Below are 56446 nucleotides of genomic sequence, written 5' to 3'. Positions count from 1 at the left end.
GCCGGGAACGTGGCGCGCAGCACGTCGATGGCGGTCATGCCGTCTTCGAGCGTGCCCTCGACGTTGCTCACGATGTGCATGACGTGGCTGTAGCGCTCCACGGCGAAGGCCTCGGTCACCTTGACCGTGCCGGTCTTGGCGATGCGGCCGATGTCGTTGCGCGCCAGGTCAATCAGCATGACGTGCTCGGCGCGCTCCTTCGGGTCGTTGACCAGTTCCTGCTCGGCCGCCTTGTCCAGCTCGGGCGAAGCGCCGCGCGGCCGGGTGCCGGCCAGCGGGCGGATAGTGATCTTCTGCTCGCCTTCGGGCGTGTTCTCCTGGCGCACCAGGATCTCCGGCGACGCGCCCACGACGTGAAAATCGCCCAGGTTGTAGAAATACATGTAGGGCGACGGATTGAGCGAACGCAGCGCGCGATACAGCGACAGCGGCGACTCGGTATAGCGCTTGCTGATGCGCTGGCCCACCTGCACCTGCATGAAGTCGCCCGCGGCAATCAGCTCCTTGGCGCGTTCCACCGCGGCGAGGTAGTCGGCCTTGGCAAAGCTGCGCTGCGGTGGATGCGCCTCGGACGGCCGCACCACCGGCGCGCTGACCGAATACTTGAGCAGGTCGCGCAACTCCCGCAGGCGCCGCTTGGCCTTGCCATAGGCCTCAGGCTGCGAGGGGTCGGCGTAGACGATCAGGTACAGCTTGCCCGACAGGTTGTCGATGACCGCGAGTTCCTCGCACTGCAGCAGCAGGATGTCCGGGCAGCCCAGGTTGTCGGGCGGACAGGTCTTTTCCAGCTTGCGCTCGATGTGGCGAACCGTGTCGTAGCCGAAGTAGCCAGCCAGCCCGCCGCAGAAACGCGGCAGTCCCGGGCGCAGCGCGACCTTGAAGCGCCGCTGGTAGGCGGCAACGAAATCCAGCGGATTGCCCTTGGCGCTTTCGACCACGCGGCCGTCGGTCACGACCTCCGTCACGGCCTCTTCGCCGAAGCCGCTGGCGCGCAGCAGGGTGCGGGCCGGCAGGCCGATGAAGCTGTAGCGGCCGAAACGCTCGCCGCCGACGACCGACTCCAGCAGGAAACTGAAGCGTCCGCCGTCCTTGGCATTGGCCAGCTTCAGGTACAGCGACAACGGGGTTTCGAGGTCGGCGAACGCCTCGACCATGAGCGGAATGCGGTTGAAGCCCTGGCTGCTCAGGCTCTTGAATTCGAGTTCGGTGATCACGGGTGCTCTCCATGGGCCGGGCGGCGCACGTTGGCCGGCGGCAGATCATTCACAGGTTTGGCCGGGTTCCGGAAGCGGAACGTCGGGCCACGGGGGCGCGGCAGCAGGCCGCGCGGGTCAGGCAGACAGCGACTTTGGCGTACGCCAGGGCCAGGCTCCCCGGCCTCGACCTGTCTGGATGACGTGATGAATGAACATGGAAGCGTGAGTTTATACGAGTGGCAACGTGAATACATATTGATACATTCACCCCGTCCGCACCATTTCGCGGTTTTGTTCCGGAGACACCCATGAATCGCCTTTTCCGCTGGTTCGCCTGCGGCGCCCTGTTCGCCGCGCTCGGCCAGGCCGGCGCCGCCACCCTCGACCTGGCCGGCGTCCAGATCGACGACAGCCTCAGCCTGGGCGGAACCACCCTGCAACTCAACGGCGCGGGCTATCGCTACAAGGCCGTGTTCCGCGTCTACACCGCCAGCCTCTACCTCAACCGCAAGGCCCGCAGCACCGACGAAGTCCTGGCGGCGCCGGGGCCCAAGCGCATGTCCATCACCATGCTGCGGGACATCGACGCCAACGAGCTGGGCAAGCTCTTCACCCGCGGGGTGGAGGACAACTCGCCCAAGAGCGAAATGTCGCGCCTGATCCCCGGGTTGCTGCGCATGGGCAACCTGTTCGCCGAGAAGAAGTACCTCAAGGCGGGCGACTCCTTCACTGTCGACTGGATCCCCGGCCAGGGCACGCTGATCGCCATCAACGGGCAGCAGCAGGGAGAGCCCGTGCGCGAGCAGGCCTTCTTCAATGCACTGATGCGCATCTGGCTCGGCCCGGCGCCAGCCGACTTCCAGCTCAAGGACGCCCTGCTCGGACTGGCCGGCTCCTGAGCCGGGGCGCGCTCGCGCCGGCGCAGGCGCAGGCGCTCAGGTGCCCGCAAGCAGCGCCGGCGGCAAGTCGGCGAGCGAGTCGAGCCAACCGTCTGCGTCCACCTCGTCGATCGACTCGCCGTGGTTGTAGCCGTAGCTCATCAGCACCACCGGGCAGCCGGCGGCGCGCGCGGCCTGGGCGTCGTTGCTCGAGTCGCCCACCATCAGCGTGCGCCCGCGCATGAAGCCCAGCGCCTCGCAAGTCTTGACCAGGGGGAGCGGATCGGGCTTCTTGCGTTCGAAGGCGTCGCCGCCGAAGACCAGGTCGAAGTGGCGCGCCAGCCCCTTGGACGCCAGCAGCGGCCCGGCGAACGCGCCCGGCTTGTTGGTCAGGCAGGCCAGCCGCAGGCCTGCCGCCCGCAGCGCTGCCAGGCCCTGCGCCACACCGGGATAGACGGTCGAGTGCTGTCCGTTGACGGCCAGATAGTGGCGCGAATACCGCTCCCACGCCTCCCGTGCCAGCGCTTCGTCCGGCGCCCGCCCGCCGCGCACGCGCTGCAGCACCGAGCGGATGAGGTGTTCCGAGCCCTTGCCCACCATGTTTCTGATCTGCGCCCGCGTGATCGCGGGCAGCGCCATCTCCCGAAGCATGCCGTTGAGGGCCACTTCGAAGTCGCCCAGCGTATCGACCATGGTGCCGTCGAGATCGACGATCACGGCATCCAGGTCGGACAGGGCCAGCGATGGCAGGAGGCGGGACATGGGCGGACTTCCTTTCCGGCAGGCGCGATGAAACGCCGGATTGTCCACGCCCCGGCCCCGGACACGAAGTTCAGAACAGGACACGATCATCAAGTACGATGAACCGTGTTTCCATGAATCACGGGGTGGGTGACGTTGGAGCTCTCGAGAAGTCGCGAACGTGCCTGGACACAGTCGGGCCGCATCCTGGGTCGCCTGCTGCTGGCGGCCTCTGCCATCCTATGCGCCGGCGCGCCGCACGGCGTCCTCGCCGCAGCGGCGCCGTCGACCACTGCGGCGCAGGCCGAGAGCCCCTGGCCCTACACGGTGCGCCTGGATGCGCGCAACACTCTGGAGGTCTATCCGCCGCAGATCGACAACTGGGACGGCTTCCATCTGCAGGCGCGCGCCGCCGTGGTCATGCGCGAAGGCGGCAACACCAAGGGCGGCGATGCCGGCTCGCGCGCCACCTACGGCACCATCGAGCTGAGCGCACGAACGCTGGTCGACAAGAGCACGCGCACCGTCACGCTGGACCAGTACACCGTGACCCGCGCCGATTTCCCCAGCGCCGGCGCCCAGTCCGATGCATGGGTCGCGGCGCTGCGCAAGGACGCGGCGGGCAAGCGGCGCGTGATCAGCCTGGACCGGCTGGAGGCGCAGGTACAAGGCGTGCAGGTGGCCGCGCGCAACGCGCAGCAGCCGCTGCGCAACGACCCGCCGGACTTCATCTTCTCGCAGCAGCCGGCGATGCTCATCACGATCGACGGCGCGCCGCACTACGCCCATGCCGAAGGCACCGGCCTGCAGCGGGTGCTCAACACCCGCGTGCTTCTCGTTCGCGACGCCGACGGGCGCCACTACCTGCACGTGTTCGATGGCTGGATGAGCGCGCCCACGCTGGACCGTGATGCAAGTTGGAGCGTGACGCCGGAGACGGCCGATCTGCGTCGGCTGCGCACCGAGGCCGAGAAGAACCGCGCCGCCGACCTGCTGACCGGCGTGACCGCGGCGACCAGCAAGGACGCCGGCCAGGCGCGGCAGGCACCGCCTTCGCTGCGCAGCGGCGCGCCACGCATATTCGTGGCCACGCGCCCGACCGAACTGATCGTCAGCGATGGTCCATGGCAATGGACGCCGCTGGCCGGCACGCCGCTGCTCTACGTGAAGAACACCACCGGCAACGTGCTGCGCGACAACGACGACCAGCAGGTCTACCTGCTGGTGTCCGGCCGCTGGTTCCGCGCGCCGACCGAGGCTGGCCCATGGACCTTCGTGGCGGCCAATTCGCTGCCACCGGCATTCGCCGGCATCCCGGACGACAGCGAGAAGGAAAACGTCAAGGCCTCGGTGGCCGGCACGAGCCAGGCGCGCGAGGCGGCGATCGCCACCTCGGTGCCGCAGACCGCGGCCGTCAAACGCGCCGACGCACGGCTGACCCCCTTGCGTTTCGACGGCGGCGCCCCGCAGTGGCGCGCCATCGGCGGCACGTCGCTGAGCTACGCGCCCAACACGCCGACGCCGCTACTGCGGGTCGACGAGCACAGCTACTACGCGCTGGAAAACGGCGTGTGGTTCACCGCCCCGGGCGCCGACGGACCGTGGGTGGTCGCCACCGCGGTGCCGCCGGCCATCTATGCCATTCCGCCCAGTTCGCCACTGCACTACGTGACCTACGTGCGCGTGTTCGGCGCCAACGACGAGTATGTGTACGTGGGCTATTCCGGCGGCTACCAGGGCGAGTACGTGGACCCGGCAAGCGGCGTGGTGGTGTACGGCACCGGCTACGTGTACGACCCGTGGGTCGGCACGGTCTGGGTCGGGGCCCCGCTGACGTACGGCTACGGCGCCGCCGTGGCCTACACCCCGTGGATGGGCTGGGGCTTCGGCTTCTGCTTCGGCTGGGCCTGGGGTGCGGCCACCTCCGCCTGGGGCTGGGGCTGGGGGCCCTATCCGTACTGGGGCCCGTGGGGCTACGGCTGGGGCGGCTGGTGGGGCGGCGTGGCCTACGGCCCGGCCGGCGGCGCGCTGGCCTGGGGCCCGGGCGGCTGGGCCGGTTTCTCCGGGCCGATCTATCACCGCTGGGGCGACGTTGCCGGCGTGTCGCGCGCCTCGGGCGGCTTCAATGCCTGGAGCGGCAACCGCTGGGCCGGGCGCACCGGCATCGCCTACAACTCGCGCACCGGCGCCATGGCGGCCGGCCAGCGCGGCGTGGTGAACAACATCTACACCGGCAACTTCGCCGCCGGCTCCCGTGGCGTGGTGCGCGGCCCTGGCGGCGTGGTGGCGGGCGGCGCCCACGGCACCGCCGGCAACATCTACAGCGGCGACCGGGTCAGCGGCGGTCGCGGCTTCGTCTACAACCCGGCGACCGGCGAGCGCACCGCGGTGTCCGGCGTCCACGGCCAGCAAGGCGGCGCCGCGCGCATCGGGGACGACGTCTACGCCGGGCATGACGGCAACATCTACCGCAATACCGGCGACGGCTGGCAGAAGCACACGGACGGCGGCTGGGAGCCGGCGAACGGCGGGACGGCCGCTGCCCGTCCCGAGGTGCAACAGCAGCTCGACCAGGCGCGACAGGCGCGGTCCGAAGGCCAGTTGCGCAGCGGCCAGCACCAGCAATCGACCGCCAACCTCAACCGCAGCTTCGGCGGCGGCCACTACCAGGGCGGCGGCTTTTCCGGCGGCGGTGGCCGGTTCGGCGGCGGCTTCCACGGCGGCGGTTTCGGCGGCGGCATGCGCGGCGGAGGTTTCCGGCGTTGAGGGGTCATTACCCGGCGGACACGGGCCGGCCGCCGTCAACACCGGCCCCGTTCAGGAGAATCTTCATGCGAAAGCTTTCCACTCGTCACGGCGCGCTGGTTGCCGCGGCAAGCGCCCTCACGCTCAGCCTGGGCGCCATCGCCACGCAGGCCCAGGCGGCCTCGCCGCCCGCGCACAAGACGGTCGAACTCGCCGACGCCAAGGGCGGCGTGCAGACGGTGACGGTCGTGGGCGAGATCACCCAGGTCGACGTGGCGCAGCGCGTCGTCTCGATCAAGGGACCGAGAGGCAACATCGCCGACCTTCGCGTCGATCCTGCCGTCAAGAACCTGGCGCAGGTCAAGGTGGGCGACCGCGTCCAGCTGACCTACCGGGTCGGCGTCGCGCTCGCCCTGCTCAAGGGCGGCGACGAGATCCGCCAGCGCGTCGAAACCGAAGGCGGTGCCGTCGCTGCGCCCGGCGAGAAGCCCGGCGCCGCAGCGGTGGCCGTGACCACCGTCGTGGCGAATGTCGAGGCGGTCGACAAGAAGAAGAACATCGTCACGCTCAAGGGGCCGCAGGGCAACCTGGTCGACGTGGTCGTGCGCGACGCACAGGCCATCAAGGACGTCAAGGTGGGCGACCAGGTCGCCGCGCGCGTGACCGAATCGCTGGCCGTGCAGGTCAAGCCGGCCGCGAAGGCCAAGAAGGCTCAGTAACCGGCAGGCCCGGGGCCGGATGCGTCCGGCCCCGCCCACGGGGCCGGTTCGCCGCGCCCGCGATCAGCTGGACGACGTGGAGGCTTCGTTGAGGCTCTGCGCCGCGACCACCGCCTCGGTGCGGTTGCGCACGTTCAGCGCCCGGAAGATCGCCGCCAGGTGGATCTTGACCGTCCCCTCGCTGATGCCCAGGCTGCGGCCGATCAGCTTGTTGGGCTTGCCCTGGGACAACAGCTGCAGCACCTCGACCTGGCGCTCGGTGAGCACCTTGCGCAGGCTGTCGAGCGTGGCGGCGCCGCTGCCCGCCGGCCGTGGCGCCAGGCCGCCGGCCATGCCGGGCGCCGCTTCCGCGCCGCTGGCGGCGATCACGCCGCTCGGCACTGCCGACAGCATCATCGGCGGCACGTAGACGCCGCCGGCAAGCACCAGCCGCACCGCCGAGAGCATCACCTCGGGCGAGTAGGCCTTGGGAATGAAGCCCAGCGCGCCGCGCTCGAGCGCCGCTCGCATAAGTTGCGGGTCCTCGTGGCCCGAGAGCACGATCACCGGCACGCTGGGGTGTCGCCGGCGCAATTCGTCGATGTGGGAATAACCGTCCGCCCCCGGCATGTTGAGGTCGACCACGGCGAGGTCGACGTCGTCGGAGGCCATGCCCAGCAGTTCGTCCACGCTCAGCGCGATCAGGAACTCGATGCCGTCCTCGATCTCGGACAGCTTGGACTTGACCGCCTCGGTGACGAGCCGATGGTCGTCGGCGATCAGGATCTTCATGACATTTCCCAGGGAATGTGGCCGTTATGTTTCTAAGACGCCGACGATAGCGTCGAAAGCATTACTCAGCAAGGCGTCGCGCCTTTCTAACGGCATAGCTCACATGCCGTATGGTGCGGCGCGGGAGCGCTGGGAAGAATTCGCTTCACTTCACAAAACGCGGTGGGACGATGAGCGTCTGCCAGAGTTGCCGGCGCACGGCCACAGCCACCGCGGCCCGAAAAGGCGGCGAGACGCCATGACTCGCCTGCTCGACTTCTTTTCTCCATTGATCGAGCATGGCCTCATGCTCGCGGGCCAGCCGGCGCGCGCCGACCCGCCAGCGAATGCGGCGCAGCGCGAGCGCGCCTTCGTCCTGCTCGATCAGGCGCGGGCGGCAGCGGCCGCCGCCGGCTATCCCGGCCCGGCGATCGAGTCGGCCAGCTTCGCGATGGCGGCCTGGGTCGACGAGATCCTGTCGCGCGCGGCCGGGCACGACGTTCCGGGCGCCGACACGCCCGTGCAGCAGCGCCTGTTCAACTCCGGCAACGCGCGCACCGAGTTCTTCCATCACCTGTCGGGCCTGCAGCCGCAGGACGACGAGCTGCGCGAGGTCTACTGGACCGCCCTGGCGCTGGGCTTTGCCGGCCAGTACTACTTCGAGGACGGCGACCGGGGGGAGCTGGGCAAGCTCAAGGCGCTGCACGGGCGCCAGTTGCGCACGCCCCCGCTGGCGCCGCACGACGACGCGCGCCTGACGCCGCAACCTTACGAGGTGCCCGATCCGGCGCGCCCGGGCCAGGCGCTGCTGCGTGAACGCCGCGTGCTCACCAGCGGCGCACTGCTCGCGTTGCTCATGCCCGTGCTGGCGCTGGGCTGGCTGCTGCTGGCCGGCCACGGCGAGGCGCGCCCCTCGCTGGCCCAGCGCGTCGACGCGCAACTGCAGCACCTGCCGTGCGCCGACCTGAACGTGCAGGCCGAAGGCGGCCTCGTGCGGGTCGGCGGCTTCGTCTCCCGCCCGCAGGACATGCAGGCCGTGCGGCGCGAAGTACAGGACGTGCCCGGCGTCAGCGCGGCGCGCTTCGACCTGGGCCTGCGTCCGTGGCCGCATTGCGAAGTGCACGCCATCCTCAAGCCCTACCAGGCCCGCAACCAGGCCAAGGGCTACGGCTTGCGCATCAGCGCCCCTTCCGCCCGCGATGGCCGGCTGCGCGAGGGCGATCCGGTCGTCCTGCGCGTGCGCCAGGCTGCGTTCGACGGCAACTTCTGGGTGGACTACTACACCGCCGACGGTTCGGTGCTCCACCTGCTGGCCGGCCGGCCGCGCCAGGCCCTCGCCGCCGGGCAGCAGCTCGACCTGGGGCAGGACATCCCGGCCAGCTGGCTCGTCAGTCCGCCGTTCGGCACGGTGATGGTCACGGTACTGGCTTCGCCCTCGCCCATCGCGGGGACGGAGGACCGGCCGCCGTTCGAGCTGGCCTCGGCCTACCTCCAGCGCCTGCGCGAGATGCTGGCCGCCCAGCGCGGTGACGACCGGCTGGCAGCCGACATCATCGAGCTCGACACCGTGGAGCGCCAGTGACTGCCGCCGGGGCCCCGCCATGAACCCGGCGCTGCAGGCCGCCCTCGAGACCGCCTGGCTGTGGAAGCTGGCGCTGGCCTGCTGCGCCGGCCTGGCGCTGCTGTGGTGGTCCGTGCGCGGCGCCCGGCGGTGGCGCCGGCTGCGCTCGCTGCGCGGGGCACTGGCGCGGGTGCAGGATGCCGCCGCAGACGCGCCTGCGACGCAGGCGCTGCGCGACACGTTCGACCAGGCATGCGCCGCGCTGCAGGCGGCGCAGCCGGGTGCGGGCCGCATGGCGCTCTATCACCGGCCGTGGGTGCTGTTCCTCGGAGAGTCCGACAGCCGCGTCGGCGACCTGATGCATGCCGCCGCGCCGGCCGCCCCCTCGCACGGCAGGCTGCCACGCACCTTCTGGCGCTGGCACCTGCTGCCGCAGCTCGTGGCCATCGAGCTCGATCCCCTGCTCGTCGAACTGCCAAGCGCGCAGGAAGACTCGGCGCAGGCGCGGTCGGCGCTGGCGCGCTGGTACGCGGCCTTGCTGCTGCTGGCGCAGCGGCGCAGCGCGCTGCCGCTGGACGGCATCGTGCTGTGCGTCGATGCGCAGCAGATACTGCGCACGCCGGATGCCGCGGCCGACCTGGCGGCGCGCCTGCGCCGGCGCGCCGACGAGGCCTCGCAGCATCTGCGCCTGCGCCTGCCCACACAGGTGCTGGTCACCGGGCTGGACCGCCTGCCCGGCTACGCGCCGGTACGCGAACTGCTTCCCGAGCCGATGCCGGCGCAAGCCGTGGGAATCCGCGTGCCGCCGGGCGCGCTGCTGGTGATCGACGACGCGCTGGACGATCTGGGCAATCGGCTGCGCGCGCTGCGCATGGGGCTCGTGCGCGACCACGCCGATGCCGGCCATCAACTGGCCGTGCACCGCTTCTTCGACCAGTGGCTGGCGCTGCAGGCCGGCCTGAGCCTGCTGCTCAAGCGCCTGTTCGCCCCGGGCGGCGCGCCCTATCGGCTGCGCGGACGCGGGCTCTACTTCGTGGCGGCGCCGGGCAACGACGCGCAGGCACCGCGCGCCGCCTTCGTCGACGACCTGTTCGGGCGATTCCTGCCGGCCGAACGCGCCTTCGCGCGCCTTCGCCGCTGAGCGCGCGCCGCGCCAGCCCGGCGGCTATCTGGACAGGCTTGCCTGCCGCGCGCCGAGGTTCAACTTGAAGCTGTTCCCCTGGCCGACCTGCAACGGCTGCAGGTCGCGCCAGCGGGCGCGCTCCAGGTCGCGGTAGGCCGCCATCACGCCCAGGCTCCTGGCATCGGGCTCCAGCGTCATTTGCAGCGTCTTCTTCTCGCCCGGCGCGAGCTGGAATTCCTCGCGCTTGACCAGTTCGGCGCCGAGCGTGGCGCTGTCCTTGTCGTAGAGCGAGAAGAAGTCGGCCGACTGGAACACGCCCGGCGTCTTGAGCGCGTACACGCGCACCGTCAGCGGAGAGGCACGGCCGCGCGCGTCGGGGTTGAGGTCGGCCGCGGCCGTGATGTCGAGCGTGACCGCGGTCACCACCGGCTTGGGCGCAGAAGCGCAGCCCGCCAGCACCGCCAGCACCGCCAGTGCGCCGGCCACGAGAAGCGGCCGGCGCGACAGCGTCGCGATGCGGCCCCCGGGCGCCTGCGCAGCGAGTCGCGCGCGATGCGCATAGGGCAAAAGGCCGGTTCGGTTGGCGTGCATGCTATTGCCTTCGTTGCATTGACCGTGCTGGGTGCATCTTTGATTATCCCCAGTCAACGCCAGGCGACAACCATGCTGACACCCGAACGTGTAGCTGAACTGCAGGCGCCCATCAGCGAGGACTCGCCGACGGGCGACAACCTCGAATACGACAGCGCCTACATCGCGCTGGATTCGGCGTCCCAGGGCAAGCCGGAGCAGCAGTTCGGCGACACCGTCATTGCCGCGGTCGAGCCCGACTGGCGACTCGTGCAGGAGCAGGCGCAGTCACTGCTGGCACGCAGCAAGGATGCGCGCGTGGCCATGCTGCTGCTGCGCGCCAGCACGCGCCTGCAAGGCATCGAAGGCTTCTCGCAGTGCCTGTCACTGCTCGGCGGGCTGCTCGAACGCTACTGGGACACGCTGCATCCGCAACTCGATGCGGACGACGGCAACGACCCCACCATGCGGCTGAACGCGCTGGCACCGCTCGCCGACGAACGCACGGTGCTGCGCGACCTGTACGACGCGCAGATCGGCGTGGCGCGTGGCACCGGTGCGCTGCGCGTGCGCGATGTGGCCATTGCGCACGGCCAGCTCGCCGCGCCGGCTGGCGAGGCCGCGCCATCGCCGGCGCAGATCGACGGCGCGCTCGCCAGCATCCATGCGCAGGCGCCCGAGCGCATCCGCACGCTGGCCGCACTCGCGGCGCAGGTCGACGGACTGCAGGCGCTGCTGTCGCGGCACACCGGTCGAGGCGACGCGATCGACCTGGCGCCGCTGCGCGGCATCTGCAACATGCTCGCCAAGGCCTGCGCCCCGCTCGAGGCGGGTGCAGGCACCTCGCCGGCAGGTGGCCACGCCTCGGCGAGTGGCGCCATCGACGACGGCGGCGACCGCGTCGACGGCGCTTCCGGCGAACGCACCGAGATCCGCAGCCGCCAGGAGGCGCTGCAGGTGCTCGACCGCGTCATCCACTACCTGCAGCAGACCGAGCCGGGAAATCCGGCGCCGCTGCTGATCATGCGCGCCAAGAAGCTCATCGGCGTGAGCTTCATGGAGATCATGGCCGACCTGGCACCGGGCGCGATCGACACCATCGAGACCGTCACGGGCAGGCAGTCGGCCCAGGCGCAGTAGCACGCCGTAGCGCATACCGCCCGTCACGACCCAGTTCCCCCGCAAGGAGAAGACCATGGCCCAGAGCAGTCAGAAGTTCATCGCCCGCAACCGGGCGCCGCGCGTGCAGATCGAGTACGACGTCGAGCTGTACGGCGCCGAGAAGAAGATCCAGCTGCCTTTCGTCATGGGCGTGCTGGCCGACCTGTCGGGCAAGCCGGCCGAGCCGGACAAGGTCACGCCCCCGGGGGAGCGCAAGTTCCTCGAGATCGACGTGGACAACTTCGATTCGCGCATGAAGGCCATGAAGCCGCGCGCCGCGTTCGAGGTGCCCAACACGCTCACCGGCGAGGGCAATCTCAAGGTCGAATTGAACTTCGAGAGCATGGACGACTTCTCGCCGGCCGCCGTGGCACGCAAGGTGGACGCGCTCGACAAGCTGCTGCAGGCACGTGCCCAGCTGGCCAACCTGGTCACCTACATGGACGGCAAGGGCGGCGCCGAGAACCTGCTGGCCAAGGTGCTGGACGACCCGGAACTGCTCAAGTCCCTGGCCGCCACCGCCAAGCCCGCCGCCGAGCCGCCGGCCGCTGCCTGAGCACGCGGCCCCACCGATCCACCAGGAGAACACCATGGCCGACGCCGCCGAACAGCAGCAAAGCGCACTCAAGGAAGTGGAATACGCCGGCAGCGACTTCTCGTCGCTGCTGAGCAAGGAGTTCAAGCCGCGCAGCGACGAGGCCCGCAGCGCCGTCGAGGCCGCCGTGCAGACGCTGGCGCAGCAGGCGCTGGCCAACACCACGATCATCGGCAAGGATGTGACGCAGTCGATCCAGGCCATGATCGCGGCCATCGACGCCAAGCTCACCGAGCAGGTCAACCGGATCATCCACCACGAGGACTACCAGAAGCTCGAGAGCGCGTGGCGCGGGCTGCACTACATGGTCAACAACACCGAGACGGACGAGAACCTGAAGATCCGGGTGATGGACATCTCGAAGAAGGAACTGCACAAGCAGCTCAGGAAATTCAAGGGAACGGCCTGGGACCAGAGCCCGTTGTTCAAGAAGATCTACGAGCAGGAGTACGGGCAGTTCGGCGGCGAGCCGTTCGGCGCCATCCTGGGCGACTATCACTTCGACCAGAGCCCGCCGGACGTGGAACTGCTCGGCGAGATGGCCAAGATCGCGGCGTCGGCGCACGCGCCGTTCATCACCGGCGCAAGCCCCAACCTGATGCAGATGGAATCGTGGCAGGAGCTGGCCAACCCGCGCGACCTGACCAAGATCTTCTCCACGCCCGAATACGCCGCCTGGCGCTCGCTGCGCGAATCGGACGACTCCAAGTACATCGGCCTGTGCATGCCGCGTTTCCTGGCGCGCACGCCCTACGGCGCCAAGACCAACCCGGTGGAAGAGTTCGACTTCGAGGAGGACACCGACGGCGCCGACCACGGCAAGTACGCCTGGGCCAACGCCGCCTATGCGATGGCCACCAACATCAACCGTTCGTACAAGCTGTACGGCTGGGGCTCGCGCATTCGCGGCATCGAGTCCGGCGGCGCGGTGGAGAACCTGCCGCTGCACACCTTCCCGAGTGACGACGGCGGTGTCGACCAGAAGTGCCCGACCGAGATCGCCATCAGCGACCGGCGCGAGGCGGAGCTGTCCAAGGCCGGCCTGCTGTCGCTCATCCATCGCAAGAACTCCGACTTCGCCGCCTTCATCGGTGCCCAGTCGCTGCACAAGCCGGCCGAGTACGACGATCCGGACGCTACCGCCAACGCCAACCTGGCCGCGCGCCTGCCGTACCTGTTCGCCTGCAACCGCTTCGCGCACTACCTCAAGTGCATCGTGCGCGACAAGGTGGGCAGCTTCAAGGAGCGCGCGGACATGGAGCGCTGGCTCAACAAGTGGATCATGAACTACGTGGACGGCGACCCGGCCAACTCGTCGGAAGAGACCAAGGCGCGACGCCCGCTCGCCGCCGCCGAGGTGGTCGTGGAGGAGGTGGAAGGCAACCCCGGCTACTACGCCTCCAAGTTCTTCCTGCGCCCGCACTACCAGCTCGAAGGCCTGACCGTGTCGCTGCGGCTCGTCTCCAAGCTTCCCTCGGCCAAGGGCGCCGGCTGACGCGAAGGAGGTTTTCGCCGGCCGGCCGGACGCGTCTTTCAACCGGGCCGGCTGGTTCGTCTTCCAGATAGCTCCCGGATCAGCCCACCGCCTCGGCAGCGATCCGGACAGCACCGTCGTTCCACCCACACATCCGAAAGGTGAGCATCATGGCCGTAGACATGTTTATCAAGATCAAGGACATCGAGGGCGAGTCGGCCGACGACAAGCACAAGAAGGAGATCGACGTCCTGGCCTGGAACTGGGGCGTGTCGCAGTCGGGCACCGCGCACATGGGCGGCGGCGCCGGCTCCGGCAAGGTGAACGTGCAGGACCTGTCGCTCACCAAGTACATCGATTCGGCCTCCCATGCGCTGCTGCTGGCCTGCTGCAACGGCAAGCACATCGAGGAGGCGACGCTGGTGGTGCGCAAGGCGGGCGAGACTCCGCTGGAATACATCAAGATCACGCTCAACGACCTGATCGTCTCGTCGGTGAGCACCGGCGGCAGCGGCGGCGAGGACCGCCTGACCGAGAACGTCACGCTGAACTTCGGCAAGTTCAAGTACGAATACGTGCCTCAGGATGCCAAGGGCGCCGGCGGCGCGGCCAAGACCATCGGCTGGGATATTGCCGCGAACAAGAAGGTGTGAGCCGGGCAGGAGGCCCGGAAGCGCTCAAGCCTCGGGACAGTCCGTATCCACCGCGCCGAGGTCGATCTCGCCGCGCGCCTGCTTGGCCAGTGCCTGGTAGCGCCGGCGAAACGCTTCGAGCTTGTCCTCCTCGAGTTCCTCCAGGTCCAGCAGGGCGTTGTGGGCGCCCTTCGTCGCGCGGATCAGTTCATCGAGCTTGACCTGCATCGCCTCGGTGTCGCGGTTCTGCGTGTTCTGGATCAGGAACACCATCAGGAAGGTGACGATGGTGGTGCCGGTGTTGATCACCAGCTGCCAGGTGTCGCTGAAGCCGAACAGCGGCCCGCTGACGATCCACACGACGATCAACGCGGCCGCGATGGTGAACACATGCGGCCGGCCACAGAAGCGCGCCGCCACCTTGGCAAAGCGCGAATACCACGAGCTCTTGCTGTCGTCCATGGCGCGGGACTTTGCGCGCCCTCCCAGCGCCGGGCAAGGGAAAGCGGCGCCAGTCGGTGTCGGACGATGCCCCGGGCATTCCGGATTCGCATGTCCGCGCACGCGAGGATGCATGCCGGCGCCGGCGCGCCGGCATCACCATCGGCGCCATGACTCCAACCTCCCGTTCCACCGCCCCGCTGGGCGCCGCCCTCTGGGTCACGCTGGTCGCGGCCTGCGCCGTGGCCTGCCTTTCATTCGGCGTGCGCGCCGCCTTCGGCCTGTTCACCGATCCGCTCACGCGCGAGCTGGGTGTCTCGCGCGAGGCGTACGCCGTTGCCATCGCCATCCAGAACCTGGCCTGGGGCCTGACGCAGCCGGTGGCCGGCTACCTGGCCGATCGCTTCGGGGCCCGCTGGGTCATGCTGGCCGGCGCCGTGCTCTACGCCCTGGGCGTCGCGGGACTGGCCATTTCCACCTCGGCGTTGCAGATCGTGCTGTGCGGCGGCGTGCTGGTCGGCCTCGGCATGGGCGGCGCTTCGTTCACGACCGCACTCGCCGCGCTCGGCCGCGTCATGCCGCAGACGCACCGCGGCTGGGCACTGGGACTGGGCACGGCCGCCAGTTCGCTGGGGCAGTTCGTCGTGGTCCCGCTGACGCAGGCGGCGATCGGGGTGGACGGATGGCGAGCGGGCGCGTGGCTCATGGCGGCGGCCATGGCGCTCGCCATTCCCGCGGCGCTGCTGGTGCGCGACAGGCCGGCCGGCGGCTTGGCCGTCGGCGGCGCCGGCCCCTCGCCGTTGCGCCTGCTGCGCACCGCATTGCGTGACCGGGACTACGCACTGCTGGTGCTCGGCTTCTTCGTCTGCGGCTTCCAGCTGGCCTTCATTGCCACGCACTTCCCGGCGTACCTGGCCGACCGCGGCATCCATCCGGCGCTGGCGTCGTGGGCGATCGCGCTGATCGGCTTGTTCAACGTCGCCGGCGCCTACCTGGCCGGCGCCTGGAGCGCGCGCCTTGGCAAGGGCAGGCTCCTGGCCGGCCTCTACGTCGGCCGCGCCGTCGCGATCGGGCTGTTCATCCTGGCGCCGCTCAGCCCTGCCACGGTGCTGGTGTTCAGCGCGGCAATGGGGCTGATGTGGCTGTCCACCGTGCCGCCCACGTCCGGCCTGGTGGCGTCGTTCTTCGGCACGCGCTACATGGCCATGCTGTTCGGGTTCGTCTTCCTGAGCCACCAGGTCGGCTCGTTCCTCGGCGTCTACCTGGGCGGGCATCTCTACGCACGCACCGGCAGCTACGACACCGTTTGGTGGCTGTGCATCGTCCTCTCGATGGCCGCCGCGGCCGTCAACCTGCCGATCCGCGAGCGGCCGTCGCAGCGCTTCATGGCGCTCCAGGGCTGAAGGCACGCGATGGAGCGCCATGCCCTGCGCCAGCATCTGGCGGCATGCCTCATCCTCGGCGCGCTGGCGCTGGCCGGCCTGGCCGCGCAGCAGGCCCTGGCCGCGCGCTCGTCGGCGGCGGTGCACATGTGGGTGTTCACGCGCGGCGCGCCCGGGCCGGCCATGGCGCGCGTGCTCCATGCCACCGACGTCCGCCTGATCGACGCCTGGGCGCGCGGCCAGGTGCTGCTCCTCGAAGCGCCGTCGCCCGCCGCCGTCCGGGTGCCGCGCGCCGACGCCTGGCTGGTGCTGCGCCTGCCGCCCGGCGCCGCCGCGCTGGCTGGCTGCGGCTGACGCGCTGCGCCATGCGCCGGCATGTGATGCAATGACGATCCGTTCGCGTCGCCGCTGCATGTCCGTACCCCTGGCCCGTCTCTTCTCGCTCGACCTGCTCAAGGCCTTCGTCGCCACCGGGCGGCGGCTGAGCATCACGCAGGCCGCCGACGACCTGTGCCTGACCCAGTCCGCCGTGAGCCGGCAGGTTCATGCGCTGGAAGCCCAGGTCGGCACGCGCCTGTTCGTCCGCCTGCAGCGCGGCGTGGCGTTCACGCCGGCGGGCGAGCGCCTGTTCCGCAGCGCCGACCCGGCCGTGCAGCAGTTGCAGGAAGCCGCCGCCGAACTCGCCGGCGGCGGCAGTGCGGCACACGCGGTCACGCTCACGGCCAGCGTCGGCGTCATGGCCGTGTGGCTGCTGCCGCGCCTGTCGCGCCTGCAGGGCCGGCACCCGGGCCTGGACGTTCGCCTGTCCACCAACAATCGCGTGAGCGACCTGCGCGCCGACGGCATCGACATCGCCCTGCGCTATGCGCGCGAAGGTGCCGTCCCGTCGGCGGCGCTGCGCCTGTTCGACGAGACGCTGGCGCCGGTGGCGCATCCGCGCGTGGCGCAGGCGCTGGCACGCGGCGAGCCTTGCCCGCTGCTCGAATACGACGACACGCGCACCTGGCTGCACTGGCGCACCTGGCTGGCCGATGCGTCCAGCCCGCCCCCGCGGCGACAGATGATGCGCTTCAACCAGTACGACCAGGTGGTCCAGGCGGCCCTCGCCGGCCAGGGCCTGGCGATCGGGCGCATCGAACTGCTGCAGCCGCTGATCGACAGCGGCCAGTTGTCGATCGTCGAGATGGCCTGCAAGCCGATGAAGAGCCCGTACGCGATCTGGCTGCTGCTGGCCGACGAGCAGCCGCGCGAGCAGGTGCGCCAGGTGGCGGACTGGATCCGCGCCGAGGCCGCGCAGGTGCGGCAATGGCGCGCGCCGGCGGCCGTGCGGGAGCAGCCGGCAGCGGCCACCGGCTAGAGTCGGCATCCACCCGCCCCGATCACGGACCACGCCCTGACCACGCCCGCATCGACCCTGCCCGCCGCCGGCCGTTCCCTCGGCTTTCCCCTGCTCGTCTGCCTGGGCCTGTCGCAGGTCGTCGGCTGGGGCACGCTGCACTACCTGATCGGGCTGTTCGCCGCCCCGATCGGCGCCACCATGCAATGGAGCCCGACCTTCGTGCAGGGCGGCTTCTCGCTGGCACTGGTGACCATGGGCCTGGCCTCGTACCGCGTCGGCGCCTGGATCGACCGGCACGGCGGCCGCGCCGCCATGATGGCCGGCTGCTGGCTCGGCGCCGCCGGCTGCCTGTTGCTGGCGACGACGCACGCCAAGGCGCAGTTCGTCGTCGCCTGGGTCTTCATCGGGCTGGCGATGCGCCTGTCGCTCTACGACGCCGCCTTCGCCTCGATGGCGCACGTGGCCGGTGCCGGTGCCCGGCGCCACATCGCTTTCATCACGCTGTTCGGCGGCTTTGCCTCCACCGTCTTCTGGCCGCTGGGCCAGGCCCTCATCGACGGCTTGGGCTGGCGCACGGCGCTGGTGGTCTACGCCGGGCTGCTTGCGGCCGCGTCGCTGCTGCATCTGGCGCTGCCCGCCAGCGCCGGCCGGCGCGCGGCGGCACACGCGTCCGGCACGGCGGCCGGGCCGGCCACCGTGGTGCCGGTGCGCGGTGCGTATCGGCTGTTCGCGGTCATCGCCATCAGCGTGCTGTTCCTTCAGACGGCCATGGCGGCCCAGTTCCTGGAGCTGCTGCGCGGCCGCGGCTGGGATGCGGCGACGGCGGTGCTGCTGTCCACCCTGCTGGGCTTCGGCCAGTTCGCCGGCCGCTTCAGCGTGGCGACCTGGGCGCGCCGCGTCGATGCCGTGCGCCTGAACCTGCTGCCTTGCGCCTGGCTGTGCCTGTCCTTCCTGCTCTACCTCGTGGCGGGTCGCACGCTGTGGGGCGCGGGCGCCTTCGCTTTTCTCTACGGCGCCGGCAACGGCCTGGCCACCATCACGCGCGGCGCCATCCCGCTTGTGATCTTCGACGCCGGCACCTATGGCCGCACGGTCGGCAAGGTGCTCAGGCCCGCCCTGTGGCTGGCGGCCGCCTCGCCGATGATCTTCGCCTTCATCATCGCGCGCGCCGGGCATGACGCGGCCGCGCTGGCGGCGCTGGTCATCGGTGCGGCGGGCCTGGCGGCCTCGGTGCTGCTGAACCGGCGCGTGCATCCGCGCCGGTCCGAAGCGCCAGGCTAGGGCAGCAGGCGCGTGGTCTCGTCGTCCTCGCGCGCCCACAGCACCAGCGCCGTGTAGTTGTCGTGGCCCGGCTTCGCCCGCGCGCGCACCTGCGCATCGAGCTGCGCCACCCAGCCGCCAGCGTCGCGCGAGGCGGCCAGCAGCTCCGTCAGGCAGTCGTCGTCCAGCGGCTCCCACAGTCCGTCGGTGCACAGCAGCAGCACGTCGCCCACCTGCAAGGGAAGCGGCGGCGACACGGTGATGTCCGGCGCCACCTCGACCGACCCGAGCGCCGACAGCAGCATGTTGCGCTGCGGATGGCTGCGGGCGCCCTCCTCGTCGAGCATGCCGCCAGTCACCATCTGCTGCACCAGGCTGTGGTCCACGGTCCGCAGCAGCAGCCGGCCGCCGCGGAACAGGTACGCCCGGCTGTCGCCGCAGTGGGCAAAGGCGACACGCTGCGTGGGCAGGTCGATCGCCGCCAGCACCACGGTCGAGCGCATGCCGGCCAGCCTGCCGCCCTCCGACTGGCGCGCCACGACGTCGAGGTTGGCCCGTTCGACCAACTCGCGCAGCAGCTGCGCATCCACCCCGGGTCGCTCGGCGAACCCGCCCAGCACGCTGGCCCGCACCACCTGCGAGGCCACGTCGCCGCCGCCATGGCCGCCGGCGCCATCGGCCACCACGCAGACCACGTGCTGCCCGTCGTTCCAGTGGCCGAACGCGTCCTCGTTGTAGCTGCGTCCCCCCGTCCTGGAGAGCGTCACGATCTCGATGTCGAAGTCCACTGCGCTCTCCTCTGGCCTTGCGCGGGCGGATCAGCCGCCGCCCGACTTCAGTCGCTTCATCTGTTCCTCGTAGGCCTGTACGAAGGCCTTGCCGAACAGGCTGTGGAAGTCGTCCTCCGCCTCCGACGCGATGGCGCCGTAGAGCGCGACGAACTGGTCCCACAGCCTGGCCTTGCGATTGGCGGTGAAAAGCGAATCCAGCGCGCTCCTGGCGGCGATCTTCTTCTCCAGCTCCTCCGGGGTGAAGCGCGCCAGCACGTGCGCGAGGGCGGCGCGCATGCCCACCATCACGCCGAACTCGTGCGCGCGCAGATCGTCATAGGCATCGCGCATGGCCTCTTCCGCGCCCATGAAGCCGCGCATGCCGGGCCCCAGCAGATGGCCCAGCGCCACCTCGGCGGTCGGCGAGAACTTGAGCGGGTTGTTGGCCTGCGCGGCGATCATGGTCACTTCGGCATGCACGCCCTTCTTCACTTCCTGGCGGGCCAGCAGCATCTGCAGCGTGCCCTCGGTGGCGGTGCGCAGCAGCACGCCGATGCGCTCCATCAGTTCGGGCGTGAGCCGTTGCGGCATCTGGTGCGTGCTGGCCAGCCCGCGCACGAGGGCGGCGAGCAGCGCGGCGTCGTCCACCGCGCCGCCGGCGGCCGGCGCAGGCACCGCCTCGCGTGCCGCGACCGGCGCCGCCGGCGCGGCGACAGGAGCGACGGCTGGCGCGGACACCGGCGCCGCCGGCAGCAGATCGGCGAACGGCGCATCGGCCGACGGCGCCGCGGGCACGACCGCCCTGGGCACGTCGAACCCGAAGCGCTCGACCGGCAGGTGGTCCGCCTTCGGCGCCGGCGCGGCGCGGGCCGGGCCGCCGGCCAAGGCCGCCAGCGGATCCTTGTTGCCGGCGGTGTTGGGCCGCCGCAGCGGATCGGCCAGCGGCGAGAGCGCGAGCGGGTCTTCCCCCGGCCTGGGCGCGCCGCCGAACAGGTGGTCGATGCCGGCGGCCGCGTCCGGCGCCCGCAGGCCGAGGTCGGAGAAGTCTTCGATGGCGCCCGGCTGCGGCGCCGCGGTGTCGCTGCCCAGCAGGTCGGCGAACGGATCATCGGCACTGGACGGGGCTGCCGCGGCGCGCTGGGCACGGCCGCCTCCGGATGGCGTGGCCATCGGGTCGGGGAACAGGCCATCGTCGGCCGGCTTCGCTGTCGCCGGCGTGGGCGTGGGCGTCGGCGCCGCGCTGCCGCCATCCAGCCCCGCCAGCAGGTCGGCGAAGGGATCGTCGTCGCGCGGCCGGGCCGGGGCTGCGGCCGGGTCGTCCACGCCGGTGACCGTGGCCAGCGACTCCACGCCAAGCTCGAAGCCGCCGATCAGCAGCTGCATGCCCGGCTGCAGCTCGGCCTCGTTGCCGGCACCCAGCGGCCGGCCGTCGCACGACAGCGCATTGCTGCCGCGATCGACGATGAAGTGCCGGCCATCGCGGTACTGCACCTGCGCATGCACGCGCGAGACGGTGCGGTCCGGATCGTCGAGCACCAGCGTGTTGTGCGCAGCCCGGCCGATGGTGCCGCCCTGCGGCCCGAACTGCGCGGCGGGGGGCCGCGCCACCGGCGCGCCCTGGTGGGATCGCACTGAGATGCGGATCATTGCAAGGTTCCTCCGTGGGTCCGCCACAGCCATGCCGAGATGCCGCCGAAGACCAGCGCCACCAGCAGCCAGGTTCGGCTGGCCGGGCCGAGGCGCCCGCCGTCGCGCACCAGCCGCACCAGCGCCGCGGCAAGGAATGCGGCAGCGACGATGGTCAGGATGTGGCGGGCCTGCATGCGTCGCGCTCAGGCGGGGCCGTCCATCGCGTCCAGCCAGCGCTGCTGGCGCCACGCGGGAGCTGCCGTGTTGAACAAGGGCGTGCCGGGCCGCAGCAGGCACAGCCATTCGGCAGCGGCGATGCGCTGGCGCTGGGCGGCCTCGCGCAGCACCCGCGCGGCATGCCCGGCCGACGGCTGCGCGCCCATGAAATAGCGCCCGCCCGGCACGAAGCCCGCCGCATGCGCCTGCCACCAGGCATGCACGCGAGCGGGCGCGGGCCAGGGCAGGCCGTCGTCTGCATCGGAATCGATCGCGTCGTCTTCGGGGTCGTCGTCCGGCCCGCCCTCGAAGCCCTGCGGCTGCGGGCCTTCCAGGTCCAGCGCCGCCAGATCCGCGCCGGTGAGCAGCGAGAAGCCCTCGCCCGCCGCACGGGCCAGCGCGGGGTCGTCCATCCGCTCGATCAGCCAGGGCGCGAAGTGCGGATCGCCCAGGTGTCCCACGGCGCGCACCGCCTCGGCCAGCCCGCCCGGGCTGTCGCGCACGGCCTGCAGCACCGGCGCGGCCTGTCGCGCCGGCAGGACGCGCAAGGCCAGTTGCAGGGCGGCCGAGCGCTCCGGCTGGCCGAGCAGCGCCGGCCCGGCGACCAGCTCGCCGAGCACCTGCGCGGCCGGCCCGTGCTCGCCGAGCAGCAGCGCGGCGCGGGCTGCCGCATACCGCGTGGGCACACCGCCCTGGCGCATCCGCGCCAGGCAGGCCGGCAGCAGGTCGGTGCGCCCGCCCTCGCCGGCGCTGCGCAGCGCCTGCATGCACAGCGCCTCGTCGTCGTCCTCCAGCGCCGGCGGCAGGAAGGCGCCCGGGTCCACCCGGTGCATGGCGCAAGCCGCCAGGCCGAGGCGGCGATGGAACGCCGACGCGGATGCGAGCAGGTCGCGCGTGACGCCGCGCAGCGAGGCGGCAGACGCCCAGCCCAGCGCCCACACCACCGCCTCCTGCGTCTGCGGCAGCGCCTCGGCGACGGCCAGCAGGCCGTCCAGCGCCCGGCCGTCGCGGCGCTCGAGCGACAGCGCGACCGCCGCGAACATCTCGCCGCGCCCGGCGTCCGCGAGTGCGCGCTGCGCCAGCGCGGCACCGGCCGGCCCGGCCACCGACAGGCCGTCGAGGTGCGCTGCCAGCCGGTCGTCCAGGCGCCGCAGCTGGTGCAGCCGCACGTGTGCGGCGCGCACCAGGAACAGCCGCTGCACGCACAGCAACGCCGCTTCCTCCACGTGGCGCCCCACCACCAGCGGCAAGGCATGCGGCGGGTCGGCGGTGATCGGGTCCGGCGTGTTCATTGCGCGCCGTCTCAGTCGAAGCGCTGCCAGGTCGCGCCGTCGAAGGCCACCACGTTGGCCTTGCCCACCGACCACAGCACGCCCTGCGCGGTCGACAGGCTGAAGCAGCTCACCGGCCCGATGCCGCCCATGTCCACCGGCACCAGGCGGTCCTGCGCGAGCGTGAACAGCGCGGTGCTGCCGGCGACGTAGAGCGTGTCCTGGAACCAGCACAGGTCCCACATGTCGATCGTCACCTCGTCCTCCCAGGCGATGGTCTCCCAGGCGTCGCCCCGGCCGCGCACCATCACGCCGCCCTGGCCGGCCGCGTACACGACGCCGTCGCCGGCGCAGCACACGGCCGTGAGGATCACGTTGGTGGGGCTGTCGCACGAGCGCCAGGCCTGGCCGTCGTAGTGCCATATCTCGCCGGCCCATCCGGCGGCGTAGATGTCGTCGTGGCCATACCCGTCGATCGCCTCGAAACCCAGCGCCTCGGTCTGCGCGGCGCGCGGCGCGCTGATGTCCAACCACTGGTGCTCGCCGGTGCGGCGATACACCTGCCGCTTGGCGCCGCAGGCGTAGACGTCGCCCTCGATGGTGCGGGCATTGCGGATCATCACCGGCGCGGGCCGGATCGACTCGTCCGTGCGCTGGCCCTTGCCGTAGGTGGCCACTTCGCCGTCCTCGCCGATCAGCACCGCCTTTTCGGGCGCGCGCCTGGCGAAGGCCAGGGCGGTGGAGTCCCAGGTGGTGTTGAACGCGTCGCCCCACGCGCCCTTGTACACGCCGACCAGGCTGGTGTGGGCAATGTCCTGCTCGCGCAGCGACTTGACCTTGGTGATCACGTAGACCAGCTCGCCCATGTACGCCGCGCCCCGCACGAATTCGCGCTCGTCCGCCACACGCTTGCTCATGACATGGATCCTCCTGCTCAGGGAAATGGAAGTGGGTGGCCCAGCTTGCCGGCGGTCTGGTCGATCGTCTGCTTGAGCGAGTCGTAGTGCGTGATGTCGGGCTTGCCGGTGGACGAGTGCTTGATGTCCGTGGCCGGATCGCCCATGTCCTTGTGCCCCTCGCGCAGCTGCGCCGCCAGGCACTCCTCGTTGCATTGGGGCGCCACCGCCTTGGCACCCTTGGCGCAATGCTTGACCTCGGTCTCGAACGGCACCGGCTTGCCGTGGGCCACCGCCGACGTGGTCTTGTGGTGCGTGTGCCGCAGGCCGTGCGTGCCCGAGCAGCTGCCGCCCTCGGTACACATGCACGGGGCCTTGTTCATGCTGTAGGTCCAGCCGCCGATGGGCGTGCCGCCGAACTTGTCCTTGAAGAACGAACTCTTGGGCACGATGTGGTCGCCCGTCTGCGCGGGGCAGCAGCCGCCGATTCCGTCGGCCACCTCGGGCGACGCCTTGTAGGGCACCAGCCGGCAGCGCCGCGCCGCCAGGCAAGGGTTCTCGCTGGCCTTCTTGGCTGCGCCGGGCAGGTCGCCCTTGATGGAGGCGAAGTCGCCATCCAGGCCGGTCTGGGCGCACACGTCCTTGCCATCCGCCTTGTGCGGCTTGTAGTCCGCGCACGCGGCCTTCTCCTGCGCCTTGTCCTTGTCGCACAACGCCTTGATCTCGGCGTCGTCCATCGAGTCGACGAATGGCCAGGGCACCGCCTCGTTGGCCGTGGGGCTGCCGTGGTTGTTGGTGGTCTTGTCGAGATGGCGCACCGCGTTCTCGCCCTCGAGCTTCACGTCCATCGACCAGTCGATGAAATAGACCTTGCCCTTGTTCTTGCTCGAGACGACGCCCTTCTTGGCCGCGCAGCCGGCCTCGTCCCCGCTCGACGTCTTGAAGTACGACTTGTTCTTGAGCATGACCTCCTTGCCCGAGATCTGCACCGAGCGGCTGCCGTCGGTAGTGTCCGAGGCCAGGCCGGTGTTGGGATAGGGCACCGGCACGCCGGGCGGGGTGGCGGGGTTCTCGGGCGGCGTCATGCACACGTCGGGCAGGGCGCAGATGGTCTTTCCCGCGCCGGCCTTGCAGGCGAGTTCGCGGCCGTTGGCGAACACCTGGTTGGCCATCTCAACCGCCCTGCCCGGCGCGCGCCGGGTGCCAGGCCAGCACCATCGCGGCGCGCCGACCGTCGTCGTTGCCCAGGTGGGCCAGCATCCGCTGGCCGCGCGAATAGGCCTTCTCGCATGCGGCCTTGAGCACGGCCAGCATCACCAGCCCGATCGGCGCGCCCACCTCGCCGATGCAGTCGGCCGGATGCCAGATGTCGAACTCGGTGCGCTTGGTCCGGTCGATGCGCGAGAACGCCAGCGCCGACTCCTTGAAGGGGTACTGCCCACCCGAGGCATCGACGATCTTGAACTGCAACACGCTTTCGCCCCAGCCCGCGTCTTGCAGCGCGTCCTTGATGGCGCGGGTCAGGCCGTCGGCCCGCAGCGGCTGGCCCGAGTCGATGTGCGCCGGCTCGACCGCGAAGCCCAGCCCGTGGCAGGCCAGCTGGCCGGCGTCGGCGTCGGCGTCGGCGTCGAGCGGCGCCAGCAGCAGCGCCGCGGCCGCCTCGCCGGCGATGAACCCGTCGGAGTTCTCGCTCGACAGGAGCCGGTCGCGCGCCTCGGCGTCGGCCAGCGTGGCGGCCGCCAGCAGCGAATCCACCGCCACCACCAGCACCCGCTCGGCCACGCCTTCGGCCAGCCAGCGGCGCGCGTGCAGCAGCGCCACGGCGGCCGACACCCGCCCGCCGGCGATGATCGACGAGCTGGGATGAAAGCGGCACCCGAGCGCCTGCTCGAGCGCCAGCAGGAAGGCGCCGTCGTCGCGCACCGCGCGCCCCGGGCGCCCGCCTTCGGCCAGGCACAGCAGGAGCGGCACGGCGGCGCAATCGGCGCATTGCCAGCCGTCCAGGCATTCGCGCGCCGCGCGTGCGGCCATGGCCAGCAGTCGCTGCTCGCCACGCAGCGGCTTGCCCGGCCACGGCACCTCGCAGCCCATGAGCCATTCGCCGCCGTGGTCGCGAAAGCGCGTCTCCTGGAAATTGTCGATCGCCCCGCGAATGGCTGCGCAGGTGGACGCGGCGTCGAGGCCCACGCCCGTGACCAGGCCGACACGCTGCACGGCCAGCGCATTCATGCCGCATCCTCCGCGCCGCGATTGCGCACCAGCGCGCCCAGCGACGGATGCCAGGTCTTGCCCAGCGCGCGGGCGCGCCACCAGCCCTGGGACATGGTGCCCACCAGCACGTTGCTGATCTCCAGCATGCTCTTGCGCAGGGGCAGCGCGGCACGCCAGGTGACGGTGGCCCAGTGCGCATCGGTATCGATGACCAGCGTGTCCATCACCGCCGTCACCTGCTCGTGACCGCCGCGGCGGCGGAAGAACGACACCGGCAGCCCCTGGCACGGCAGCCGGAAGCGCACGTGCGGCTGCCCGGTCAGGTGTACCAGCGTGACCTCGAGCGATGCCGCGTCGATGGGGTGCGCGATCTGCTGGTCCATCGGCGCCGCCTGGTAGTAGGCGTCCTGGAAGTCGGCCGGCAGGAAAGGGAACGTGTTGTCGATCCAGTCCTGGTCGTACGTGCCCGCGTAGGGCAGGCGCGACGACCATCCGCGCCCGACGGGGCCATAGGCCATCGGCACGTGGTCGCCGTCCGGCGCGCTCACCGGCGCGTCCACCTGCTCGGTCAGGGGCAGCGGCGCGCCGTCCACGTAGCGCCCCTGCAGGTGCCGGTGCCAGCCGCGCCCGACGGGATTGCGCCGGTACGCGGCATGCTCGGCCGGGTCTTCATGGCGCTGGTCCAGGCCGCCGAAGGCCACGTCGTAGGAGATCGGCTGACGCACGAAGGACTGCGGCGGACTCGCGCGTATGCCGCCCAGGCCGCTGGACCAGTGCCGCGGCCCGACGACCGCCATGGACTTCTGCCAAGACTGCGCCCCGGCCGTCACGCGCGCGCCGACCAGCACCCGCTCGACCGGCTCGCCATCGGGCGCATGGGCGCTGCCGTTGAGCAGGATGTCGCAGCGCGGCTTGCGCAGCGCGAAGTCGACCTCCAGCCGGGGCGCCGAGAAGCCGGGCTCGCCGGTGAAGGTATCGGCGGTCACCAGCGGCACCTGCATCGGATGGCGCGGCGCGAGCGCACCCGCCGGATCGTCCGGCGCCGGCAGGCTGAAAGTGCCCTTGGCCACGACCACCAGCCACTCGCGCCCGCTGGGCTCCACGCCCTGCGTGTAGCCCACGGTGTGGCCGCTTGCGTTGACGATTTCCATGTCGATGCGGGTCCTGCGCCGGCGGCCTGCTCAGTTGATCTGGACCGAGCCGCCCTTGATGCGGTGCGTCCCGCTCGAGCGGCTGAGCACGTAGCTGCCCTGTATCAGCACCTTGCCGGCGCGGGTGAGCGTGATGCTGGCCTTGCCGCAGCGCAGCACCAGCTGCTCGCCGGCGCTGACCAGCAGGCGCTGGCCGTCCGCATCCACGCTCACCGCCGGCGGCAACTCGGCCGCCGGCCAGGCCGGCAAGCTGTCGCGCAGCACGCCGGTCACCACCGGGCACCGGCCTTCGCCGGCGAAGGCCAGCAGCACCTGCGCGCCGACGTGCTCGGCGCGCAGGTCGACGGTGCTGCGCGCCGGCAGCGCGGCGCTGCCGGCCTGTCCCTCGAAGACCACGAGCGGCGTGCGCCCCTCGTCGCCGATCGCCAGCAGGCGGCCGATGCACATCGGGGCCGGCATCGGCGCCGGCGTGTGCGCAAGTCCCTGTTCGAAACACGCGTCTCTGCCACTCATCGCTCGCCCTTTCGCTTCAGTTCTGCAGGATCTTCGATCCCTTCATCACGATGTCGCCGCCGGCCTTCGCGTTGATCTTCCCGGAGCCGTCGATCGTGATGTCCTTGCCCTTGATCACGATGGTCCCGTCCTTCTTCATCGTGATGCTGGCGCTGCCGGTGACGATGGAGATCGAGTCGCCGGCGCTGATCTTCAGGTTCTTCGCCACCGTGAGTTCGTCGTCCTTGCCGACACTCGTGGTGCGCCCGCCGCCGACGCTGCGCGACTCGTCGCTGCCCACGTCGGTCGACAGGTTCGAGCCGACCGACACGGAGCGGTTGATCCCCACGCTGGTGGTCTGGTTCGCGCCGACGGTGATGGCCTGCATGGCGCCCACCGTCACCTCCTGCGCCGCGCCCACCGTGATGGTCTCGTTCACGCCCACCGTGTGGGTGCGCTGCAGCGCCACCGTCGCCGTCTCGCTGGCGCCCACGGTGATGCTGCGGTTGGCGCCGATGCCGATGGTCTCGTTGGCCGCCACGTTCTCGCTGCGGTTGGCGCCGATGGAAATGGTCTCGTTGCTGCCCACGCTCTCGGTGCGGTTCGCGCCGATGGAGATGGTCTCGTTGCTGCCCACGCTTTCGGTGCGGTCCACGCCCACGGTGATGGTCTCGTTGTTGCCCACCGTCTCGGTGCGGTCGTGCTTGACGAGCGTGGTCTCGTCGTTGTCGATGGTCTTGGCGCGGTCGTGCCCCACTGTGTGCGTCTCGTCGTTCTCCACCGAGATGTCCTGGTTCTTCTCGGCGTGCAGGTAGACCTGCTCGCTGCCCTTCTTGTCGTCGAAGCGCAACTCGTTGCAGTTGGCCGCGCTGCCGCCGGGCGTCGAGCGGGTGCGAAAGCCGCTTTGCGTGTGGCTGTCGAACGGCTTGGGCTGGTCGTCGTTGTAGACGCGCCCGACGATGACCGGCCGGTCCGGGTCGCCGTTGAGAAAGTCGACGATCACCTCCTGCCCGATGCGCGGGATGAAGTAGCCGCCCCAGCCCTTGCCGGCCCAGGGCTGCGACACGCGCACCCAGCAGGTGGACTTCTCGTTGCGCTCGTCGTAGCGGTCCCAGTGGAAGTGCACCTTGACGCGGCCGAAGTCGTCGGCATGGATCTCCTCGCCGGCCGGCCCGACCACGATCGCGCTCTGCGGCCCCGGCATGGTTGTGCGCGGCGTCACCCGCGGCGGCCGGAAGGGCGCCTGCGCCGGCAGCACGGTGACCAGGAAGGTGCCGACGCCGCGCATCGGCGCGACCAGGTCGGGCGTGCCGTAGACGATGTCGCGCAGCTGCCCCTGCCAGTCCGCGTTGAGCGGGTCTTCCTTCATCATCTCCAGCAGCACCCGGCCCTGGCGCTGCACGTTCGTGTCGTGCTCGCCCATGCCCTCGTAGCCCTCGTGCACCAGCACGAAGCTGCAGCCGGCGACCAGGAAGTCGGCGTCCTTGTCGCCCATGGGGTGGCCGTGGAAGGTGAAGGTGCCGCCCACCGCCACGTCCGGCCAGGGCGTCAGGGCCCAGCTCAGGTGGCGGCGCGCGGCCAGCTCCTCCATGCGGACCTTCGCCGCGTCCGCCGTGTCGTCGTTGCGAAAGTAGCCGCCGGGATATTCGAACACCTCCAGGTCGGCCAGCTCGTGCGAATCGGGGTCGTCCTTGTCGCCGTCGAGCGTCTTCCTGATGGCCTTGAAGTCGCTGTCGCGCGAGGCGAACCTGCCCGAATGCAGCCGGTGCGAGTCCACCCAGCGCGAGATCTCGGCGAAGCGCGCCTCCGTGCTGCCGAACGGGATGTAGTCCAGCGTGTCGGCGACGGGCAGCTTCTCGTGCGCCACCGCGCTGTCGTCGGCCACCTTCATGGTGCCCGGCGCGTCGTGCGCGTCGAACCAGTAGTAGATGCCCTCGTCCTCCAGCAGGCGCGACAGGTAGCGGTAGTCGCTCTCCTGGTGCTGAACGCTGTAGCGGCGCGGCTCATGCTTGCCGATCAGGCTGGCCTTGACCTTCTTGAAGCGCTTGACCGGGCTGCCGTCCACCACCGCGTCGAGGATGTCCATTGCCGCCTTGTCCTGCAGGATGCGCGAGTTGATGCGCTTGTCGAGCAGCCAGAACCAGCTGCGCAGGGTCAGGCGGTACTCGAAGTAGCGCCCCGCGGGCCCGCGCCGCATGAAACGCACGGCGTGGCCCTGGCAATGGCGCTCGTGCCGGGCGTCGTCGGCATCCGCGAAGCCGATCACCACGTCGAAGGCGTGGCCCAGTACGTCCCTGGCCTCGATGTCGTCGCGCTCGGACAGCACGGTCAGCTCGTAGTGCGCCGGCCGCGACAACGACTCCTGGCCGACGATGCACCAGAACATCAGGTCGCCAACGACCGGCGAATCGCCCTGGATGCTGAAGTGCTTGTCGGCCATGCGTCTGCCTTGCTCCTGCCCGTCGGCGTCAGTTGGAATCCATGCTCAAGACGATCCAGCCTCGCCGGCTTTGCAGGCCGACACCAGCCAGCCGGCCACCGGCCGTCCGCCCTCGGTGCGCAGGTGCGCCGCCTGCACTTCGGTTGCGCCCAGGCCGGCGCCCGCCAGCACCTGGCGCAGGTAGTCGGCACGGTGGCCGTAGCGCCCGTGCGGATTGAGCCGCACCGGCTCGGCGGCATCGTCGTCGAGCGCCTCGACGGTGAACATCAGCCAGCCGCCGGGCGTCAGGGCCGAGGCGCAGGCGCGGCAGACCTCGGCCAGGTCGCCGAAGTAGCACAGCGTGTCGGCCGAGACGATCAGGTCGTAGCTGCCGGCGGTGGCGGCGGCGATCCAGGCGGTCAGCTCGGCCTTTTCCAGGCCGTCGTACACGCCGCGCGGCTCGGCCCTGGCAAGCATCCCGGCCGACAGGTCGACCCCTTGCAGCCGGCGCGCCCACGGCCGCAGGAGCGGGCCGCACAACCCGGTGCCGCAGCCGGCGTCGAGCACCGCCAGGGCCGCGCGCGGCGGGCCCAGGCGCCGGCGCACCTCCTGCTCCAGCAGTTGCGGCGCGCGGTAGTGCAGGTGCGCCAGCTTGGCGTCGAAGCTGCCGGCAAAGCCGTCGAACACTTCGGCCACGTAGTCGTCGGCGGCCCGCGCAGGCACGTCGCGGCCGGAGCATGCCGCCAGGTGATGCCGCGCCTGCGGGCTTTCGGGCTCGTCGCGCAGCCAGTCGGCGTAGACGCGGGTGGCTTCCTCGAAGCGGCCCAGCGTGTAGTACGCCATGCCCAGCGCCTGCCGCGCGCGCACGTTCTGCGGCCGCAGGGCCAGCGCCTCGCAATAGCTGATCAGCGCCGCCTCGTTGCGGTGCAGGCTGTGCAGCAGGTTGCCCAGGTTGGTGTGGGCGTCGACGAACGACGGGTCCAGCGCGATCGCGCGGCGGTAGGCCGCCTCGGATTCCTCCGGGCGCTTCTGCTCGCGCCGCAGGACGCCCAGGTTGTTGTGCACGTCGGCGCGTTCGGGCGCCAGGCGGGCCGCCTCTTCATAGGCCGCGCCCGCCTCGTCGACGCGGCCGGACTCCAGCAGCACGTTGCCCAGGTTGTTGTGCCAGTCGGCGATGCCGGGCTGGTGGGCGATGGAGCGGCGGATCAGCGTGGCCGCCTCGTCGCTGCGGCCGCGCTGGTGCGTCAGCACGCCCATGAAGTGCAGCGCGTCCGCATGCTCGGGCTCGGCCGCCAGCACGCGCTGGTACAGGACCTGCGCATCGTCGAGCCGGCCGGCCTGGTGCAGGCCGAGCGCCAGGCCCATGGCCTCGGGCAGCCCGAGGCGCACCGGCGCCGCGGGAGACGGCTCGAGGTTGGGCGGGTGGAACTCGGATCCGGCAGCCATGGCGACGCTCCTGCGCGGTCAGGCGAAGTGGTAGGCGAAGGCGCCGTTCTCGGCCGACACCCGCACGCCGCCGATCGGTGTGCCGGCCATCATCCGGCCCAGGAACTCGCGGCTGATGTCCGGCAGCATCGTGTTGGTCAGGATCGCGTCGATCATGCGGCCGCCCGATTCGCTCTCGGTGCAGCGGCTGACCACCAGCTTGACGACGTCGTCCCCGTAGTCGAGGGGGATCTGGTAGCGCGCCTGCACGCGCTTCCTGATGCGCTCGAGCTGCAGCACCACGATCCGGCCGAGCATGTCGTCCGACAGCGGGTAGTAGGGAATGGTCACCAGCCGGCCCAGCAGCGCTGGCGGAAATATCTTCAACAGCGGCTCGCGCAGCGCCTTGGCCATGCCCTCGGGCTCGGGCATCAGCTCCGGGTCCCTGCACATGCTGGCGATCAGGTCGGTGCCGGCATTGGTGGTCAGCAGGATCAGCGTGTTCTTGAAGTCGATGCTGCGGCCCTCGCCGTCTTCCATGAAGCCCTTGTCGAACACCTGGAAGAACAGCTCGTGCACGTCCGGATGGGCCTTCTCCACCTCGTCGAGCAGCACCACGCTGTACGGACGGCGGCGCACCGCCTCGGTCAGCACGCCGCCTTCGCCGTAGCCGACGTAGCCCGGCGGCGCACCCTTGAGCGAGGAGACCGTGTGCGCCTCCTGGTACTCGCTCATGTTGATGACGATCATGTTCTGCTCGCCGCCGTACAGCGCCTCGGCCAGCGCGATCGCGGTCTCGGTCTTGCCCACGCCGGAAGTGCCGGCGAGCATGAACACGCCGATCGGCTTGCCCGGGTTGTCCAGGCCGGCGCGCGAGGTCTGGATGCGCCTGGCGATCATCTCCATCGCGTGGTCCTGGCCGATCACGCGCTGCGCCAGCAGCCGCGGCAGGTTCAGCACGGTGTCGATCTCGTTGCGCTGCATGCGCCCGACCGGAATGCCGGTCCAGTCGGCTACCACCGAGGACACGGCCTGCGCGTCGACCGACGGCAGGATCAGCGGCGACTCGCCCTGCACCGCACCGATGCGCTGCTGCAGCGCGTGCAGCTCGTCCAGCAGCGCGGCACGGTCCGGCTCCGGCGCGTCGGCCACGGACGCGGCATCGCCCGGCGCGGCGGCGCCGCCCTCGGCGGAAGCGGCGGGCTCGGGCTGCGGCGCGTCCACCGGCTTGTTGCCGTCGCGCAGCCTGGCGCGCAGGGCCAGCAGGCGGTCGACCAGTTCCTTTTCTTCCTTCCACCGCGCGTCGAGCCTTTCCAGCTCGGCGCGCGCCTGGGCCAGCGCCGCCTCGACCTCGCCGGAACGCGCGGCCACGTCGATGCCGATGGCGCCTTCGCGCCCGATGATCTCGCGCTCGACCGTCAGCGCCTCGATGCGGCGCTGGCAGTCTTCCACCTCCGGCGGCATGGCATGCTGGCTCACGGCCACCCGGGCGCAGGCGGTGTCGAGCAGGCTCACCGCCTTGTCCGGCAGTTGCCGCGCCGGAATGTAGCGATGGCTCAGCTTCACCGCCGCCTCGATCGCCTCGTCCAGCAGCTGCACGCGGTGGTGCTTCTCGAGCATGCCGGCGACGCCGCGCAACATGCCGATGGCCTTGCGCTCGTCCGGCTCGGGCACCTGCACCACCTGGAACCGACGCGTCAGCGCAGGGTCCTTCTCGATGTACTTCTTGTATTCGGCCCAGGTGGTGGCGCCGACGGTGCGCAGGTTGCCGCGCGCCAGTGCGGGCTTGAGCAGGTTGGCCGCGTCGCCGGTGCCGGCGGCGCCGCCCGCGCCCACCAGCGTGTGGATCTCGTCGATGAAAAGAATGATGGGCTGCGCCGAGGCCTGTACCTCGTCGATGACCTGGCGCAGCCGCTGCTCGAACTCCCCCTTCATGCTGGCGCCGGCCTGCAGCAGGCCGATGTCGAGCGTGAGCAGCTTCACGCCCTTGAGCTGCGGCGGCACATCGCCGCGGGCGAGCCGCTGCGCGAAGCCTTCCACCACCGCCGTCTTGCCGACGCCCGCCTCGCCCGTCAGCAGCGGGTTGTTCTGGCGGCGCCGCATCAGGATGTCGACGATCTGGCGGATTTCCTCGTCCCGCCCGGTCACCGGATCCATCTCTCCCTTCCTCGCCTTCTCCGTGAGGTCGACAGCAAATTTTCTAAGCGCATCGCCCTTGCCCATGGCGGCCGGGGCCATCGCGCCGGCGTCTTCTCCAGGCGCGCCCGAGCCCATGCCGGTGCCGTCCTGCGCCCGCATCCTCGACTCGGGCGAGGCATCGCAGATCTTGGCGAAGTGGTCGGCCAGGTCCTCGGCCTTGACCTTCTCGAACTGCCTGGAGATGGCCAGCAGCGGGTTGCGCAGGCTGGGCGTCCTGAGCATGCCCACCAGCAGGTAGCCGGTGCGCACCTGCGCTTCGCCGAACTGCAAGGTGGCATAGGTCCAGCCGCGCTCGACGGCGTTCTCGATGTGCGGCGAGAAGTCGCTGATGGCGGTGGCCCCGCGCGGCAGCCTGTCCAGCGCGGCGGTCAGGTCGCGCGCCAGCACCGACACGTCGAGCCCGTAGTGCGCGATGACGCGGTTCAGGTCGGAATCGGGAAGCTGCAGCAGTTGCGCGAACCAGTGCTCCAGCTCGACGTACGGATTGCCGCGCATCTTGCAGAACACGGTTGCGCCCTCGATGGCCTTGTAGGCCAGTGGATTGAGCTTGCCGAAAAGGGCCGTGCGGCTGATCTCGCTCATGGCGTGTCTCCTGTGTCGGGCGCGGCGGAAACTGGCGGCGCGCAGGCGGCTGCCGCCGCGTAGCGCGCGTCCCCGTCGATGCGCACGTCGGCCGCGTCGCGCCGGCGCGGCCCCGCGCCGAGCCAGGACACCCAGCCCAGGCGCGGCGCATTGCCGCGGTGCCGCCCCAGGCGGGTGTCGGGCACCTGCGCCTTGTGCAGCACCAGTTGCGCGTCCCAGAACAGCTCGTCGGCCAGCAGCTGCTGCATCCAGCGCTGCAGCTGCGGCCGGGCGGCACCGGTGGGCAGGAAGCGCCGGTACTCGGCCAGCGACAGCGGCCCCACGTGCAACCGCACGCGATGCTGCCGGTCCCAGGCCCGGCTTCCGAGCATGGCGCCGGCGCCGAGCGCACCGGCGGCGCCGCCGCGGCCGAGCCGCGTCAGGTCGGACGCCGGCAGTGCCATCCAGTGGCCGACCCAGGGTTCGAGCCGCACCGGCACGTCGAAGTAGCGGGTCAGCACGCGCTCCACCGCCTCGGTGCTGTGCACCTGGCGTCCGAGCCAGCCGGAGAAGTACAGGCGCGCGTCGTCGGGCACTTCGTCGCGCCCGCAGCGCGCCGCGGTGCCCACGCCCACCAGCGCGCCCAGCCGGCGCCGGAAGCCGTCCTCCTGCGGCCGGTCCATGCCCACCGCCGGCCGGGCCTGGGCCCAGGCCCGGTAGAAGTACAGCGAGAACCGGTGCGCGAATCCGTCCAGGAAGGCGAGCCAGGTGGGGTCGCCGTGGTTGCGGGTGCGCTCGCGGATGAAGTCGCTCAGGTGCAGCGGCAGCGGCCCGTTCGGGCCCATGTAGCCGAAGAAGGCCTGGCGCAGGCGCGGCGCAGGCGTGGCGCCGGGCTCGAAGCCGCTCAGGCTGGACGGCGCGAACGACAGCGAGGCCTCCTGCCCGACGCGCACCGGCTCGGCACCGGGCAGCAGCGCGTGGCCCCAGCGCGGCGCCGGCGCGGCCACCGCCTCGAGGCGGCGCATGACGGCGAAGTAGTCGTACGCCCAAGGCGCTGCGCATCGCGCCTGCAGCCAGGCTGCGACCCGCTCGCGCGGCGTGCCCGGCGCCGGCGCGCCGCCGTCGTGCACGGCCGCTGGCGCTACAGGATCGGTCGGGTTCCGCACAGCGGCCTCCAGCGCATGACCTCGCCGCGGCCGGCCAGCACCAGCGCGGTCTCGACGAAATGGTTCACCTCGACATGCCGCGCCAGGAAGCGCGCCAGCACCGCCCCGAACAGGAACGCGCTGTGGCCGCGAAAGGCGGCCGCGTCCACTTCCAGCGCCACCTCGAGCCCTCGGCCGAAGGCGATCGGACCCGGCAGCGGCAGGCGCCGCACCACCGGGCGCGACTTGACCGACAACAGGCCGCGCACCTGCGACTGGCGCGCCTCGTCGCCGTGCGCCGCGTAGAGCATCAGCATCTCTCGCAGCGCGGCCGCGCCTTCCTGCGCGGTGCTGTCGGCCAGCGAAAGGTAGTTCAGCGCCAGGTGGTCGAGCACGCGCCAGCCCAGTCCCTGGCTGACCACCGGCGACACCGGGCGCGACGGGCCGCGCAGCACGCGCACGCGCTGCACCGGCTGCGAGTCCATGCATTCGAAGTCGTTGCCCTGACCCAGCGGCATCAGCAGCGGCAGATCGCGGTTGGTGACCAGCGCGGTCACCGCCAGCTGGCGCAGCGAGGCGGCGTACGGCGCCTGCTGCGCGTCCACGATCTGCATGTACAGCTCGGAGCCGATGTGGCTGCTGCGGTGGCCCTCGCTGCGCTGGCGCTGCGAATGCACGCGCGGCTCGCGCGTGGTGGTGAAGTAGGCCGGATGCCCCGGCCGCGCGCCGTGGAAGGCGGCATAGAAGGGCAGGAAGGTGGTCTCGGCCACGTCGCCATTGCCGGGGCTGCCGTGGCCCACCACCGACTGCACGCTGTGCACCTCGAAGTCCTGCGGACGGGTGCGATCGGCCAGCAGGTGGAACTGGCTGGCCCCTTCGTTGACCACCACGCGGTCCAGCCGCCTGGAGAACAAGTTGATCGCCGGCACGCAGTGCAGGCGCAGGTTGTCCGCGCTCACCAGCTTTTCCAGCGCGGCATCGCCGCGCGAGAAGAGCACGACCAGTTCCACGTCGCTGCCGGCCACCTGCGCCAGCGCCTCGGCCAGGCCGGTGATGCGCACGAACTGGAAGCGCTGGGCGAAGGCGAAGTACTCCTGCACCAGGCGATGCCCCGAGAAGCCCGTGGCCGTCACCGGCAGGAGTGCCTCGTCGTCCTCGAAGCCCACCGGCGCCACGCATTGCGCCGGCAGGTGGCGGATCGCGCCGGCCTGCCCGGTCGCCTGCCCGGCGGCCGACAGCGGCTGAACCATCACGCCGAGCGGCTTGCCCAGCAGGCAGGCGTGCAGTTGCCAGGCCACGTCGTCGGCGCCCGCGAGATGGAACACCAGCTCGTCGATCGGCAGCTGCCGGAACTGCAGCCCGCCACCGGCATGCAACGCGATGCGCAGGCCGCCGCGGATGTCCCGGCCCGCGGGGTGCTGGGCCAGCGGCAGGTCGGGCGCGTAGCTGAAGTACTGGGCCCGGCGCACCTGCACCGGCCACAGCCGCACCGCATGGCTGGTGCGGAACTCGCAGTAGGTGTGCAGCCCGGCCGCATGGCGCGCGCGCAGGCCGCTGCCGCGTGGCACGGTCGGGCCGGTGGCCAGGCTGGCGTCCTCGGTGTCGGGCTCCAGGCCGGCGACCATCATGGCGGGCGTGGGCGCCAGGAAGTTCGGATAGACGATGTCCAGCAGGTGCCCGGTGAAGCGCGGGTATTCGGCGTCCAGCTTCAGGCCGACCCGGGCCGAGAGGAATGCGGTCGCCTCGATCAGCCGCTCCACGTACGGGTCGGCGACCTCCTGGCCTTCCATGCCGAGTCGATGCGCGATCTTCGGGAACGCCTGCGCGAACTCCGCGCCGCTTTCGCGGAAGTAGCGAAGCTCCTGTTCGTAGAGGTTCAGCAGCCTGGGATCCATGGTCGTTCCTGCGGCGCCGGCGAACCGGTCAGCGGCCGTCCTCGATCTCGATGCGCCCTTCCTCGAGGTCGATGCGGCTGCGCATGAGGAACTCCAGCGGCACCGGCTGCGCCCACAGCATGCCGCGGATGACCAGCCCGATGCGGTTGTGCGATTCGAGGGCCGAGCCTTCCATGAGAAGTTCCACTTCGAGGGTGCGGGGCAGGATGCGCGGCTCGAACTGCGTGATCGCGTTCCTGAGTGCCTGTTCCATGCTGGCACGCTGCACCGACGAGGTGAACTGGCCGGACAGCATAGGCAATCCGTAGTTCAGCACCGAGCGCGCCGCGTGCGGATGTCGCCGCTCGTCGATGACGCGCGGTCCCATCTCGGTGGCGTTGAACAACCAGCTGAGGTCGCGCAGCACCGCCTCGCGCAGCGCCTGGCGGGTCAGCACGCGCTGCTCGTCGCCTTCGCGCGTCTCGCCCGGCGCATGGTCCACCAGACGATCGAGCAGCGACGGCTGCAGCCGCTCCTGCGCGGTCAGCTCAGGCATCCGCCTGCCCCGCCCCGGCCTGCGGCGCGAAGTCGATCGCGCGCACCTGCAGCATCGGGTGCTCGCTGCCTTCGTCGCCGATGTCGCTGCTCCACATGCGCTGGCCCAGGCCGGCCCAGACATCGGGGCGCAGCGCGCGCCACTCGGTCTTGCGCGCCAGCTGCACCGCGCCGTCGGCGGCATGCTCGCTGCCTTCGTAGCGCGACGGGATCAGCGCCAGCGTCTCGCCGCCGTTCTCGAAGACCAGGTGCGCCGGCAGCCACACCATGTCGCGCAGATCCTCCGGCGGCTCCAGCCGCACCTGCGCCAGGCGCGCGAACGGCACCCAGTAGTAGCGTCCGTTGACGAACGCCTCCAGCACCGGGCCCAGGCGCATGTCGGCATCGGCCAGCCATTGGAAAGCCTCGCCGTCGATGGTGCCGGGACTCGCCGGCGCGGCATCGAAGGCACGCACGCGCAGGTCCTCGGCCATGTCGGGCTCGCCCGCGCCGAGGCGCAGCAGCGATTCGATGAGCAGGGCGAGCCACGGGTCCGGCTCGCCGAAGATCATCGGCGTGCGCCGGCCGGCAAAGACATCGGCGCGCAGGCTCTCGCAGCGGATCGCGTCGCCGTAGACCTGCTTCATCGGCACCGCCAGCGCGTCCATCTCGGCGGCCACGGTCAGCTGGTTGATTGCGCGCTCCCACTGGCCGAGTACGCACAGCAGTTGCGCCATGAACACGCGCAGCTTCGCGTCGGCCGGCCTGGCGCGGATCTCGTCGGTCAGGGCCTGGAGCGCACCGGCCGGGTCGGCCGCCTGGAGCATCTCTGCGGAGCGGGTCATGGCGGGTCCTTGCGATGGCGTTGATGGGCACGCAACGCACGGCGCGCCAGCGCGGATCTGTTGAGCAAAAGCTTAGGCACGACCGCGGCGCGGCGCATCTGCCGGGCGGCGTATGTCAGGGGAGGGACGCCCCGCGCGCAATGTCCGCGCGGCGCCCGTGCGGCCTGCTAGGGCTGGGTCAACGTGCAGGTGCGCACCGCACCGCGCAGGCCCGTCTGCTGCTGCGGCGCCGAGCGGATCTCCAGCTTGCGCGGCGTCAGGCAGATGATCTCGCAAGGCCGGCGCGGATTGCCGCCGGTGAGAATCGCCTGCGTGGTGATGCGCGCGTTCTCCAGCACGAACTCCAGCATCGGCTGCTGGTCGCTGGAGCTGTCGCCGCTGGCCTTGAACACGGAGATCTGCACCTTCAGGTCGCTCTCCTGGTTCTTCAGCAGACTGGCGATGGTGGCCGTGGCCGCATCGCATTCGCGCACGACCATGACGGCGCTCATGCGCACCTGGCCCTTGGCGGTGCCCGGCGGGGTCTGCACCGCGGCCACGTAGCTGTAGCCGCCGATCTGCATGCGCCGCTTGCCGTCCTCGAAGGCGCGGCTGGATTCGCCTTCGACCGCGCTGCCCTTGCTCTCGATCAGCATCAGGTAGTCGTTGCCGGTCTCCTGCGACATGTGGTCGAGCAGGCGTTGCACCTCGCCCGCATCCAGTTGTGCATCCGCGTTCAGGTTCATGGCGTGCTCCGTGCGTGGGGATCGTTCATCGCGCGCCCGCGGGCCATGCGGCCAGCGCGCCGTACAGCTGGCGCCGCGCGTCGGGCGCCGCCGGCCGTGTGCCGCGCAGCCGCATGCCGGCGGGCGGCGTCGCATCCGGCGCGGCCGCGCCGAACAGGCGCGGCGCGGAAAAAGGCGCGGCCGGCGCGGCCACCACCAGCAGGCGGCCGCCGCGCGCCGGGTCCAGCCACGGCAGCTCGAAGCGCTGCATGGCCGGCCGCTCGCGGCTGCCGCGCTCGAAGCGATTCGTCTCGCTCATGGCCGGCGGATACACCTGCCGGATGGCGCCATCGGCATCGATGCCGACCACCACCAGATCCAGCGACTGGCCGCTGGCGTTGCGCACCGACAGGCTCAGCCGTTCGCCGGCTTCGAGTGGCGCGCCGCTGCCGGCCTCGGCCGGCTCGCTGCGCAGCAGCCGGCTGCCGGACCAGACCTCGACGGTGGCATCGAAGCCGTCGAGCTGCCGGCCCCGCGCGAGCCGCTGCAGGCGGCCGAGCCACTTGAGTTCTGCCAGCGCCTGCAGGTAGGTGCGCAACGCGTCCTGGTCCGCCAGCGGCACGGCCTGCTCGTTGATCAGCGCGGCCAGGTCGGGCGAGACGATGCGGGCCTGCACGCCGTCGGCCGTGCGCACGAGCGTCACGTCGGCCGCTTCGCCGGCGCTCGCGGCGCGGAGCGCGGCCGGCCAGGCCAGGCTGATCGCTGCCGGCAGCGCCACGCCGCCACCCACCCGCAACTGGGCGGACGGCGAATCGGCCGACGGCACCACGCTCCACAGCGCGTCGTCGCCGAGCGCGGCCAGCGCGGTCGGCACCGGCAGTTGCGCGGTGCCGAGGTCGACCTCCGTCAACGCAAGCGTGGCGCTGCGCTGCGCGCCGCCTTCCAGCGTGGCCAGCACCCGCACCGGCTGGCCGGGCTCCAGGCCATCGAGCAACCCCGCCGCCAGCAGCAGCTGGCCGCCCGCGCGCCGCGCCGGCCAGGCCGGCCGCGTGGTCAGCGGCGCCGGCGCGGCGCCGTACAGCGGCAGGTCCAGGTTGCCCTCGGCCACCGGCGACGGCAGTTCGCGCGTGGGAAAGCGCGGCGCCAGCTCGCCGATCACCGGGGCCTGCAGCGAGACCACCTGGTTGAAGAGTTCGCGGAAGGTGGCCGGCCGCCGCGCCATCGCCTGCGCGACGGCCCAGGTCAGCAGTCCCTGCGGTCGCGCGCTGCGATCGCCGCGCGGCAGGCGCAGTTCGGGCGTCACCTGGTGGCTTTCCGACGCGAAGAAGGCGACGTAGCGCGCCCGCGGCACCGGCGGCCAGGGCGGCGGCGCCAGGTCGGCCGGCAGCGGCGTGCCGGCCGGCGCCTGCGCCAGCTGGTCGAGGCGGATGCCGCGAAACCGCACCGGGTCGTCGACGTCGTCGATGTCGGCGTCTGCCGGGCCGGACGGCAGGGCGCGCACGCCGCGCGTCATGGAGGTGGCCGCGCAGGTGTCGAACACCGACCAGACGAACACGCCGCGCGCCAGGAAGGCGCGGATCCAGCCGTCGACGTCGACGTCGCGCAGGCCGCCGGCCAGCGGCATGTCGCCCCCGCCGGGAGGCAGCAGCGCGTCACGCGCCAGGAAGTTCTCGGCCAGGCCGTCGGGCTCGGCGTACGCCTTGGCGCGGTCGCGCACGCGCGTGCCGTGGCCGGAGAAGTACAGCAGCACGAAGTCGCCGCTGCCCGAGCGGGCGAGCAGGTCGGCCAGGGCGTCGTGGATGCCGCGCGAATCCGGCAGCGCGGCGCCGTCGATGCCGTCGGCCAGCACGGCGATCTCGCCCGGCGCGAATCCCTGGCGCTGCAGCGCGTCGCGCATCAGGAGCACGTCGTTGCGCGGCGCCTGCAGCCACAGCGAAGGGCTCTGGTGGGCCAGTTCCGACACGCCCACCAGCAGCGCGCGCCGCGCCGCATGTGCCGCCTGTATCTGGCCGCCGGCCAGCAACAGTGCCGCACCCAGCAGCAGGGCCTGCATCCAGCGGGGCGGTGGCAGCAGCGCGTGCATGGGCGAATCCCTTCCGGCGCGTCAGGGCGGCCCGACCGCGCCGACCAGCGGCGAGGCGGCCAGCGCGGCGCGGCTGGCGGTCACGTCGGGCACGCGCAGGTACCAGGTCCCGCGCGCATCCGGCCCGGCCACCACCTCGGCCTGCACCGATTGCAGCAGGCGCTGCGCGTCGGCCATGCGCACGTCCGGTCGGAAGCTGAGCGCCAGGTCGGCGGTGGGCGCGTCGGTCGCCGCTCCGGGCAGGCCGCGAAAGCGCAGCGCGTCGTCCGCGTCGCCTGCGCCGCCGGGCAGCACGAGGTTCTGCACGACCACCACCAGCGCCAGCAGCGCGAACGCGGGCCGGACCCAGCCGTCGGCGCCCAGCCAGCGCCGCAGGCGTTGCCAGGGCCCGTCGTCCGCCGCGCGCGGTGGCGCCGCGGCCGGCGCCGCATCCGCCGTCCGGTCGACGGCCCCGGCCGCCGCGCCACCGGCCGGGCCGGCATGTCGGGCCGGCGCGGCGCCGGTGCCGTCCGCACCGGCCAGGCGGCGGCTGGCGGCGACCAGGCGCGCGGCCGCGTCGCGGTAGAGCCGCTGGTAGGCGCCGCGCTCGTCGTCCGGGGCGAGCGGGGTGCCGCTGAGCACGCTGAACGCGCCCCCGCCGGTCGTGCGCAGGGCGATGCGCCCGGGCTCGCACGCGATGTCCGGCACGTGGCCGGCCGCATGCTCGTCGTGCACCGCGCGGACGGCGGCCAGCCGCGTGGCCGAAACCTCGCCCTGCACCCGCGCCAGCCATTGCGGCGCGGGCATCAGGGTGACCGGGTTCCAGGCCTGGATCATTCCGAACAGCGGCTCGAAGGGTTCATCGGCAGGCTCGAGCAGCACGTCGTGCGGACCGGCCCAGTCGGCCTCGCCGGCGGCCATGAAGCCGTGCCACGCGCCGCCGGGCGCCTGGCGGTCGAGCAGCACGCCCAGCAGGCGGCCATCCAGCAGCACGCCGACAAGGCGCCCCGGCGTCCAGCGCGCGCCGAACGCCCGCGCGGCCAGCGCCTCGCGCCGGCGCGCCAGCTCGGTCAGCGGCAGCAGCAGGTCGGCCGGCATGGCCGCGCGCGCCGCCGCGCCGTCCGCATCGACGCCGGCCATCCGCACCGGCTCGCCGCCCGGCACCGGCGAGGCCGGTTCCAGCTGACTGCGGATGAGGTGAAGCGGAGGCCATAGTTCGATGGGCATACTCGGTCCTGTGGTGATGCGGCGCTACACGCAAGACGCCTCAGCCCCCAGGATTTTGAAGACCCGCAGGATCGCGGGCATGTTGTCCGGCTCGATGGCGATGCCCAGCGTGCCCTGGATCCAGCCCCCGAGTTCGGTGCGGGCATAGTCGGCCGGCAGCGCCTCGCGCCGGTGCACCAGGCCCAGCCGTCCGGCGCGGTAGTGGTAGGACGCGATCGCATGGCGCGCCGCCACGCCCGACAGCCCGCCGGGCATCTCCCGGCCGAAGCCTTCGCACAGCAGCAGCCGCTCGGGCTCGCCCAGGCCGGCGATGAATCGGCGCGCCGCCTGCTGCACCGCCTCGTCCGACAGGCCGTGTTCGGCCAGACTGTCGTCCGCCGGGCCAGGCTGGCTGCCCAGCTGCGTCTCGAGCTGCGCCTCGCTGACCTGGTCGCCGATCGACAGCCGCCGCCGGAAGCTGCTGGCGCGGGTGCAGTCGATCAGGTAGCGGCGGAAGTAGGCGCACAGGGCGTAGGCACTGGATGGCGCGCTGCCCGCGCCCTCGCCGGCCCCGCCGTCGCCGTCGGCCTCGCCCGGCTCGGCGCCCACGTCCTGGGCATCGGCGTCCAGCCGCAGCACCTTCACGTAGATGAACTGGGCCACCAGCTCCTGCCGCCCCTCGCCCAGCACCTTGAGCTCGGGCGGGTTGCAGGTGCGTAGCGCCTCGCCCACGATGCGGTACATGCGCCCCATCTCTTGGGGCGACAGCTGCTGCCGGCGCCGCCAGAGGCGGACCAGTTCGCCGCTCTCGTCGAGGGACAGGGTGTCTTGCATGGGAATCAGCGGCGCGGCGCCGTGTTCAGTCGTCGACGCACAGGTCCTCCTCCTCGACCAGGCATTGCGGCAGGCTTGCGCCGGCCGCGCCGCCCCGGGTGCGGATGCCGCCGGACGCGGCCGCCGCCACCGGCAGTCCGCGCGGCAGCAGGATCCACAACTGGCCGCGCTCCTTCATGCGCCGCGCCTGCGCGGCGGCCTCGGTGCCGTTGCCGAAGAAATAGTCGGCCCGCACCGCGCCGCGGATGGCGCCGCCGGTGTCCTGCGCCACCGTCAGGCGCTGCATGGGCTTGTTGCCCACCGGCTCGCGGGTGGAGATGTACACCGGGTAGCCCAGCGGCGTGGCGCGCGGGTCCACCGCGATCGAGCGCCCCGGCTCCAGCGGCACGCCGAACGCCCCGACCGGACCGCCGGCTCCGGACTGGCCTTCCTTGAAGAAGACGTAGCTCGGGTCCTGGATGCCGCTGCCGGTGGCCGCGGCCGTGGTGCGCTGGCCCGGCACCGCCACCGCGCCCATCACGGCCGGGCGGGCCAGCGTGAAGCCGCGCACGCGCACGCTGCCGGTGTCGGTGTCGCCGGCCTGGAGATCGTCGTCATCGTCGTCCAGCACCAGCTCGACCGCACCGCCGCGGGTGCGCACCGCGGTCTTGCTCTTGCCCTTGGCGTTCTTCGCCAGCGTGGGCCGGAAGGGCTGCCCGTTCTGCTCGGCGTACGAGACGCGGATCACCTCGCCGTCCTTGAGGCGGATGCGGCCCGAGCCCTGGATCTGCATCTCGTACAGCGCCATCGCGTTGTCCACGAAGGCCAGCACCCTGGCGTTGGGCGCGCCGCGCGCCTCGATCTCCTGGCGCGTGTAGTAGGGCAGCAGGCGCCGGCCCTCGGCGCGCAGCCGGACCTTGCGATCGAGCGTGTCGCGGGTCACGTCCGACAGCTCCAGCACGTAGATGCCGGGGGCGCCCAGGTCGCGCGTCGACAGGCCGGCCTGCGGGATCACCTGGTTGCCCTGCAGCCGGGCCGGCACGCTGCTGGCGCCGGCGGGAATCTTGCGCGCGTCCAGGAACAGCATGTCCTGCGGCTGGCCGTACACCGGGTAGATGAACGGCGGCGCGTAGTTGCGGCTGCCCGCGAGTTCGGGTTCGAAGTAGCCGGTGACCACGCCGTCGGTGCGGCGGTCGTCGTCGCGGATCTGGTAGGCGGAGAACTCGGATTCGAAGAAGTTGCGGATGGCCGCGTCGTTGCGGCTGTCGACCGCGCGTGCGCGCCCGCAGATGCTGCGCCACGCCTCGCCGCGCCGGTCGAGCACCTGGCAGCTGGTCAGGAAGGCCGGCCAGGTCTGGGAGAAATCGTCCTGCACCCAGCCGGGCAGCTTGTCGTAGCCGACCGAGGTGTAGGTGGCCACGCTGGTCGAGAAGGTGCGCGACTGTCCGGCCACGCTGGCGCCCGGGCCGGCCGAGGCGCCCGCAGCCGGGCGCGCGGGCGCGCGGTCGTCGAGGCTGATCGGGGCCGGCGGCGGTGGGGTCGCCGGGGCCGGCGCCGCGGCGGGCGTGGCGGCGGCGTCCGGGGCGGCTGGCGCGCCGGATGGCGGCATGCCGGCGCACCCGGCCAGGCCGGCGAGCAGCACGGCCAGCGCCGCCTTCCGGACGGCGGAAGCGGCGGCCGGCGGCGGTGGCGAAAGGCTGTTCATGCGAGACCTCCTTGTCGAATCCGAAGGTCGTCCGCATGGCCGGCCTTCACCTGGCGCAGACGATTACTTCTCGACGATCTTGAATCGACCAACGCCATAGGCATCCCGGCAGGGGGTGCCGGGCGCGCACACCGCCCGCCCGAGCAGCGGCGCGGGGCCGGTGCCGCGCACGGCCTCCAGCGCCGCCAGGGCGGGCAACGGAAACTGCGGAAAGACACCGTCGGTGATGACGCCGGTGCCGGAGAAATCGCGCTCGTGCTCGCTCACCAGCACGGCGAACTCGTTGCTGCCGGGCGGCCCGCCCGAATTCATGGGCCAGGATGCGCGCGGCAGCGTGAGCGTGGTGTTCGGCGTGATCCTGTTGTACTTGTCCAGCAGGTTCGGGAACAGCAGGAACAACTCGTTGCCCGAGGACAGCAGGAACACGTAGACGAAGCCCGCCCGGTTGCTGCGCAGGTCGAACCCCAGCGCGTCCTTGCCGATGTTCACCTCCGCCTTGGCCGGCCGCGCCGTCACGTCGAAGCCGGCAGTGGCACCGCGCGCGAGCGACTGCAGCGATTCGAGCGGCGTCACCGCGCGCGGCGCGACCGGCGGCGGCGGCGCTGCTTCCGGCGCCGGTGCGGCGGGCGGCGCGGCTTGCGCGACCGGGGGCGGCGCGGGCACCGGCGCCAGCGCCGCGCTTGGCGCAGGGGTTGGCGAAGGCCCGGCAGGCGCGGCGTCCGGCATCGACGGCGCTGGCGCGCCGACGCCGGGCGTTGCCGCGACAGGCGCCGGGCCGTTCGCCGTCGGCACGCCGTCGCCGCGTTGCTGCATCCACCACCACGCGCCGCCGATGCCCAGCAGCGCGAGCACGGCCAGCGCGGCCGCGGTGCGCCCGCGCCCCGCCGGCGCGCGGGCAGCCGCGGGGCCGCCGCCCGGCGTTGCGCGGGGCAGGATCACCGTCCGGTCGTCGTCGCCGTCGCCCGCCGGCACGCGGCGCGGCACGTCGCCGGGTTCCAGCCCCAGCAGGCCGCGCAGCTCGGCCATGGACTGCGGGCGCGCCTGCGGACGCACGCCCAGTCCCGCATCGATCGCCGACAGCAGGCGCGCGCTGTAGCGCGTGCGCAGTCCTTCGTCGGCGGCCAGCGGCAGGTAGCTGTCGTTGAGCATGCGCGCCACCGAAGGCGGCGGCGGCCGGCCGGTCACGGCCACGTGCATCACCGCCGCCAGCGCATAGACGTCGGTCCAGGCGCCCTGCGCCATGTCGGGCATCTCGGCGTATTGCTCGACCGGCGCGTAGCCCGGCTTGAGGATGACCGTGATGGCCTGCGTCTTGTCGCTGATGACGCGACGCGCCGCGCCGAAGTCGAGCAGCACAGGACGGCCCGAATCTTCCAGCAGGATGATGTTGTCCGGCGCGATGTCGCGGTGATAGCAGTTGGCCGCGTGCATGACGGCCAGCGCCTGCGTCACACCGTCCAGGATGTCCATGAGCCAGGCTTCACCCGCGCCGCCGTCGCGCTGCCCGCCCAGCGCCTGGCGCAGGGTCTGGCCGCGGTAGAACGGCATCGCCATGTAGGCGGTGCCCCTTTCCTGCCAGAAGCGCAGCACCTTCAGCAGCGAGGGGTGGTCGAACTGCGCCAGCAGCCGCGCCTCGTTGATGAAGCTGCGCATGCCCAGGTCGAACGTCTCGCGCGTGCGCTCGGACAGCGGCATCACCGTGCCGTCGCCCTGGCGGGTGGACAGCGACACCGGCAGGTACTCCTTGATCGCGACCACGCGCTCGAGGTCGGTGTCCCACGCCTCGTAGACCACGCCGAAGCCGCCCTGCCCGACCACGCGGGTCAGCTCGAATTCGGCCAGGCGGCTGCCGACGGGCAGCAGGCCGGCACCGTCCTGCGCCGGGGCCGGCGCGCCGGCGATGCGCGTCGCGTCCGTTTCGTCGTGCGGGAATGGGCCGTCGTGCATGACCGGTTCCGCTATTGGTCCGCCACGTCGCCGGCCGGAAAGCCGAACAGCGCGTCGAATTGCTCGTCCTGCGGCAGTCCCAGGGTGCTCATGCCCTGGCCGCCGCGCGCCGCCGGATCGGTGAACCACAGCGACTGGCCGAACTCGGGCAGGGCCAGCCCGATCGGCTCGCCCGCGTCCTGCGCGCCATCGTCGCCGCCCTCGCCATCGGCCGCGTCGCCCGGCAATGGCGGTTCGCCCGGGGCCGCGCCTGTGCCCGCACCGTCGCCGAAGCGCTGCAGCACCAGCGCGTCGAAACGCAGCGCGTCCAGGTCCTGCTCCAGTCCGTCGATGGCGCATTGCGCGGCCCGCTCCAGCCAGTGGCGGGCGTGCGCCAGCATTGGCCCATGCAGCCTGGCCGGGCCCGGCCCCATGGCGTCGGCCACCGTGAACGGGAAGTAGCGGCCGACGGCGTCCACCGAGGGCATCAGCACGCCCATCCAGGCGCCGGCGCCGATCACGCCGTCGCCCAGCATGAAGCACCACAGCGGCGCCGACAGGTAGCGCCCGGTCCAGTCGGCGTGGCGCGCGCGCAGTTGCAGCAGCCCGGCCTGCAGCCAATGGTCCCAGGCGTGGCGAAACTCGTCCGGCAGCCGCCGGTGGGCGAAGTCGCCCATGCCCGGCAGCTTGCCCCACCAGCCGGGCAACGGATGCGCCTCGACGCGCGCGGGCGATTGTTCACGCTTCATGTCGAGGTCCTGCGGTGCGGCGGGGCCGGGGTTGCGTCATAGCCCCTCGGGACAGGTGAATTCGCGCAGCTCCTTCAGGCGTATCGGGTGCTGCACGCTGTTGGTGGTCACCTCGAAGCGGGCGCGCCGCGCGCCGACCTGGAAGGTGATGAAGAACTTCTCGGGCGCGTCGCCTGCTTCGAGCTGGCCGTCGTCGAGCAGGCGGAACAGCGCCCATGGCCCGTCCGTGGTGGCACCCGAAGGCCCGGACGAGGACGGCGGGCTCAGTTCGAGCCGCACCTGGTTGCTGCCCTTGGGCCCCGGCCACTGCACCGCCATCGGCACCACCGGGCCGTGCGCGTACTTCACCAACTGGCCGTCCACGTCCAGCACGAACTGCGAGATGCCGGCGTCCATCTCCATCGGGCGGAAGTCCAGCCGCATGGACGGGCCGCGCCCGCCGCCGCGGAAGAAGATGTCCTTGATGCGCGCGGCGCGTTCGAACTGCGCCAGCGCCTGCGTGGTGACGCCGGCGCGTTCGGCCACCGGCTTGTAGCGCCACGGCCGGGTGCTGGTGTCCACCAGCGGTGCCAGGCGCTTCTGGAAGAACTCGTCCATGAGCCCACCGGGACCGAAGAACTGGCCGAAGTCCTCGGGCAGCACGTCGCGCCGGGACTTGAGCACGAACGGGTAGCGCCCGGCGATGGCGCGCTGGCAGAACTCGGTCACCGGCCTGAGGTCCTGGTTGAGGTTGCCGCGCTCGGCCACGCTCGCCTGCGTCGCGCCGGCCTGGCTCAGGTCCTCGATCATGGAACGCGCCGGCTCGGGCAGGCGCGCCGCGTCCGACTTGAGCTTGCCCGCCACGTCGCCCGGCGGCGGCGAGCTGCGCGCCTTGACCGCGGTGTCCACCGCCGTCAGGTAGACGTACACCTCGTTGAACAGCTTGAGCGCCTCGTCCAGCGGGGCCGGCGCGCCGGGCGCGGCCGGCGTCACCAGCCGGCGCAGCGGCTCGAAATGGTCGTCCACGATGCTCTCGATGCGCTTGCCGGGCGGCGCGCCGCCCGGGGCGGCGCCGGGTGCCGCGCCGAGCAGCGCCTCCAGGCTCTGGCGCGCGCCGCGCACCGTCTCGGTGGCCTTGCTGACGACGTCCTTGTTGTCCGGCGGGACCAGCGTGGTTTCCTTGACGACACCGCGCAGGAAGCCGGCCAGCGGCGAGACCGCGCCCGATAGGATGCGCGCCTCCTCGATGCTCTTGTCCAGGCTCGGCGCGCGGATCAGGCGCACGTCGGCCAGGAACGCGTCCCACACCTTCACGTACTCCTGCAGGTACAGGCGCCGCACCCGATCGGTCAGCGCGTCCAGCCCGCCAGCCTCGCGCAATCGCTCGGCGGTGCCGCCCTGCTGGCCCAGCACCCACGGGTCTTCCTGCGACAGCAGCGTGGTCACCACCAGCACCTCGCGCTGGAACCGCTTGTGATAGCCGTCGAAGGTGAACAGGCCCGGCACGCCGTCGGTCAGCGGCTTGCCGCTGACGCGCTCGAAGACCAGCGGCGCCGAAGGCCCGGCCGCACCGGCCACCGTGAACGGCGCCACGTCCTGGCCCAGGCGCTGGCGCTTGAGCCGGCTGAACACGCGCTGCTCCAGCGGGTAGCTGGCCAGCAGCGCGCGCACGTTGCGCACCAGCGCCTCGTCGGTCTGCAGCGGCGCGCGCGGCGGGCCCTGCGCGATCAGCAGGTCGAGCTGGTCCTCGAGCATGCGGCGCTGGTCCTCGGAGACGGCGCGGTCCAGGTTGCGCGACCAGTCCAGCGTCACCCACGCCCGGAGCGCGTCGCCGTCGAAATGCTCGGGCTGGTGCAGCATCAGGTAGGCCTTGAGCGCCTCGTAGGTGAACTCGAGGTTGTCCTTCTGCGCCAGCCGCAACTGGTCCTCGACGCGCTTGGCGATCTGCGGCAGGAAGGCTTCGTTCAGGGCCCGCTGGTGCGCCAGCATGGCGGCGGCCTCGAGCTTGTCGCCCTGGTACAGGCCCAGCGTCATGCCCAGCGGCGGGTCGCCGTCGCGGTTGGCCGGCGTGCGCCAGATGTCGCGCAGCCCGTCCAGGAGCGGCGCCACCTGCACCAGGTTGCTCGCGGTCCGCGGTAGCGCCGCCAGCGTCTCGCGCGCCGGCGCCACGCGCGCCTGCACCGAGGCGAGGTAGTCCAGGTTGCGCCACCCGCTCCAGCCCCAGGCGGCCAGCAGGCCGAGCGTGAGCAGCGCCATCGCCGAGACCGCGCCGAGGCGCAGCAGGTGGCGCCTGCGCTCGAGCTTCACGTCGGCGCCGGCCAGGTTCTGCTCGGGGAACACCACCTGCCGCAGCAGCGCCGTGATGAAGTAGCTGCGCCCGTTGTCGTGCTGCGGCGGCAGCGTCGCGCGCTCGAGCCCGAAGCCGCGCGCCATGCCGCCCATGACGCGATCGATGGGGCTGCCCTCCTGCGTGCCGCTGGTGAAGTAGACGCCGCGCACCCATGGCGTGCGGGCGAAGCGCGACGCGGTGAACACCTGCTCGAGCAGGTCCGACACCAGCGGGCCGATGGCACCGAACTGCGCCGGAAAGCCGAAGATGGCCGCGCGCCGCGCGCCGTCGCTCTCGCGCTGCATGCGCGCGATCAGCCCGTCGTTGAGGCGCCGGTGCAGCAACGCGAACTCGCGCCCGAACGCCGCGCCCATCGACTGCTGCGGCGCCTGTCCCTGCTGCGCGACCTGCTCGCCCTCGGCCAGGCCCAGCGTGAAGCCGAACACCTGCGCGCGCTGCTCCTTGCCCAGGTCGTCGAAGTAGTCGGTGAAGCCGTACAGCAGGTCGGTCTTGGTGACCAGCACATACACCGGAAGCCGTGTCGCGAGCTGCGCGTCGAGCTCGAGCAGGCGCGCGCGCAGCGCAGCCGCCAGGCCGGCGCGCTGCTCCGGGCCCTGCGTCAGCAGGTCGCCGGCGCTGATGCTGAGGAACACGCCGTTGAGCGGCCGGCGCGGACGCACCTTCTTGAGCAGTCCCAGGAACGCGTCCCATGCGCCCTTGTCCTCGGCCTGGTGGCTGTCCTGCGTGGTGTAGCGTCCGGCGGTGTCGATCAGCACCGCGTCGTCGGTGAACCACCAGTCGCAGTTGCGCGTGCCACCGACGCCGCGAATGGCGCCGGGCCCGAACTTCTCGGCCAGCGGGAACGACAGGCCCGAGTTGATGAGCGCCGTGGTCTTGCCCGCGCCCGGCGCGCCGATGAACACGTACCAAGGCAGGTCGTACAGGTAGCTGCCGCCCGACAGCGACAGCCAGTCGCGCCAGCCCGGCTTGCGGCCGGCCGCCGACAGGCGCATCTGCCGCAGGGTGGCCACCGCCTGGGTGAAGCGTTCGTCGAGCACCTTCTGCTCGGCGCTGTGCGGCTGCTCCGGCCGCGCCGGGGCCGGCTGCATCAGCGTGTCGCCCAGCTGCCGGCTGGCGCGGCGCGTGCGCAGCCTGCGCCACAGCGCGCGCAGAGCGACCAGCGCGACGATGACGCCGATCGTGACGCCCCGCGCCAGTTCGCCCTGCAGCGGCGCATGCTCGCCGACGCGGATCAGCGGTCCGACCCACCACACCAGCAAGCCCAGCACCAGCAACGCCAGCAGCGTGAGCAACAGCGGATGGAAGACGGCGCGCAGCAGCTTCTTCGTCATCGCCTGGGCTCCGGCGTCTGCGCGGCCACCCGCTCGGGCGGGGCCAGCAGCACGATCTCGACGCGGCGGTTGCGGGCGCGGTTGGCCGGCGTGTCGTTGGGCGCGACGGGCTCGGCGTCGGCGCGGCCCTCGGCCCGCATGCGGGCGGGCTCGACCCGGCTCGACAAGGCGCCCTTGACGGCGTCGGCACGCGCGGCGGACAAGTGCCAGTTGGATGGGTAGCGCATCGAGCGGATCGGCACGTTGTCCGAATGGCCGGTGATCAGCACTTCGCCCGGCACCTCGGCCAGCGCCTCCCCGATGCGCGCCAGCACCGGCAGCGCGGCCGCCCGCGGCTCGGCGCTGCCCGAGGCGAAGAAGCTGTCGCCGCTCAGGCGCACGGTGCTGCGGTCGGCTTCGTCGGTCACGGTCACCAGGCCCTGCCTGACCTCGGCTTCGAGGAACTTCGCCAGCCGCGGCGCCTTCGCCGGGATCACCGCGGCCGGCGGGGCGATCTGCAGCTGCGGCACGCGCAGCGAGGACACGTCGGCATAGGTCTGGTCGGACCGGTTGTTGACCCACAGGCGCATGCCGAACCAGGCCAGCGCCAGCACCAGCAGGAACAGCGCGCCCACGACCCACAGGGGCAGCGTGTCGCGCAGCCGCACGCTGCCCGCCCCGGCGCCTTGCCAATGCGGGGACAGCGCCGGCTCGGTTGCCGGCCTGTCCTTCGCGATCAGGTCGGCCAGCCGCTGGCGCACGTTGTCCAGCTGCGCGCGGCCGTTGTCGAGCACGCGGTAGCGCCCCTCGAAGCCGAGCGCGAGCACGCAGTAGACGAGTTCGAGCAGGTCGCGGTGCCGGGGCACGTCCTGCGCCAGCCTGGCCAGCAGCTGGAACACCTTCTCGCCGCCCCACGCCTCGTTGTGGAACTGCACCAGCAGGCTGTGCTTGTTCCACCCGCCCTGCGAACCCCAAGGCGTGTTGGCCGCCGCCTCGTCGAGCGCCGTGCACAGCACGTAGCGCGCCGCCAGCACCGACTCGTTGCCGATGCCCGCGCGGCGCGCGTCGGCGTCGAACTGGTTCACTGCATCGGCGGTCGATGCGCGCAGCGTGGCCACGTCGCGCGGCTGCACCAGGTTGCGCAGCTTGCCGATCAGCACCAGCAACCGCCCCGCCGCCGACACCAGCGGATTGACCAGCCCCAGCGCACCCATGTCCATCGGCACCGGCGCCGCAGCCGCACCGCCCGCAACCGTCGCCGGCGCCCCCGCAGGCTGGCGCGGCCGCGGCTTGATCACCGTGCGCTCGGCCTCCCCCGAGAACGGATCAGGGGCGGTCATCGCACGGCCCAGAAGGAGAGTTCGAGCCCGGGGAAATCGCCGGCCACATGCATCGCCATGCCGCCCGATTGCTCGAGCTGGCGCCACAAGTCGCTGTTGCGCGTCTCCAGCTCGAAGTAGCTGGCGCCCGTGTGGAACGGGATCTGGCGCGGCGCCACCGGCATCGCCGCCAGTGCGACGCCGGGCAGCGCCAGCGTGACCAGGTCGCGGATGCGCTCGACCGGCCCGATGGTGACCTGCGTGGGAAAGCGTGCGCGCAGCGCCTCGCCCGGCATCTGCGCATTGACGGCCAGCACGAACGTGGCTTTGCGTTGCAGCTCCACGTCCTTGATGAGCGCCACGTGCACGTTGTTCTTGCGCTCGTGCAGGTCGATGCGGATGGCCGCGCGCTCGATCACCATCGAGAAGCTGCGCCGCAGGTCGTCCATGACCGGTCGGAACGACAGCGCCAGGTCGTCGTGCACGTAGGGGCCGAAGCGCGCGGTGCGGCGTCCGTCGCGGAAGGTCGCCAGGTCGCCGGCCAGTGCCAGCGCGTGCTCGAACAGCCGCTGCGGATGAAGCAGCCCCGGCTGCGCCAGGTGCGCGAACAGCGCCTCGTGACGGTTGATGGTCTGCAGCATGAGGAAGTCGGCGATCTCGGCCACGCCGCCGGTGCCCCCCGCGGTGAGCGAGCCGGCCAGCTCGTCGCCGCGCTGGCGCAGCAGGCCGAGCAGTTCGTCCAGCCAGCTGCGCGGCAACGCGTGCGCGGCCACGTCGAGCAGCGGAGGCACGAGGTTGCGATCGAGCGCGACCTGGTTGTCCACGCGGCGCTCGACCACGCGCGCGATGCGCAGCGTGGTCCAGGCATCGGTGGCGTCGCCGGCGCGCATCAGGCGCGTGTGCAGCGCGCCCAGCTGCAACGTGGCGCTGCGCTCGCCGGCGGTGTTGGCGTCGGGCACTTCCACTTCGAGCACGCGGTGGCGCACCAGGTCCTCGTAGCCTTCGGCGTCGGACTCGCGCGCGCCGGCCCGGCGCAGCGGCAGCGCCAGCACGATGTCCTCGCTCCTGGCCGCGCCGGCGATCTCGATTGCTTCGGGCAGCGGGTCCACCGCCGGCATGTCGAACGGCGTGCCGTCGCCGAACACACCGACCGCGCGCACTAGGGCCAGCTTGCCCAGCGCCAGCGCCGCGCTGTCGATCTCCAGTTCGGCGAAGCCGCGACCGTGGGCGACGGTGCTGCGCAGCAGCAAATGGCGGGCATGGTCGGCATGGCGCTCGCTTTGCTGAAGGTGCTGGGGCTGCAACAGCATCCCCTCGCTCCACACCACTTTTGTTCGCCAGCTCATCCGCGCTCCATGCGTCGGCAGGGGTGCCGCAGACGCGAAGTTTCGGACCCTTGCCGCGCGGGGCAAATCCGTCCTATGGACTAGCCGACGGCGCGCCCCTAGTGCGAAGGTCCTAGTCTTCGCCGGTGCGCGCACGCCTCGGATGGGGGTTCAGGCGCCACTCCTACACGCGCGGCCGCGCGTGTGTGATGTGCTTGGGATGCAAGGAAGACAGCCATGCAAGACGGAATCTACGAAGCCCTGTTCACGACCAGCAAGGGTGCGCTGGGCACCACCGCGATCCTGATCCGCGGGCGCGCCTTCGTCGGCGCGGACGAGCTGCATTTCTATCGCGGCGAGATCGACCAGTCCGATGACGAGGCGCAGGTGATCATGGAAGTGACGCGGCACGATTTCTCGACGCCGTCGGCATTCGGCAGCGACGCGATGTTCACGCTCACCTGGCGCGGCAAGCCGATCGGCGACAGCGCCTTCAGGCTCAGCTGCGAGCCCCCGGAACTGGGCCTGAAGATCTACGTGTCCGGCAGCCTGCTCAAGGCGCTGTAGCGCGGGGGCTATTTCCCGGGCGGGCGATCGTCGCCGCCGGCGCCCGCTCCGAGCAGGCGCATCTGTTCCTCGTACTCGCGCGCCAGCCGCGCCAGCCGTGCATCGCGCGACGCGGTGTCGACCCATTGCGCTTCCATCGCGCTCTGGCGCGCCAACTGGTAGGCCAGTTCGGCGGCCGGCCGCAGCGAGGCGTCGTCGGCTGCGACGAAGCCGGCCAGGTCGTGCAGCGACTTGAGCAGGGCGCGCTCGGCATCGCCGGTGGGACCGGGGGCGCGGCCGTAGCCGACCAGGAAGTCGCGCACCTGCTGCTGGAACGCCGGCGGATAGCTGCGGCGCATGACGATCTGCGCGTGCGGGATCAGCTCGGACTGCCACAGCACGCGCAGCCGGGCGGCCTCGGACGGGAACTGCAGCCGGAAGCGCTCCAAGTCGGCGGTGTTGTTGGTGGCCACGTCGGCGTCGCCGTTGGCCACCGCCAGTGCGGTGTACTGGTGCGTGCCCACCAGTTCGCTGCGAAAGCGGGTCTCCATCTGGATGTGGCGTGGCAGGAACAACTGCAGTTGCGGGACGATGAAGCCCGACACCGAGCGCCGCTCGCCGCGCGCGATGCGCCACCGCTCGGGCTCGGCGAGCAGCGCATCCAGCGAGGCCGGCGCGTCGCCCTTGCGCGCCAGCAGCAGCGCGCGGTAGCCGGGCAGGCCGTCGTGCCGCGTGACCTGCGCCACCACCATCATCCCGTGCTGGGTGACCGCGTCCAGCGCCATGCGCCCGGACAGGAAGGCCATGTCCACCTCGTTGCGGCGGATCGCCTCCTCCAGCGCGCCGTACGAGGTGACGGACAGCACGCTCACCGGCCGGCCGATGGCGCGGCTCAAATCGGCCAGCACCGGTCCCCAGTCGTTGCGCGACTCGAAGGCGCCGCCCAGCGGCAGGATGCCGAAGCGCAGCGGCGCGCCCATCACCACGCCGCCGACGGCCGGCACCTCGATCACGCCGTCCTGGGCATGGACCATGGACGGCAGGCCCGGCAGCGCAAGCACCAGAAGCGCGGCGATGCGGCGCAGGCGCTGCATCCAGCCGACAATCCGTTGCCCGCGCGACGGGTCGCTGGAGGGGGAAGGCAGCAGTCGCGCCGGCAGGCAGTTCGCGAAACGGACGAGCGTCATCGGTGTTCCAGATACGGCGGCCTGAAGGAACAGGCCCAATGCCCGGTGGTCAAGCACCGTCGGCAGGCACACAATTAGATACCACTAACCAAGTTCGGACGAATGGCATCTTCTTCCAATGCGCCGGCCGCGCCCACAACGCGCCTGTTGCAACGCCTGCCGCGGCTGTCGCTGGCGCAGCAGCTGGTGCTGCTGGCGGTGCTGCCGGCGGTGCTGGCCACCGCCGGCGCCATCGTGGTCCTGACGCGCCAGCACCTGGCCAACGTGACCGAACTGATGCGCACCAGCGCGCAGGCGGTGGCGCTGCAGGTCGCCTCCCTGGCGCAGGGGCCGCTGGCGCAGATGGACCGGCGCGCCCTGCTGCGCACGGTGCAGGCCGGCGCCTCGCAGCCGCACATCCACCAGGTGCAGATCCGCACCAGCGACGGCGAGATCCTGGCCGACGCGCAGACGTCGGACATGCGGCGCGGCGAGGGCCTGAGCGTGTACTCGCCCATCACCGGCGACAACGGCGCCAACCGCGGCATGGTGATGGTGGAGATCAGCCTCGACGAAGTCACCGTTGCGCGCAAGGCCGTCTTCCTCAACGTGCTGCTGGTGCTCGGCGCCATCCTGGCCGGCGTCGGGCTCGCCGGCTGGTGGGCGGCGCGCCGCATCAGCGCACCGATCCGGCGCCTGGGCGAGGCGGTCGACCGCCTCGGCGCCGGCGAGGATGCCCAGGTGGCGGTGGCCGGCACCGCCGAGGTCCGGCGCCTGCAGCACGGCTTCAACCAGGCGGCCATGGCGCTGGCAGAAAGCCGGCGGATGCTGCAAAGCCGCATTGGCGAGGCCACCGCCGAGCTGGCCCGCAAGAACCAGCAGCTCGAGGTGGCGAGCCAGGCCAAGACAAGGCTGCTGGCGGCCGCCAGCCACGACCTGCGCCAGCCGCTGCATGCGCTCACCCTGTTCTCCGACGGCCTGGCCAACGGCGAGACCGACCCGGTGCGCCTGGCGCGCATCGGCCACATCCGCGAATGCGTGGACTCTCTGGACCGCCTGTTCTCCGAACTGCTGAACCTGT

Annotated in this window: 47 protein-coding genes (2 of these 47 only partly in view); 15 read left to right on the top strand and 32 right to left on the bottom strand. The window is 71.7% G+C overall.

Features of this window, described 5'->3' with window-relative positions; translation table 11 throughout:
* Positions 1-1214 carry the 5' portion of an anthranilate synthase component I gene (trpE, locus tag VES41_RS12885; RefSeq protein ID WP_324817409.1) on the bottom strand. The gene continues 289 nt to the left of window position 1, outside the view, so the window shows 1214 of its 1503 coding nt (coding positions 1-1214); it begins with the start codon at positions 1212-1214; the stop codon falls past the left edge of the window.
* 290 nt (positions 1215-1504) lie between these two features.
* On the opposite strand from trpE, the gene VES41_RS12880 reads away from it, so the two are divergent.
* The gene (locus tag VES41_RS12880; protein WP_324817406.1) at positions 1505-2095 is read left to right on the top strand and encodes a chalcone isomerase family protein; all 591 of its coding nucleotides are present in this window, start codon (positions 1505-1507) and stop codon (positions 2093-2095) included.
* 36 nt (positions 2096-2131) lie between these two features.
* Here the strand turns inward: VES41_RS12880 and VES41_RS12875 are convergent, their stop codons facing one another.
* Positions 2132-2836 (bottom strand): phosphoglycolate phosphatase, encoded by a 705-nt coding sequence (locus VES41_RS12875; protein ID WP_324817402.1) that lies wholly within the window; start codon positions 2834-2836, stop codon positions 2132-2134.
* A 129-nt stretch (positions 2837-2965) separates the two neighbouring features.
* Between VES41_RS12875 and VES41_RS12870 the strand changes: the two genes are divergently transcribed.
* Both VES41_RS12870 and VES41_RS12865 read left to right on the top strand, forming a co-directional pair.
* Positions 2966-5581: an autotransporter gene (locus tag VES41_RS12870; RefSeq protein ID WP_324817400.1), complete on the top strand. Its 2616-nt coding sequence runs from the start codon at positions 2966-2968 to the stop codon at positions 5579-5581.
* A gap of 65 nt (positions 5582-5646) precedes the next feature.
* Positions 5647-6279: a hypothetical protein gene (locus tag VES41_RS12865; protein ID WP_324817397.1), complete on the top strand. Its 633-nt coding sequence runs from the start codon at positions 5647-5649 to the stop codon at positions 6277-6279.
* A 63-nt stretch (positions 6280-6342) separates the two neighbouring features.
* Here the strand turns inward: VES41_RS12865 and VES41_RS12860 are convergent, their stop codons facing one another.
* A complete protein-coding gene (locus tag VES41_RS12860; RefSeq protein ID WP_324817395.1) occupies positions 6343-7050 on the bottom strand; it encodes a response regulator transcription factor in 708 nt (235 codons plus the stop codon).
* 238 nt (positions 7051-7288) lie between these two features.
* Between VES41_RS12860 and VES41_RS12855 the strand changes: the two genes are divergently transcribed.
* On the top strand, positions 7289-8611 hold the full coding sequence (locus VES41_RS12855) for a DotU family type IV/VI secretion system protein (RefSeq protein ID WP_324817393.1): 1323 nt from the start codon (positions 7289-7291) through the stop codon (positions 8609-8611).
* 19 nt (positions 8612-8630) lie between these two features.
* Positions 8631-9731, top strand: a complete 1101-nt coding sequence (locus VES41_RS12850) for a type VI secretion protein IcmF/TssM N-terminal domain-containing protein (RefSeq protein WP_324817390.1) — start codon at positions 8631-8633, stop codon at positions 9729-9731.
* Between the two features lie 24 nt (positions 9732-9755).
* Here the strand turns inward: VES41_RS12850 and tssJ are convergent, their stop codons facing one another.
* The gene (tssJ, locus tag VES41_RS12845) at positions 9756-10304 is read right to left on the bottom strand and encodes a type VI secretion system lipoprotein TssJ (RefSeq protein ID WP_324817386.1); all 549 of its coding nucleotides are present in this window, start codon (positions 10302-10304) and stop codon (positions 9756-9758) included.
* 72 nt (positions 10305-10376) lie between these two features.
* Here tssJ and tssA point away from each other — a divergent pair, with 72 nt between their 5' ends.
* The 4 genes from tssA (at position 10377) to VES41_RS12825 (ending at position 14166) form a co-directional block, all read left to right on the top strand.
* Positions 10377-11423, top strand: a complete 1047-nt coding sequence (gene tssA / locus VES41_RS12840; protein WP_324817383.1) for a type VI secretion system protein TssA — start codon at positions 10377-10379, stop codon at positions 11421-11423.
* A 55-nt stretch (positions 11424-11478) separates the two neighbouring features.
* Positions 11479-12000, top strand: coding sequence for a type VI secretion system contractile sheath small subunit (tssB, locus tag VES41_RS12835; RefSeq protein WP_324817380.1), 522 nt, complete (start codon positions 11479-11481; stop codon positions 11998-12000).
* Positions 12001-12034: 34 nt separating this feature from the next.
* Positions 12035-13534 carry a type VI secretion system contractile sheath large subunit gene (tssC, locus tag VES41_RS12830; protein WP_324817377.1) on the top strand — a complete coding sequence of 500 codons (1500 nt, stop codon included), beginning with the start codon at positions 12035-12037 and terminating at the stop codon, positions 13532-13534.
* Positions 13535-13683: 149 nt separating this feature from the next.
* On the top strand, positions 13684-14166 hold the full coding sequence (locus tag VES41_RS12825; RefSeq protein ID WP_324817375.1) for a type VI secretion system tube protein Hcp: 483 nt from the start codon (positions 13684-13686) through the stop codon (positions 14164-14166).
* Positions 14167-14190: 24 nt separating this feature from the next.
* On the opposite strand, the gene VES41_RS12820 is transcribed toward VES41_RS12825, so the two are convergent.
* Positions 14191-14607, bottom strand: coding sequence for a low affinity iron permease family protein (locus VES41_RS12820; protein ID WP_324817372.1), 417 nt, complete (start codon positions 14605-14607; stop codon positions 14191-14193).
* A 149-nt stretch (positions 14608-14756) separates the two neighbouring features.
* On the opposite strand from VES41_RS12820, the gene VES41_RS12815 reads away from it, so the two are divergent.
* The 4 genes from VES41_RS12815 to VES41_RS12800 are packed head-to-tail and all read left to right on the top strand — an operon-like array spanning position 14757 to position 18588.
* Positions 14757-15989 (top strand): MFS transporter, encoded by a 1233-nt coding sequence (locus VES41_RS12815; protein WP_324817369.1) that lies wholly within the window; start codon positions 14757-14759, stop codon positions 15987-15989.
* A gap of 9 nt (positions 15990-15998) precedes the next feature.
* Positions 15999-16322 carry a hypothetical protein gene (locus VES41_RS12810; protein ID WP_324817366.1) on the top strand — a complete coding sequence of 108 codons (324 nt, stop codon included), beginning with the start codon at positions 15999-16001 and terminating at the stop codon, positions 16320-16322.
* Between the two features lie 58 nt (positions 16323-16380).
* Positions 16381-17325, top strand: a complete 945-nt coding sequence (locus VES41_RS12805) for a LysR substrate-binding domain-containing protein (RefSeq protein WP_324817365.1) — start codon at positions 16381-16383, stop codon at positions 17323-17325.
* A gap of 21 nt (positions 17326-17346) precedes the next feature.
* Complete coding sequence (locus tag VES41_RS12800) at positions 17347-18588, top strand: MFS transporter (protein WP_324817450.1); 1242 nt, start codon at positions 17347-17349, stop codon at positions 18586-18588.
* Here the strand turns inward: VES41_RS12800 and VES41_RS12795 are convergent.
* From VES41_RS12795 to tssK, 26 genes are all read right to left on the bottom strand, one after another.
* A complete protein-coding gene (locus VES41_RS12795; protein WP_324817363.1) occupies positions 18585-19355 on the bottom strand; it encodes a PP2C family protein-serine/threonine phosphatase in 771 nt (256 codons plus the stop codon). The two genes, VES41_RS12800 and VES41_RS12795, sit on opposite strands and share 4 nt — an antisense overlap.
* A gap of 30 nt (positions 19356-19385) precedes the next feature.
* The gene (gene tagH / locus VES41_RS12790) at positions 19386-20984 is read right to left on the bottom strand and encodes a type VI secretion system-associated FHA domain protein TagH (protein ID WP_324817360.1); all 1599 of its coding nucleotides are present in this window, start codon (positions 20982-20984) and stop codon (positions 19386-19388) included.
* Entirely contained in the window at positions 20981-21160 is a 180-nt protein-coding gene (locus VES41_RS12785; protein WP_324817358.1) for a hypothetical protein, read from the bottom strand. The genes tagH and VES41_RS12785 overlap by 4 nt, the downstream gene beginning before the upstream one ends.
* A 9-nt stretch (positions 21161-21169) precedes the next feature.
* Positions 21170-22474 carry a TIGR02270 family protein gene (locus VES41_RS12780; RefSeq protein WP_324817355.1) on the bottom strand — a complete coding sequence of 435 codons (1305 nt, stop codon included), beginning with the start codon at positions 22472-22474 and terminating at the stop codon, positions 21170-21172.
* A gap of 11 nt (positions 22475-22485) precedes the next feature.
* The gene (locus VES41_RS12775; RefSeq protein WP_324817352.1) at positions 22486-23370 is read right to left on the bottom strand and encodes a hypothetical protein; all 885 of its coding nucleotides are present in this window, start codon (positions 23368-23370) and stop codon (positions 22486-22488) included.
* A 17-nt stretch (positions 23371-23387) separates the two neighbouring features.
* The gene (locus VES41_RS12770) at positions 23388-24521 is read right to left on the bottom strand and encodes a PAAR-like domain-containing protein (RefSeq protein ID WP_324817349.1); all 1134 of its coding nucleotides are present in this window, start codon (positions 24519-24521) and stop codon (positions 23388-23390) included.
* A 1-nt stretch (position 24522) separates the two neighbouring features.
* A complete protein-coding gene (locus VES41_RS12765; protein WP_324817347.1) occupies positions 24523-25578 on the bottom strand; it encodes a hypothetical protein in 1056 nt (351 codons plus the stop codon).
* Complete coding sequence (locus VES41_RS12760; RefSeq protein ID WP_324817344.1) at positions 25575-26711, bottom strand: DUF2169 family type VI secretion system accessory protein; 1137 nt, start codon at positions 26709-26711, stop codon at positions 25575-25577. Before VES41_RS12760 ends, VES41_RS12765 begins: the two co-directional genes overlap by 4 nt.
* A 30-nt stretch (positions 26712-26741) precedes the next feature.
* Positions 26742-27224: a DUF6484 domain-containing protein gene (locus VES41_RS12755; RefSeq protein WP_324817341.1), complete on the bottom strand. Its 483-nt coding sequence runs from the start codon at positions 27222-27224 to the stop codon at positions 26742-26744.
* Between the two features lie 16 nt (positions 27225-27240).
* A complete protein-coding gene (locus VES41_RS12750) occupies positions 27241-29643 on the bottom strand; it encodes a type VI secretion system Vgr family protein (RefSeq protein ID WP_324817338.1) in 2403 nt (800 codons plus the stop codon).
* A gap of 45 nt (positions 29644-29688) precedes the next feature.
* On the bottom strand, positions 29689-31068 hold the full coding sequence (locus tag VES41_RS12745) for a tetratricopeptide repeat protein (protein WP_324817336.1): 1380 nt from the start codon (positions 31066-31068) through the stop codon (positions 29689-29691).
* An 18-nt stretch (positions 31069-31086) separates the two neighbouring features.
* Positions 31087-33828: a type VI secretion system ATPase TssH gene (gene tssH / locus VES41_RS12740; protein ID WP_324817334.1), complete on the bottom strand. Its 2742-nt coding sequence runs from the start codon at positions 33826-33828 to the stop codon at positions 31087-31089.
* The gene (tssG, locus tag VES41_RS12735; RefSeq protein ID WP_324817331.1) at positions 33825-34973 is read right to left on the bottom strand and encodes a type VI secretion system baseplate subunit TssG; all 1149 of its coding nucleotides are present in this window, start codon (positions 34971-34973) and stop codon (positions 33825-33827) included. Before tssG ends, tssH begins: the two co-directional genes overlap by 4 nt.
* The gene (tssF, locus tag VES41_RS12730; protein ID WP_324817328.1) at positions 34949-36847 is read right to left on the bottom strand and encodes a type VI secretion system baseplate subunit TssF; all 1899 of its coding nucleotides are present in this window, start codon (positions 36845-36847) and stop codon (positions 34949-34951) included. Before tssF ends, tssG begins: the two co-directional genes overlap by 25 nt.
* 28 nt (positions 36848-36875) lie before the next feature.
* Positions 36876-37382, bottom strand: coding sequence for a type VI secretion system baseplate subunit TssE (gene tssE / locus VES41_RS12725; protein WP_324817326.1), 507 nt, complete (start codon positions 37380-37382; stop codon positions 36876-36878).
* Positions 37375-38205: a type VI secretion system accessory protein TagJ gene (locus tag VES41_RS12720; protein WP_324817323.1), complete on the bottom strand. Its 831-nt coding sequence runs from the start codon at positions 38203-38205 to the stop codon at positions 37375-37377. The genes tssE and VES41_RS12720 overlap by 8 nt, the downstream gene beginning before the upstream one ends.
* Positions 38206-38372: 167 nt before the next feature.
* Positions 38373-38930, bottom strand: a complete 558-nt coding sequence (locus tag VES41_RS12715) for a type VI secretion system tube protein Hcp (protein ID WP_324817321.1) — start codon at positions 38928-38930, stop codon at positions 38373-38375.
* A gap of 25 nt (positions 38931-38955) precedes the next feature.
* Positions 38956-40992 carry a caspase family protein gene (locus VES41_RS12710; RefSeq protein WP_324817318.1) on the bottom strand — a complete coding sequence of 679 codons (2037 nt, stop codon included), beginning with the start codon at positions 40990-40992 and terminating at the stop codon, positions 38956-38958.
* 21 nt (positions 40993-41013) lie between these two features.
* A complete protein-coding gene (locus VES41_RS12705) occupies positions 41014-42198 on the bottom strand; it encodes a hypothetical protein (protein ID WP_324817315.1) in 1185 nt (394 codons plus the stop codon).
* 24 nt (positions 42199-42222) lie between these two features.
* Entirely contained in the window at positions 42223-43011 is a 789-nt protein-coding gene (locus VES41_RS12700) for a hypothetical protein (RefSeq protein WP_324817311.1), read from the bottom strand.
* Positions 43012-43036: 25 nt separating this feature from the next.
* Positions 43037-44695, bottom strand: coding sequence for a murein transglycosylase A (locus VES41_RS12695; protein ID WP_324817308.1), 1659 nt, complete (start codon positions 44693-44695; stop codon positions 43037-43039).
* Between the two features lie 63 nt (positions 44696-44758).
* Positions 44759-46642 (bottom strand): serine/threonine-protein kinase, encoded by a 1884-nt coding sequence (locus VES41_RS12690; protein ID WP_324817307.1) that lies wholly within the window; start codon positions 46640-46642, stop codon positions 44759-44761.
* Between the two features lie 11 nt (positions 46643-46653).
* Positions 46654-47370, bottom strand: coding sequence for a type VI secretion system-associated protein TagF (tagF, locus tag VES41_RS12685; RefSeq protein ID WP_324817304.1), 717 nt, complete (start codon positions 47368-47370; stop codon positions 46654-46656).
* A gap of 36 nt (positions 47371-47406) precedes the next feature.
* Entirely contained in the window at positions 47407-51030 is a 3624-nt protein-coding gene (gene tssM, locus VES41_RS12680) for a type VI secretion system membrane subunit TssM (protein WP_324817301.1), read from the bottom strand.
* Positions 51027-52349, bottom strand: coding sequence for a DotU family type VI secretion system protein (locus VES41_RS12675; protein WP_324817298.1), 1323 nt, complete (start codon positions 52347-52349; stop codon positions 51027-51029). Before VES41_RS12675 ends, tssM begins: the two co-directional genes overlap by 4 nt.
* Positions 52346-53674, bottom strand: a complete 1329-nt coding sequence (gene tssK / locus VES41_RS12670) for a type VI secretion system baseplate subunit TssK (protein ID WP_324817296.1) — start codon at positions 53672-53674, stop codon at positions 52346-52348. The genes VES41_RS12675 and tssK overlap by 4 nt, the downstream gene beginning before the upstream one ends.
* 216 nt (positions 53675-53890) lie before the next feature.
* Between tssK and VES41_RS12665 the strand changes: the two genes are divergently transcribed.
* On the top strand, positions 53891-54220 hold the full coding sequence (locus VES41_RS12665) for a hypothetical protein (protein WP_324817293.1): 330 nt from the start codon (positions 53891-53893) through the stop codon (positions 54218-54220).
* Positions 54221-54228: 8 nt separating this feature from the next.
* Here VES41_RS12665 and phnD read toward each other — a convergent pair whose 3' ends face one another.
* Entirely contained in the window at positions 54229-55293 is a 1065-nt protein-coding gene (gene phnD, locus VES41_RS12660; protein WP_324817447.1) for a phosphate/phosphite/phosphonate ABC transporter substrate-binding protein, read from the bottom strand.
* A gap of 195 nt (positions 55294-55488) precedes the next feature.
* Here phnD and VES41_RS12655 point away from each other — a divergent pair, with 195 nt between their 5' ends.
* Positions 55489-56446 carry the 5' portion of an ATP-binding response regulator gene (locus tag VES41_RS12655; RefSeq protein WP_324817291.1) on the top strand. The gene runs 950 nt beyond the window's last position, so the window shows 958 of its 1908 coding nt (coding positions 1-958); the start codon lies at positions 55489-55491; the stop codon falls past the right edge of the window.

Source organism: Variovorax sp. (assembly GCF_035634955.1).
Taxonomy (GTDB): Bacteria; Pseudomonadota; Gammaproteobacteria; order Burkholderiales; family Burkholderiaceae_C; genus Variovorax.
The sequence above is the reverse complement of the archived record's forward strand: the minus strand, read 5'-3'. Positions and strand labels throughout refer to the sequence as shown.

What these genes read in the sequence shown, in the direction of transcription:
- VES41_RS12880 (WP_324817406.1), top strand. Translation starts at nt 1,505, where the DNA reads ATGAATCGCCTTTTCCGCTGGTTCGCCTGCGGCGCCCTGTTCGCCGCG.
- VES41_RS12875 (WP_324817402.1), bottom strand. Translation starts at nt 2,836, where the DNA reads ATGTCCCGCCTCCTGCCATCGCTGGCCCTGTCCGACCTGGATGCCGTG.
- VES41_RS12865 (WP_324817397.1), top strand. Translation starts at nt 5,647, where the DNA reads ATGCGAAAGCTTTCCACTCGTCACGGCGCGCTGGTTGCCGCGGCAAGC.
- VES41_RS12860 (WP_324817395.1), bottom strand. Translation starts at nt 7,050, where the DNA reads ATGAAGATCCTGATCGCCGACGACCATCGGCTCGTCACCGAGGCGGTC.
- VES41_RS12855 (WP_324817393.1), top strand. Translation starts at nt 7,289, where the DNA reads ATGACTCGCCTGCTCGACTTCTTTTCTCCATTGATCGAGCATGGCCTC.
- VES41_RS12850 (WP_324817390.1), top strand. Translation starts at nt 8,631, where the DNA reads ATGAACCCGGCGCTGCAGGCCGCCCTCGAGACCGCCTGGCTGTGGAAG.
- tssJ (WP_324817386.1), bottom strand. Translation starts at nt 10,304, where the DNA reads ATGCACGCCAACCGAACCGGCCTTTTGCCCTATGCGCATCGCGCGCGA.
- tssA (WP_324817383.1), top strand. Translation starts at nt 10,377, where the DNA reads ATGCTGACACCCGAACGTGTAGCTGAACTGCAGGCGCCCATCAGCGAG.
- tssB (WP_324817380.1), top strand. Translation starts at nt 11,479, where the DNA reads ATGGCCCAGAGCAGTCAGAAGTTCATCGCCCGCAACCGGGCGCCGCGC.
- tssC (WP_324817377.1), top strand. Translation starts at nt 12,035, where the DNA reads ATGGCCGACGCCGCCGAACAGCAGCAAAGCGCACTCAAGGAAGTGGAA.
- VES41_RS12825 (WP_324817375.1), top strand. Translation starts at nt 13,684, where the DNA reads ATGGCCGTAGACATGTTTATCAAGATCAAGGACATCGAGGGCGAGTCG.
- VES41_RS12820 (WP_324817372.1), bottom strand. Translation starts at nt 14,607, where the DNA reads ATGGACGACAGCAAGAGCTCGTGGTATTCGCGCTTTGCCAAGGTGGCG.
- VES41_RS12815 (WP_324817369.1), top strand. Translation starts at nt 14,757, where the DNA reads ATGACTCCAACCTCCCGTTCCACCGCCCCGCTGGGCGCCGCCCTCTGG.
- VES41_RS12810 (WP_324817366.1), top strand. Translation starts at nt 15,999, where the DNA reads ATGGAGCGCCATGCCCTGCGCCAGCATCTGGCGGCATGCCTCATCCTC.
- VES41_RS12805 (WP_324817365.1), top strand. Translation starts at nt 16,381, where the DNA reads ATGTCCGTACCCCTGGCCCGTCTCTTCTCGCTCGACCTGCTCAAGGCC.
- tagH (WP_324817360.1), bottom strand. Translation starts at nt 20,984, where the DNA reads ATGATCCGCATCTCAGTGCGATCCCACCAGGGCGCGCCGGTGGCGCGG.
- VES41_RS12785 (WP_324817358.1), bottom strand. Translation starts at nt 21,160, where the DNA reads ATGCAGGCCCGCCACATCCTGACCATCGTCGCTGCCGCATTCCTTGCC.
- VES41_RS12780 (WP_324817355.1), bottom strand. Translation starts at nt 22,474, where the DNA reads ATGAACACGCCGGACCCGATCACCGCCGACCCGCCGCATGCCTTGCCG.
- VES41_RS12775 (WP_324817352.1), bottom strand. Translation starts at nt 23,370, where the DNA reads ATGAGCAAGCGTGTGGCGGACGAGCGCGAATTCGTGCGGGGCGCGGCG.
- VES41_RS12770 (WP_324817349.1), bottom strand. Translation starts at nt 24,521, where the DNA reads ATGGCCAACCAGGTGTTCGCCAACGGCCGCGAACTCGCCTGCAAGGCC.
- VES41_RS12765 (WP_324817347.1), bottom strand. Translation starts at nt 25,578, where the DNA reads ATGAATGCGCTGGCCGTGCAGCGTGTCGGCCTGGTCACGGGCGTGGGC.
- VES41_RS12760 (WP_324817344.1), bottom strand. Translation starts at nt 26,711, where the DNA reads ATGGAAATCGTCAACGCAAGCGGCCACACCGTGGGCTACACGCAGGGC.
- VES41_RS12755 (WP_324817341.1), bottom strand. Translation starts at nt 27,224, where the DNA reads ATGAGTGGCAGAGACGCGTGTTTCGAACAGGGACTTGCGCACACGCCG.
- VES41_RS12750 (WP_324817338.1), bottom strand. Translation starts at nt 29,643, where the DNA reads ATGGCCGACAAGCACTTCAGCATCCAGGGCGATTCGCCGGTCGTTGGC.
- VES41_RS12745 (WP_324817336.1), bottom strand. Translation starts at nt 31,068, where the DNA reads ATGGCTGCCGGATCCGAGTTCCACCCGCCCAACCTCGAGCCGTCTCCC.
- tssH (WP_324817334.1), bottom strand. Translation starts at nt 33,828, where the DNA reads ATGAGCGAGATCAGCCGCACGGCCCTTTTCGGCAAGCTCAATCCACTG.
- tssF (WP_324817328.1), bottom strand. Translation starts at nt 36,847, where the DNA reads ATGGATCCCAGGCTGCTGAACCTCTACGAACAGGAGCTTCGCTACTTC.
- tssE (WP_324817326.1), bottom strand. Translation starts at nt 37,382, where the DNA reads ATGCCTGAGCTGACCGCGCAGGAGCGGCTGCAGCCGTCGCTGCTCGAT.
- VES41_RS12720 (WP_324817323.1), bottom strand. Translation starts at nt 38,205, where the DNA reads ATGACCCGCTCCGCAGAGATGCTCCAGGCGGCCGACCCGGCCGGTGCG.
- VES41_RS12715 (WP_324817321.1), bottom strand. Translation starts at nt 38,930, where the DNA reads ATGAACCTGAACGCGGATGCACAACTGGATGCGGGCGAGGTGCAACGC.
- VES41_RS12710 (WP_324817318.1), bottom strand. Translation starts at nt 40,992, where the DNA reads ATGCACGCGCTGCTGCCACCGCCCCGCTGGATGCAGGCCCTGCTGCTG.
- VES41_RS12705 (WP_324817315.1), bottom strand. Translation starts at nt 42,198, where the DNA reads ATGCCCATCGAACTATGGCCTCCGCTTCACCTCATCCGCAGTCAGCTG.
- VES41_RS12700 (WP_324817311.1), bottom strand. Translation starts at nt 43,011, where the DNA reads ATGCAAGACACCCTGTCCCTCGACGAGAGCGGCGAACTGGTCCGCCTC.
- VES41_RS12695 (WP_324817308.1), bottom strand. Translation starts at nt 44,695, where the DNA reads ATGAACAGCCTTTCGCCACCGCCGCCGGCCGCCGCTTCCGCCGTCCGG.
- VES41_RS12690 (WP_324817307.1), bottom strand. Translation starts at nt 46,642, where the DNA reads ATGCACGACGGCCCATTCCCGCACGACGAAACGGACGCGACGCGCATC.
- tagF (WP_324817304.1), bottom strand. Translation starts at nt 47,370, where the DNA reads ATGAAGCGTGAACAATCGCCCGCGCGCGTCGAGGCGCATCCGTTGCCC.
- tssM (WP_324817301.1), bottom strand. Translation starts at nt 51,030, where the DNA reads ATGACGAAGAAGCTGCTGCGCGCCGTCTTCCATCCGCTGTTGCTCACG.
- VES41_RS12675 (WP_324817298.1), bottom strand. Translation starts at nt 52,349, where the DNA reads ATGACCGCCCCTGATCCGTTCTCGGGGGAGGCCGAGCGCACGGTGATC.
- tssK (WP_324817296.1), bottom strand. Translation starts at nt 53,674, where the DNA reads ATGAGCTGGCGAACAAAAGTGGTGTGGAGCGAGGGGATGCTGTTGCAG.
- VES41_RS12665 (WP_324817293.1), top strand. Translation starts at nt 53,891, where the DNA reads ATGCAAGACGGAATCTACGAAGCCCTGTTCACGACCAGCAAGGGTGCG.
- phnD (WP_324817447.1), bottom strand. Translation starts at nt 55,293, where the DNA reads ATGCAGCGCCTGCGCCGCATCGCCGCGCTTCTGGTGCTTGCGCTGCCG.